This window comes from Mycoplasmatota bacterium, from assembly GCA_018394295.1.
Classification (GTDB): domain Bacteria; phylum Bacillota_I; class Bacilli_A; order Haloplasmatales; family Haloplasmataceae; genus JAENYC01.
Map to the genome: position 1 here is coordinate 749,728 of CP074573.1, position 57,671 is coordinate 807,398.

General features: G+C 30.8%; 54 protein-coding genes (2 of these 54 only partly in view). 51 read left to right on the top strand and 3 right to left on the bottom strand.

All coding sequences use genetic code 11. The annotated features are described in order from the left end of the window. Positions 1-3, bottom strand: partial view of a CBS domain-containing protein gene (locus tag KHQ81_03275; GenBank protein QVK18748.1) — the 5' portion only. 471 nt of this gene lie to the left of the window's left edge; 3 of the gene's 474 nt are visible here — the first part of the coding sequence; the start codon lies at positions 1-3; the stop codon falls past the left edge of the window. Positions 4-108: 105 nt separating this feature from the next. On the opposite strand from KHQ81_03275, the gene KHQ81_03280 reads away from it, so the two are divergent. The 7 genes from KHQ81_03280 to KHQ81_03310 all read left to right on the top strand — a co-directional run bounded on the left by KHQ81_03280 (position 109) and on the right by KHQ81_03310 (position 4,857). Next, complete coding sequence (locus KHQ81_03280; protein QVK18749.1) at positions 109-417, top strand: DUF1805 domain-containing protein; 309 nt, start codon at positions 109-111, stop codon at positions 415-417. Between the two features lies 1 nt (position 418). Further along, positions 419-1,129, top strand: coding sequence for a sporulation protein YunB (gene yunB / locus KHQ81_03285; protein ID QVK18750.1), 711 nt, complete (start codon positions 419-421; stop codon positions 1,127-1,129). Positions 1,130-1,182: 53 nt separating this feature from the next. Continuing rightward, positions 1,183-1,452, top strand: a complete 270-nt coding sequence (locus tag KHQ81_03290; GenBank protein QVK18751.1) for a YutD family protein — start codon at positions 1,183-1,185, stop codon at positions 1,450-1,452. Next, on the top strand, positions 1,445-2,206 hold the full coding sequence (locus KHQ81_03295) for an HAD-IIA family hydrolase (GenBank protein QVK18752.1): 762 nt from the start codon (positions 1,445-1,447) through the stop codon (positions 2,204-2,206). The genes KHQ81_03290 and KHQ81_03295 overlap by 8 nt, the downstream gene beginning before the upstream one ends. 257 nt (positions 2,207-2,463) lie before the next feature. Further along, on the top strand, positions 2,464-2,934 hold the full coding sequence (locus KHQ81_03300) for a hypothetical protein (protein ID QVK18753.1): 471 nt from the start codon (positions 2,464-2,466) through the stop codon (positions 2,932-2,934). Between the two features lie 131 nt (positions 2,935-3,065). Continuing rightward, a complete protein-coding gene (locus KHQ81_03305; protein QVK19537.1) occupies positions 3,066-4,340 on the top strand; it encodes an ArsB/NhaD family transporter in 1,275 nt (424 codons plus the stop codon). A 37-nt stretch (positions 4,341-4,377) separates the two neighbouring features. Continuing rightward, the gene (locus KHQ81_03310) at positions 4,378-4,857 is read left to right on the top strand and encodes a hypothetical protein (GenBank protein QVK18754.1); all 480 of its coding nucleotides are present in this window, start codon (positions 4,378-4,380) and stop codon (positions 4,855-4,857) included. A 46-nt stretch (positions 4,858-4,903) separates the two neighbouring features. Here KHQ81_03310 and dapF read toward each other — a convergent pair whose 3' ends face one another. Continuing rightward, entirely contained in the window at positions 4,904-5,686 is a 783-nt protein-coding gene (dapF, locus tag KHQ81_03315; protein ID QVK18755.1) for a diaminopimelate epimerase, read from the bottom strand. 87 nt (positions 5,687-5,773) lie between these two features. Between dapF and KHQ81_03320 the strand changes: the two genes are divergently transcribed. After that, positions 5,774-6,001: a NifU family protein gene (locus tag KHQ81_03320; GenBank protein ID QVK18756.1), complete on the top strand. Its 228-nt coding sequence runs from the start codon at positions 5,774-5,776 to the stop codon at positions 5,999-6,001. 31 nt (positions 6,002-6,032) lie between these two features. Here the strand turns inward: KHQ81_03320 and KHQ81_03325 are convergent, their stop codons facing one another. Next, positions 6,033-6,473, bottom strand: a complete 441-nt coding sequence (locus KHQ81_03325; GenBank protein QVK18757.1) for a hypothetical protein — start codon at positions 6,471-6,473, stop codon at positions 6,033-6,035. A gap of 61 nt (positions 6,474-6,534) precedes the next feature. On the opposite strand from KHQ81_03325, the gene KHQ81_03330 reads away from it, so the two are divergent. The 43 genes from KHQ81_03330 to KHQ81_03540 all read left to right on the top strand — a co-directional run. Beyond that, a complete protein-coding gene (locus KHQ81_03330) occupies positions 6,535-7,026 on the top strand; it encodes a phosphatidylglycerophosphatase A (protein QVK18758.1) in 492 nt (163 codons plus the stop codon). A 16-nt stretch (positions 7,027-7,042) separates the two neighbouring features. Beyond that, on the top strand, positions 7,043-7,513 hold the full coding sequence (locus tag KHQ81_03335) for a divergent PAP2 family protein (protein ID QVK18759.1): 471 nt from the start codon (positions 7,043-7,045) through the stop codon (positions 7,511-7,513). A gap of 139 nt (positions 7,514-7,652) precedes the next feature. Next, entirely contained in the window at positions 7,653-8,654 is a 1,002-nt protein-coding gene (locus tag KHQ81_03340; GenBank protein ID QVK18760.1) for an NAD(P)/FAD-dependent oxidoreductase, read from the top strand. Between the two features lie 166 nt (positions 8,655-8,820). Next, positions 8,821-9,174, top strand: coding sequence for a S1 RNA-binding domain-containing protein (locus KHQ81_03345; protein QVK18761.1), 354 nt, complete (start codon positions 8,821-8,823; stop codon positions 9,172-9,174). A 9-nt stretch (positions 9,175-9,183) separates the two neighbouring features. Continuing rightward, positions 9,184-10,527 (top strand): glucose-6-phosphate isomerase, encoded by a 1,344-nt coding sequence (locus KHQ81_03350; GenBank protein QVK18762.1) that lies wholly within the window; start codon positions 9,184-9,186, stop codon positions 10,525-10,527. 67 nt (positions 10,528-10,594) lie between these two features. Further along, entirely contained in the window at positions 10,595-11,287 is a 693-nt protein-coding gene (gene cwlD / locus KHQ81_03355; protein QVK18763.1) for an N-acetylmuramoyl-L-alanine amidase CwlD, read from the top strand. A gap of 71 nt (positions 11,288-11,358) precedes the next feature. Further along, a complete protein-coding gene (locus KHQ81_03360; GenBank protein QVK18764.1) occupies positions 11,359-12,618 on the top strand; it encodes an FprA family A-type flavoprotein in 1,260 nt (419 codons plus the stop codon). 103 nt (positions 12,619-12,721) lie between these two features. Next, positions 12,722-13,375, top strand: coding sequence for a hypothetical protein (locus KHQ81_03365; protein ID QVK18765.1), 654 nt, complete (start codon positions 12,722-12,724; stop codon positions 13,373-13,375). Between the two features lie 83 nt (positions 13,376-13,458). After that, entirely contained in the window at positions 13,459-13,929 is a 471-nt protein-coding gene (gene tsaE / locus KHQ81_03370) for a tRNA (adenosine(37)-N6)-threonylcarbamoyltransferase complex ATPase subunit type 1 TsaE (GenBank protein QVK18766.1), read from the top strand. Continuing rightward, on the top strand, positions 13,910-14,572 hold the full coding sequence (gene tsaB, locus KHQ81_03375) for a tRNA (adenosine(37)-N6)-threonylcarbamoyltransferase complex dimerization subunit type 1 TsaB (GenBank protein ID QVK18767.1): 663 nt from the start codon (positions 13,910-13,912) through the stop codon (positions 14,570-14,572). Before tsaE ends, tsaB begins: the two co-directional genes overlap by 20 nt. Next, entirely contained in the window at positions 14,569-15,018 is a 450-nt protein-coding gene (rimI, locus tag KHQ81_03380; protein ID QVK18768.1) for a ribosomal protein S18-alanine N-acetyltransferase, read from the top strand. The genes tsaB and rimI overlap by 4 nt, the downstream gene beginning before the upstream one ends. A gap of 249 nt (positions 15,019-15,267) precedes the next feature. After that, a complete protein-coding gene (pulA, locus tag KHQ81_03385; GenBank protein ID QVK18769.1) occupies positions 15,268-17,343 on the top strand; it encodes a type I pullulanase in 2,076 nt (691 codons plus the stop codon). A gap of 42 nt (positions 17,344-17,385) precedes the next feature. Further along, positions 17,386-18,393, top strand: coding sequence for a tRNA (adenosine(37)-N6)-threonylcarbamoyltransferase complex transferase subunit TsaD (tsaD, locus tag KHQ81_03390; protein QVK18770.1), 1,008 nt, complete (start codon positions 17,386-17,388; stop codon positions 18,391-18,393). A 161-nt stretch (positions 18,394-18,554) separates the two neighbouring features. After that, the gene (locus KHQ81_03395; GenBank protein ID QVK18771.1) at positions 18,555-19,391 is read left to right on the top strand and encodes a thymidylate kinase; all 837 of its coding nucleotides are present in this window, start codon (positions 18,555-18,557) and stop codon (positions 19,389-19,391) included. Positions 19,392-19,560: 169 nt separating this feature from the next. Next, positions 19,561-22,869, top strand: a complete 3,309-nt coding sequence (locus tag KHQ81_03400) for an Ig-like domain-containing protein (GenBank protein ID QVK18772.1) — start codon at positions 19,561-19,563, stop codon at positions 22,867-22,869. A gap of 21 nt (positions 22,870-22,890) precedes the next feature. Then, positions 22,891-23,364: a DinB family protein gene (locus tag KHQ81_03405; protein QVK18773.1), complete on the top strand. Its 474-nt coding sequence runs from the start codon at positions 22,891-22,893 to the stop codon at positions 23,362-23,364. Positions 23,365-23,779: 415 nt separating this feature from the next. Continuing rightward, positions 23,780-26,152, top strand: a complete 2,373-nt coding sequence (locus KHQ81_03410) for an ABC transporter substrate-binding protein (GenBank protein ID QVK18774.1) — start codon at positions 23,780-23,782, stop codon at positions 26,150-26,152. 91 nt (positions 26,153-26,243) lie between these two features. Further along, on the top strand, positions 26,244-27,218 hold the full coding sequence (locus KHQ81_03415) for an ABC transporter permease (protein QVK18775.1): 975 nt from the start codon (positions 26,244-26,246) through the stop codon (positions 27,216-27,218). A 15-nt stretch (positions 27,219-27,233) separates the two neighbouring features. Continuing rightward, positions 27,234-28,211, top strand: coding sequence for an ABC transporter permease (locus tag KHQ81_03420; GenBank protein ID QVK18776.1), 978 nt, complete (start codon positions 27,234-27,236; stop codon positions 28,209-28,211). 4 nt (positions 28,212-28,215) lie between these two features. Beyond that, a complete protein-coding gene (locus KHQ81_03425) occupies positions 28,216-29,358 on the top strand; it encodes an ABC transporter ATP-binding protein (protein ID QVK18777.1) in 1,143 nt (380 codons plus the stop codon). Next, on the top strand, positions 29,358-30,356 hold the full coding sequence (locus KHQ81_03430; protein QVK18778.1) for a dipeptide ABC transporter ATP-binding protein: 999 nt from the start codon (positions 29,358-29,360) through the stop codon (positions 30,354-30,356). The genes KHQ81_03425 and KHQ81_03430 overlap by 1 nt, the downstream gene beginning before the upstream one ends. Positions 30,357-30,392: 36 nt before the next feature. After that, positions 30,393-30,659: a hypothetical protein gene (locus KHQ81_03435; protein QVK18779.1), complete on the top strand. Its 267-nt coding sequence runs from the start codon at positions 30,393-30,395 to the stop codon at positions 30,657-30,659. 136 nt (positions 30,660-30,795) lie between these two features. Then, the gene (xdhA, locus tag KHQ81_03440; GenBank protein QVK18780.1) at positions 30,796-33,087 is read left to right on the top strand and encodes a xanthine dehydrogenase molybdenum-binding subunit XdhA; all 2,292 of its coding nucleotides are present in this window, start codon (positions 30,796-30,798) and stop codon (positions 33,085-33,087) included. 14 nt (positions 33,088-33,101) lie between these two features. Further along, positions 33,102-33,983, top strand: coding sequence for a xanthine dehydrogenase FAD-binding subunit XdhB (gene xdhB, locus KHQ81_03445; protein ID QVK18781.1), 882 nt, complete (start codon positions 33,102-33,104; stop codon positions 33,981-33,983). Positions 33,984-33,990: 7 nt separating this feature from the next. After that, positions 33,991-34,452 (top strand): (2Fe-2S)-binding protein, encoded by a 462-nt coding sequence (locus KHQ81_03450; GenBank protein QVK19538.1) that lies wholly within the window; start codon positions 33,991-33,993, stop codon positions 34,450-34,452. A 148-nt stretch (positions 34,453-34,600) separates the two neighbouring features. Beyond that, the gene (gene ygeW, locus KHQ81_03455) at positions 34,601-35,797 is read left to right on the top strand and encodes a knotted carbamoyltransferase YgeW (protein ID QVK18782.1); all 1,197 of its coding nucleotides are present in this window, start codon (positions 34,601-34,603) and stop codon (positions 35,795-35,797) included. A 49-nt stretch (positions 35,798-35,846) separates the two neighbouring features. Continuing rightward, on the top strand, positions 35,847-38,858 hold the full coding sequence (gene ygfK, locus KHQ81_03460; GenBank protein QVK18783.1) for a putative selenate reductase subunit YgfK: 3,012 nt from the start codon (positions 35,847-35,849) through the stop codon (positions 38,856-38,858). A gap of 12 nt (positions 38,859-38,870) precedes the next feature. Further along, complete coding sequence (gene ssnA / locus KHQ81_03465; protein ID QVK18784.1) at positions 38,871-40,199, top strand: putative aminohydrolase SsnA; 1,329 nt, start codon at positions 38,871-38,873, stop codon at positions 40,197-40,199. A gap of 88 nt (positions 40,200-40,287) precedes the next feature. After that, positions 40,288-40,869: a TetR/AcrR family transcriptional regulator gene (locus tag KHQ81_03470; protein ID QVK18785.1), complete on the top strand. Its 582-nt coding sequence runs from the start codon at positions 40,288-40,290 to the stop codon at positions 40,867-40,869. 60 nt (positions 40,870-40,929) lie between these two features. Then, the gene (gene mocA, locus KHQ81_03475) at positions 40,930-41,508 is read left to right on the top strand and encodes a molybdenum cofactor cytidylyltransferase (GenBank protein ID QVK18786.1); all 579 of its coding nucleotides are present in this window, start codon (positions 40,930-40,932) and stop codon (positions 41,506-41,508) included. Positions 41,509-41,630: 122 nt separating this feature from the next. Then, positions 41,631-42,842 carry a YgeY family selenium metabolism-linked hydrolase gene (locus tag KHQ81_03480; GenBank protein QVK18787.1) on the top strand — a complete coding sequence of 404 codons (1,212 nt, stop codon included), beginning with the start codon at positions 41,631-41,633 and terminating at the stop codon, positions 42,840-42,842. A gap of 33 nt (positions 42,843-42,875) precedes the next feature. Continuing rightward, entirely contained in the window at positions 42,876-44,111 is a 1,236-nt protein-coding gene (gene thrC, locus KHQ81_03485; protein QVK18788.1) for a threonine synthase, read from the top strand. A gap of 41 nt (positions 44,112-44,152) precedes the next feature. Continuing rightward, positions 44,153-45,640 (top strand): pyridoxal-phosphate dependent enzyme, encoded by a 1,488-nt coding sequence (locus KHQ81_03490; protein QVK18789.1) that lies wholly within the window; start codon positions 44,153-44,155, stop codon positions 45,638-45,640. Between the two features lie 16 nt (positions 45,641-45,656). Then, complete coding sequence (hydA, locus tag KHQ81_03495) at positions 45,657-47,054, top strand: dihydropyrimidinase (GenBank protein QVK18790.1); 1,398 nt, start codon at positions 45,657-45,659, stop codon at positions 47,052-47,054. Position 47,055: 1 nt separating this feature from the next. After that, entirely contained in the window at positions 47,056-49,611 is a 2,556-nt protein-coding gene (gene xdh, locus KHQ81_03500; GenBank protein ID QVK18791.1) for a selenium-dependent xanthine dehydrogenase, read from the top strand. A 35-nt stretch (positions 49,612-49,646) separates the two neighbouring features. Continuing rightward, positions 49,647-50,927, top strand: a complete 1,281-nt coding sequence (gene guaD / locus KHQ81_03505; protein ID QVK18792.1) for a guanine deaminase — start codon at positions 49,647-49,649, stop codon at positions 50,925-50,927. Positions 50,928-51,005: 78 nt separating this feature from the next. Then, positions 51,006-52,688 (top strand): adenine deaminase, encoded by a 1,683-nt coding sequence (gene ade / locus KHQ81_03510; GenBank protein ID QVK18793.1) that lies wholly within the window; start codon positions 51,006-51,008, stop codon positions 52,686-52,688. Positions 52,689-52,705: 17 nt separating this feature from the next. Beyond that, on the top strand, positions 52,706-53,557 hold the full coding sequence (locus KHQ81_03515) for an FAD binding domain-containing protein (protein ID QVK18794.1): 852 nt from the start codon (positions 52,706-52,708) through the stop codon (positions 53,555-53,557). After that, positions 53,538-54,005, top strand: a complete 468-nt coding sequence (locus tag KHQ81_03520) for a (2Fe-2S)-binding protein (protein ID QVK18795.1) — start codon at positions 53,538-53,540, stop codon at positions 54,003-54,005. Before KHQ81_03515 ends, KHQ81_03520 begins: the two co-directional genes overlap by 20 nt. 13 nt (positions 54,006-54,018) lie before the next feature. Continuing rightward, positions 54,019-55,263, top strand: coding sequence for a molybdopterin-dependent oxidoreductase (locus KHQ81_03525; protein QVK19539.1), 1,245 nt, complete (start codon positions 54,019-54,021; stop codon positions 55,261-55,263). A gap of 12 nt (positions 55,264-55,275) precedes the next feature. After that, positions 55,276-56,223 carry a molybdopterin-dependent oxidoreductase gene (locus tag KHQ81_03530; GenBank protein ID QVK18796.1) on the top strand — a complete coding sequence of 316 codons (948 nt, stop codon included), beginning with the start codon at positions 55,276-55,278 and terminating at the stop codon, positions 56,221-56,223. A 96-nt stretch (positions 56,224-56,319) separates the two neighbouring features. Then, on the top strand, positions 56,320-56,664 hold the full coding sequence (locus KHQ81_03535; GenBank protein QVK18797.1) for a winged helix-turn-helix transcriptional regulator: 345 nt from the start codon (positions 56,320-56,322) through the stop codon (positions 56,662-56,664). Between the two features lie 13 nt (positions 56,665-56,677). Next, positions 56,678-57,671, top strand: the 5' portion of a protein-coding gene (locus KHQ81_03540; GenBank protein QVK18798.1) for a permease. It continues 20 nt past the right edge of the window; the window shows 994 of its 1,014 coding nt (coding positions 1-994); the start codon lies at positions 56,678-56,680; its stop codon lies off the right edge, out of view.

The following is a 57,671-nucleotide window of genomic DNA, read 5'->3' on the forward strand; positions in this document are numbered from 1 at the left end:
CATATTCATGCCTCCTTATAAATATTTTTTGTATCTTAAGTTTTTTATATACATCAGATATAAAAAATGGTTATACTTGCATATAATAAAAAATAGGGAGGGATTTTTATGTTTCGTGTTGATAGAATTAATCTGAATAATAAGGCATTTTTTACCTATACGATAAAATTGCCTAAAACTACTTTATTAGTTATTGCTAATGATATTGGTTATTTTACTTGTCGTGCGATTGATGTGGATGTTTTTGATTCAAAGCCACATTTAAAAGAACGAAAAGTTGTTTGCGGATGTGCAACAGGTGTTAAAACAATTGAAGAATTATTAAATGCGCCTTTAGTAAAGGTGACACAAGCTGCAAAAAATTTAGGAATATATGAAGGAATGATTGTTCGTGATGCCTTAACTAAACTAGAATAAAATGCATAGACATAGACGTAGAAGAAAATTTACAGTAAATAAGGTAATCTTATTTTTAGTACTCATTTTCCTTTTGTTTATGGTTTTATCAAAGATGTATTATCGTTCACCACTCATCGTCTATGCAAAACAAAAATCTTATTATTATGCGTCTGTTTTAATTAATGATTCGATAAGTAATCAAATTGTACCTAATATTGATACTAGTAAAATTATAAATATGGAAACAAAAAGTAATGGTTATGTTACAAGTGTGATTGTTGATGTTTATCAAATTAATATGTTAATTTCTAAAATGACTAAACAAATTCAGGACCAATTATTGATTTATCAAAAGGATTCTAACCATGAACTAAATCATTTATCAATTCCTATTGGCGTTATGTTTGATAATCCTATAATGAATAATATTGGACCAGAGTTAAACATTAAATTGAAAATTATTGGTAGTGTTTATACTGATATTGTATCATCCGTTAAACCTTATGGGATAAATAATAGTTTAATTGAAGTAGTGATTAAAACAAAAGTAAGGTTTCAAGTAGCTATTCCATTTCAGAAAGATGAAATAGAAGTTGAAACAAATACACCATTATTAATTAAAATTATTCAAGGGAGTGTTCCACATTATTATTATACTGGAGGAAATGGTAATTTTAGTAATCCTCCAAAAGATGATAATCCTCAACCTGATAGTGGTTTGTTAGAATAATAGTTATTTAAAATTGTATTCGTATATGATATAATTATTTTTGAGGTGTTAACATGATTAAAATCAAAAACAAAGTGTTTGAACTAGTTAAGGATTATAGAGATGCATTCAGTGAACAATTGTTTAAAGAAAAATACTTAGAATCATTTGATAAATATGATGTCATTGTAGGTGATATGTCATCTAATATTTTACGGTTAAAAGGTTTTACTTCAAGAAAATCAGATTCACCCTTTTATGTAAATAAGATACCAGATTATTTAAATGAATCATGTAATTATAATTGTCCTTACTTCATCGTTAAAAGAGTAAAAAATGTATAATGGTTATTTAATTGATTTAGATGGAATTGCTTATTTAGGTGAAAATGTGATTCCTTCATGCCGTGATTTCATTAACAGGTGCGTAGAAGAAAAGATTAAGTTTTGTTTTGTGACTAATAATTCAACCAGAACAACAAAAGAAGTCTATGAACATTTAAAACGAATTGGTTATAAAGTAAATCAGGAAAATATCATAACATCAAGTGAGGTTACAGCAAAATATATAAAAAAGGAAAATCCTTTAGCAAATGTCTATTTGATTGGAATGAATGGAATTAAGACTGAGTTTGAAAAAAATAAAATTTCAATGGTGTCTAAAAATGCAGATTATGTTGTCGTTGGTCTTGATTTCAATATCAATTATGAAAAGGTATCGATAGCTTGTGAAGAAGTATTTAATGGAGCAAAATTTATTTCAACAAATAGTGATTTAAGGCTATCAAGAACAAATGGTATAACACCTGGTAATGGCTCTCTTACGAAAGTAATAGAATTAGTGACAAATGTTGAACCAATCTATATGGGTAAACCTCAAATTGAAATGCTTGAATATGGATTAGAAAAACTTAATTTACCTAAAGAAGAAGTTGCGATGATTGGAGACAATTATTTTACTGATATAATGGGTGCTCATAATTTTGGAATGGATAGCATATTTGTTGAAACAGGTGTAATGAAAATTCAAGATTTAGAGGCGTTTACTAAGCAACCGACAATTATTGTAAGAGATTTGTCACAACTAAAGATAAAATAAAGATGTGAGTTTATCAATTGACCCACATCTTTTTTTGGTATATTAATTTAATCAAAAGCGATAATATGTGTGATGAAAGCACTATTTTTTTTAAAATCTCTTGAAAAATTATTTAGAAGTAGTATGATAGATATTGGACTTAAATTAACGAAAATGTTAAAGATAAATATTGTATCAAATTATTTCTTTAGTCTAGCGATATTTTAAATAATAATAGAACAAATAGATAGTGTTTTTTATTAAAGAGGTGTATTATTATGACTAATTATATTAATTTAGAAGCAAGTAAACATCAAATGAAACTGGTAATGATGGGTGCGGATGTAAAACAAATTTATTCAAAACTATGTTATGTTCGATTTGATTTAGACAGATGTAGAGTTTCTTATGTCTATAATATTAATAAAAGTAATCGTTATTTTTTAGAAAGAATTAAACCTTATCCATTACCCTATAGGGATTTCAATAACGAAGAAGATATTATAAATGAAATAAACTTTGACATCAAACAATTTCAAAACGCTGAATTAAGTCAAAATATATACAAGTTTATACAAATAAATAAAAATATACATAACTTAATGAAGGAGTTTGAGGATTTATTTTTATATTACAATGTACCAAAAGAGAAATTTGCATATTTATTGGATGAATTAAGTCAAATCTCTGACATGATAAAAAAGGTTCAAAATAATTCAGATAAAATATTTTTTGAAAGTGAACCATAGCAATCAAATAAAAGATCATATATAGATCATGGTATCTAAATATGAATAACAATCTATGTAAAATAATATTGTTTTAGGAGCAGGGAATTATGTATAACCATTTTTTAACTATTATATCAAATCAATCTTATATGATTACCGCAATTTTAATTTTTATCGTAACTTATATTTTTATTATTACTGAAAAAATTAATCGTACGGTTATTACCTTATTTGCCGCTATCGTCATGATAGTAATTCATATCATTGATGAAGAAAGTGCAATTAAAGCGATAGATTTTAATACAATCGGATTACTAGTAGGGATGATGATCATCGTTAATATATTAAAAAGAACTGGTGTATTTCAATTTATTGCGATTAAGGCAGCGAAATATGCTAAAGGTGATCCATGGAAAATTATTTTATTCTTTTCGGTTATTACCGCTTTATCATCTGCCTTTTTAGATAATGTGACAACAATCTTATTAATAGCACCAGTAACATTTGTTATTACCGATACTTTAAAAATTAATCCTATCCCCTTTCTAACAACAGAGATTTTAGCCGCAAATATAGGAGGTACTGCCACTTTAATTGGAGATCCACCTAATATCATGATTGGCGGAAAAACGGATTTAGGTTTTCTAGATTTTATAACTAATTTAGGACCTGTGATTATTGTTATTTTTATCATCACACTGTTTATATTAAAACTTCTTTATCGAAAGTCATTAAAAGTTGAAAAGGAAAACAAATTAAAAATAATGGATTTTGATGAATCAAAAACGATTAAAGACAAACCGCTTTTAATTAAAAGTCTTATTGTTTTAGGAATTACTATTATTGGTTTTACAATCCATGAAATCCCTTTTATTAATGTAGAAACTAGTATAGTAGCATTATTAGGTGCTAGTTTATTATTATTAATTAGTAAGGTAGATGTAGAAGAAATACTTTTAGAAATTGAATGGCCAACAATCTTTTTCTTTATCGGATTATTTATTATTGTTGGAGGTCTAGAACAACAACAGATAATTCATAAATTAGCTCATAATTTATTTACCTTTACTAAAGGAAATATGTTATTTACAGCGCTTGTTATATTATGGTTATCAGCGCTTGCTTCCTCATTTTTAGATAACATTCCATTTGTTAGTGTCATGATTCCATTAATTAAAAACTTTCCCGAATATGGTGGTAATATGGGAATAGATATTACACCACTTTGGTGGGCACTAGCATTAGGTGCATGCTTAGGTGGAAATGGAACCTTAATTGGTGCTTCATCTAATGTAATTGTAAGTGGGTTGCTTGAAAAGAATGGGAATAAATTATCGTTTCTTAAATATATGAAAATTGGATTCCCTCTTATGATTGTTTCAGTGGTCATCTCTATGATATATTTAGTTATCTTCTATTTATAAAAATTAGATTGATTTATTATTTTAGCGAGGTGTTTGTATGAAAAAATATATTGATTCACAGGCGAATCAACATGAAATGAAATTAATTCAAATGGGAGCAAAGGTTCTACAAATCAATAGTAAAATGTGTTTTATTAAATTTTGTATTGATGAATTTGAAGTATCTTATGTATATAGTATTAATAAGAAAAATCATTATTTTCTCGAGAGAATCAAGCCTTATCCGCTTCCAATTAAAGATTTTGAAAAAGAAGAGGATGTTATCAATATAATTGAAATTGATATTAAACAATTTAAAAATGCTAGTAAGAGTCGTAATATTAAAGAATTTATTCAGATAAATACTGCACTCAATAAAACTATAAAAGAATTCGAGGACTTATTTTTATATTATAACGTTCCGAATTTTGAAACTGAAATCATTGAGAATAAAATAAATGATATTCATAAAGAAATTATCAAAACAAAACAACAATCTGAACGTGTTTTCTTTGAAAAAGACCCTGATAATATTTAAGAAACTATAAAAAAAGTAGAAGAGATGGATATCCCTTCTACTTTTTTTATACATAATAAGTTCCTTTACAAACTAGCCTTGCTTTACCACAATATAAAACTTCATCATGAATGATTTGAACTGTTGTAAGACCACCTAAAGTTTCTACTTCAATCTCTTCATCTTCATTTATTTTATCTATTTCTTTTAACAACATGGTAGCACCACAAATATTACTTCCACAAGATAGGGTTAATTTTGATCCTTTTTCATAGGTGATAATTGAAAATGAATTTGGATTATTTGGAGTAATTAAACCTACATTACAATTAAAATGTTGACATAAATGTCTTCCTAAAGTCCGTTTAAAAAAATGATAACCTATATCTCCATTATTTATAAGATAAAGATGATTATTACCTATGTTTAAAAAATATAGGTGAAATTTCTTACCATAAAAATAATAATTTTCTTCTTTGAATGTATTTGATATTTTAACTTTGACAATAATATTATTTAGAGTATTCATTGTTTCATAAATTCCTGAATCTGTTTTAATTTTTAATTTCTGTTTTTCTTTATATTTTGTATCAAATAAATATTTACTAACGATTCTTAATCCATTAACGCATAGTGATGCCTTACTTCCATCGCTGTTGTATATTTTTACATATGGGATAGGTCTGTATTTATTACTTAATATTAATGCACCATCTGACCCAATACCAAAGTTTTTGTTAGACATTTTTTCGATTAAACGACCAATATGTAAATTTTTATTTACACATTCATCTAATATTAGAAGATAATTATTACCGTTTGCTTCAAACTTTACAAAAGGTATTTCCATCTTATCAGCTCCTATTAAGTTTTTTAGTGGACAATTAAAGATAAAAAATATATAATTGAATAAGTGTCAAAAAAAGGAGTGGCTTAAATGAACGATATAGAAAAACAAGTCGTTGAAATATTAGGAAAAATCCGACCATATATTCAAAGAGATGGTGGGGATGTTGAATTTATTAGATTTGAAGACGGCATTGTATTTGTCAAATTATTAGGGGCTTGTGTTGGTTGTTCAGCAGCAGATTCAACTATTAATGATGTGATTGAACAAATTTTAGTTGAAGAGGTACCAGGAGTTATCGCAGTAGAGCATATTTAATAAAAGTGTTTCCCATTTGGGAACACTTTTATTAAACTAGTTTACGAATTAAATTCAAATTATCTTCAATAATTGGAATATTCTTAAACAATAAATTAATTTCTTTTTCTTGATTATATTTTACATATTTTAGAAAAATTTCAAAAAAATATAGTGAAAAACCTACTAAGCTATAAAAAAGCTTTGTGTTTGGTCGATAATTTTTTAGAAACTGGTTTATTTCTGTTTCAGAATATGGTTTAATATATATATTCGGAACATTGACTATATCTAGCGCATATTTGTAGTTATAATTTAAATTTATTAATAATTGTAAACTATTTTCTGCCATATGTGAAAAATATAAATACAATGTTTGAATTTGTAATGGAAGTTTTGGAGATTTTAAGACATAATAATTATTGAATTCATTTAAAAGTTTTTCTAAATCGTAATTAAAATATTCAATTAAAGTGTTCTTACTAATTTCCATATAATCATCCCTTCAATAAAGTATATGCAAGAAATTTGAAAATTTGAAAGGAGGTTTCATAATGAAAGATGTTGATTATGAAATATTAAGAAATAAAGCCATTAAAATGCTTGAATTAAGAGGGGTTAAATTAGTTGATATTGCTAAAATTACTTTAGAAATACAAACACAATATTATGATGATTTAACGCTTGAGGAATGTTTGGATCATGTAAATAATGTTTTAACAAAAAGAGAAGTAATTAATACTGTTTTAACAGGTATTACAATTGATATTATGGCTGAGGAAGGTCATATTGAGGAACCATTAAGATCTTTACTCATGAATGATTATACTTTATATGGAATTGATGAAGTATTGGCATATTCAATTGTGAATGTATATGGTTCTATCGGATTAACGAATTTTGGTTATATTGATAAATTAAAAGTTGGTATTATTGGCGAAGTAGATAAAATAGGGAAACAACCTAATAAATGTAATACCTTTTTAGACGATATTGTTGGTGCAATAGCTGCTGCTGCTGCTAGTCGTATTGCACATACTAGATAATCATTGGAGGCTTAAAATGTTTTTTAATTTTCCTTTAGTTACATCTGTAATCGCTTTGGTAATAGCACAACTAATTAAATTACCTATTCATTATTTCCTTCATAAGGAATACATGCCAGAGATATTACTTAGTACAGGTGGTATGCCTAGTTCACATTCGGCTTTTGTTACTGCTTTAGTCATTTCAATTGGAATGGTAAATGGTATTTATACCACAGATTTTGCGATTGCTTTTGTTTTAGCTGGAGTTGTGATACATGATGCGACTGGAATAAGAAGGGAAGCAGGAAGACATGCTACTGTTTTAAATAAAATGGGGGAAGACATTCAATACTTGTTTAGTTCTATGATAAAAGAAAGAAATAAAGAAAAATATGATCAAAAATTCAAAGAATTATTAGGTCATGAACCAAGTGAGGCATTAGGAGGAATTATCTTAGGTATTTTAGTTGCTAGTATTTTATATTTTGTAGAATATGGATTATAATAATAAATCATTGATTTATTATTTGTAATCCTTTTTTTTATATAAAACTATCATTTTAATTATAAAATTATATTTTTAATTATTAAATATAGCCTACTATGGAAGACTAATAAATAGTTCAATGAAAGTAGGTAAATAAATGATTGAAAATACTTATGATGTAACGATAATTGGTGGTGGACCTGTTGGAATGTATGCTGCATTTTATGCTTCACTACGAAAATTGAAAGTAAAAATAATTGATGCACTACCTGAATTAGGTGGGCAACTACAAGCAGTCTATCCGGAAAAATTCATTTATGATATACCTGGATTTAAAGAAGTAAAAGCTAAAGATGTCATTTCTAATTTAAAAGAACAGATGGCTAGTGTTAATGAAAATATTGAAGTCGTTTTAAATGAACGTGTAGAATATGTTAGGAGACGATATGAAGATAATATTTTAGAAATATGTACAGGAAACGTTTGTCATTATACAAAAACGGTTTTAATAACAGCGGGAAAAGGTGCTTTTCAACCACGTACATTAGGCTTATCAAATGAAAAACAATTTTCTAATATACATTATTTCATTACTGATGTGAAGCACTTTGAAGATAAAGAGGTCATTATTTTTGGTGGTGGTGATTCCGCCGTTGATTGGGCTAATATGTTAAATGATATTGCCAAAAAAGTAACTATTGTTCACCGTCGTAATGATTTTAGAGCACATGAACATAATGTAGATAAAATGAAAACTTCAAAAATAAATGTCTTAACTCCCTATGTTGCTACAAAATTAGAAGGATCTAATGGATTGGTTAATAAAGTTCATATAAAAGACACATTAACTTCAGAACCAAAAGTGATTGAAGTCGATGATGTGATTGTTTTATTTGGCTTTTTAAGCTCTCTTGGACCTATTGGTACCTGGGACTTAACATTAGAAGATAGAGCTTTACTAGTTGATTCTCATAAACAAACTAATATTTTAGGTATTTATGCAGCTGGTGATGATTGTATTTATCCTGGTAAAGTTAAGATGATTACCTGTGGTTTTGGAGAAGCAGTAATTGCGGTTAACAGTATTTATCGATTTATATTTCCTAATCATAAGAATGCACCGATATATAGTTCTGGGTTAAAAAAGAATGAGAAATAGATTAAAAACACCTAATATTTTTGTAATATATATATTTTACCTAAAACAATGAAGAATATAAACCAATATTCTACATAAAACTTGTAAAAAATCCAATGGATGATTTTATCTTTAAATAGCTTTGTGATATAATAAGAAATGGATTTTTAGAATAGAGGTGTATTTTATGGCATTAAAAGAAGGGAGTGTCGTTCGAGGCAAAGTTACAGGTATTCAGCCTTATGGTGTTTTTGTCAAATTAAACCACGATATGAATGGTTTAATTCATATTTCAGAACTGACGGATGATTATGTAAAAGACATTAATGAATATGTCAAAATAGGTGATGTTGTTCGTGTTAAAGTTTTAGAATTAGATGAGAAAAATAAAAATGCTAAATTAAGTCTTAAACAAGCACACAATTACTATACGCGCTTTCAAGACAGACGGCAAAGTAAAAATAAAGTGATTGAGGAAACACCCAGTGGGTTTCTTAATTTGAAAAGAATGTTAGAAAAAATTACAAAATTCAAAAAATAGGAGATTGCAATGGAACAGATTTTACAATTTGATTACTCTAATATAAAAGATTATTTGTCTTCTGATGAATTAAATACTTATCAACCATATGTAGAAGTTGCTCATAAACTTTTACACGATAAAAGAGGACTTGGAAATGAATATTTAGGTTGGTTAGACTTACCAGAAAGTTATGACTTAGAAGAATTTACAGCAATATTAAATGCTGCTACTAAAATAAGAAACCACTCTAAAGTTTTAGTCGTTATCGGAATAGGTGGGTCATATTTAGGCGCTAAAGCAGCTATTGAATTATTAAACCATCATTTTTATCAAATGAAAAATGAGGTAAAAGTTTTATTTGCTGGACAAAATATTTCATCAAGTTATTTACATGATTTAATAGAAGTGTTAAAAGATACAGATTTTTCAATCAATGTCATTTCTAAGTCAGGTACTACAACAGAACCAGCCATTGCCTTTCGAATATTAAAAAAATTATTAGAGGAAAAATATGGAAAAGAAGCAAGTCGTGAAAGAATCTTTGTGACAACCGATAAATCTCGTGGTGCACTTAAGAAATTAGCATCCGCTGAAAATTATCAAACCTTTGTCGTACCAGATGATGTCGGAGGACGCTACTCGGTTCTAACAGCAGTGGGGTTATTACCAATTGGGGCTAGTGGAATTGATATTAAAAAAATGATGGATGGTGCCTATCAAGCGATGGTACAATATGCAACACCATATTTAGAAGAAAACGCAGCTTATCAATATGCAGTCATTCGAAATAGTCTTTATAATAAAGGCAAAACAATCGAGTTATTAGTAAATTATGAACCTGCTTTACAATATTTTGGAGAATGGTGGAAACAATTATATGGTGAATCAGAAGGAAAAGATAATAAGGGTATTTTCCCAACCTCAGCTAATTTTTCAACTGATTTACATTCATTAGGTCAATACATCCAAGAGGGTCGTCGAGATTTATTTGAAACGGTTATAAATGTTTTAGAACCTAAGCATGAAATCATTATAGAAAAAGACTCAAATAATTTAGATGGCTTAAATTATTTAGCGGGATTAACGATGGATGAAGTTAATAAAAATGCTTTTAAAGGAACATTACTTGCTCATTTAGATGGTGGAGTACCTAATCTTGTCATCAATCTAAGAAAATTGGATGCTTTTGAATTTGGGTATTTAGTTTATTTCTTTGAGAAAGCATGTGCAATATCTGGGTATTTACTTGGGGTTAATCCATTTGATCAGCCTGGAGTAGAGGCATACAAAAAAAATATGTTTGCACTACTTGGAAAACCTGGTTATGAAACATTATCTGAGGAGTTAAATCAAAGATTGAAGTTAAAATAACAATAAATAACAGTTTATATTGAGAAAGATAAGATAAACATTAACACATAATAATATTGGTGATAATATGAAAAAAGGATTCCCATTTATTTTTGTTTGTTTAATGTTTATCTTTTTTTTTACGGTTCAAGTTCAAACGAGTGCCCAAGTAAAAAAAGCTTATGATGAGTATACAATTTATATTGACCCAGGTCATGGTGGATATGATGGTGGAGCTAAAAGAAATAATGATTTAATTGAAAAAGAACTCAATTTATCAGTAGCTCTATATTTACGAAATTATTTAGAACAAGTGGGTATTAATGTTTTATTAACTCGGAATAAAGATATGGATTTTGTTTCTCCTGGAAAGGGATCAAAGAAAAAACGTGATTTAGATAAACGGATTGAGATGATTAATAATTCTAATTGTGATTTTTTTGTTTCTATCCATATGAATGCTTTAAGAAATCCAAGGTGGCATGGAGCACAAACCTTTTATTTTGATAATTTTGCAGAAAATAAGTTATTAGCTGAAAAGATTCAACAAACGTTAGTAGAAGTTTTACAGAATACACATAGAAAAGCAAAAACGGTAAACACATTATATCTGTTTAAAAAGGTTAAGAAACCAGGCGCTTTAATTGAAGTTGGGTTTTTATCGAATCCATATGAAGCAAATTTACTAAAACAAAGACAATATCAAGATAAAGTTGCTTTTGGGATTTATCTTGGGATTATCCATTTTTTAAATAAGGAAGATATTCTTATGGAATACTAAAGGATATTATTTGAAAAAATACTTTATTCATTGTAAAATAAAAGTGTAATCTAAAGATAAGAGGTGATGTCATGTTAAAGAAAATTAAAGATAACTTTTACTATTTAGGTGTTATTGATAAGGCTTTAAAAGTATTTGATGTAATTATGGAAACTAAGTATGGTACATCATATAATTCCTATTTGGTAAAAACCAAAAATCATAATATTTTGATTGAAACTGTAAAAGTTAGTTTTTTTGATGAATACATTAAAAATCTTAATGAAATCGTTGGGGTTGAAAATATCGATACCATTATTGTTAATCATACAGAACCTGACCATGCAGGTTCTATTGAAAAATTATTGATGTTAAATCCTAATATTACGATTATAGGTTCTAAATCAGCTATCCTATATTTGAAAAATATTACAAACAAATCGTTCAATAGTCAAGTAGTAAAGCCTAACCAAGAAATAATATTTGATGATAAAACTTTTCAATTTATAAGTGCACCATTTCTTCATTGGCCAGATTCTATCTATACTTACATTAAAGAGGATGAAGTTTTATTTACCTGTGATTCGTTAGGGACACATTATGCATTTGATGAAGTATTCTTATCAAAAATGAATAAAACACTATATAAAGATTATCTTGAATCATTTCAATATTATTATGATGCTATTTTTGCACCATATAAGAAGTTTGTATTACAAGCATTAGATAAAATAAAAGATTTGAAAATTAAGATGATTTGTAATGGTCATGGACCAATACTTGATGAAAATATTCAATTTTATTTAGATACCTATAAAAAGTGGTCTACTGTTTATAACCCATTTGATAAATTAATAGTGATTCCTTATGCAACTTCATATGGATATACAAAAATAATGGCAGAAAAGATTGCTCAGGGAATAAAAAATTATGATGATACAATCGATATTCATTTATATAATCTAAATGTAAGTAATTATAAAGCGCTTGAACAACAAATTGTTTCAGACATTTATTACGCTGATGGTGTATTATTTGGCTCAACAACAATTAATAAAGATGCAACACCAGTTATTTGGGATTTAGTTATTAATATGAATGCGATTATCCATCAAGGTAAATTTGTTACTACCTTTGGGTCTTATGGATGGAGTGGTGAAGGCGTTGACAATATCCAAACACGTTTAAAAAATGCTAGTTTAAAAGTATTGCCTTCCTTTAAATTAAAATTTAAACCATCATTAGAGAATGAAATAATGTTAGAAAAATATGGTGAAGAATTAGCTGAAGCCATATTTAGTAAAAAAATTCAGGTTCAATTAATCAATGATGAAAAAGTAACAATGAGTTAATAATTTCAAAAAGTCTAAATTTTTTAGACTTTTTTTCTTGATTTAATCACCAAATTTATTTTTTGACTTATGATATATTAGTTTAAAAAAATGGGTGATTGTCATGGGTATAAAGCAGTATAGATTATTGACTTTTTATCAAGATAAGAGTTTTAAAGATACAAAGAAGATCTTATATAACCAATTTTATCTATATATTGTGATATTATTGGGATTTACTGCGATGTCTGTCACATTTTTAAATAGATTAGATTTTTTATTTAACAATTCGAAAAATATTCTTATTACTTCATTTGTAATAGTTCCAATTATTTATTTCATCATAAAATCAATTTATGGATTAATTTTGTTACAAGAATCTTATCAATCATTTCACTATAAATTAATTAACGAATTCAGTTTATTATATATTTTAGGGTATCACATAATCTTATTGTCATTTTTTGAAAATAATTTGGTGTATTGTTATGAATCACTGCTTTTGATTTTAATTGGTTTTATTTTTCAACGTTTTAAAAATGAAATCATAATTTTGATTGCGATAGTACTGACTGTTTGTTCTCTCTATTTTTTATCATCATTTTGTGTATTTAATATTTATCTAATAATTATAACCTTTATTTTCACTTTATTTATGTTATATCCAATTGTATTTATTCTAGATAAAGAAATTGATAAAGAAATCGAATTAATTATGTTAGGTAATAAAAATAATCCAAATGGTAAAATTAAAGATTTTTTGAGAAAAATAAAATAGATATTAAAACACCTCAGATTGGGTTGATATATTCTCTATATTCGAGATATAATATAAGCAGTCTTAATGAATGGATGATGACAATGAAAAAGTATCAAGTTGAAGTAAATAATTTACGAGAAACACAGAATTTAGCAATTGAAATAGGTAAGCGATTATTTCCAGGTACTGTTATCACCTTAGAAGGTGATTTAGGCGCTGGAAAAACGACTTTTACTAAAGGAATCGCTTTAGCTCTAAATATTAATAAAACAGTAAATAGCCCAACTTTTACGATTATAAAAGAGTATGAAGGGGATTTACCTCTTTATCATATGGATACCTACCGAATAAGTGATGATTTAGAGGATTTAGGTTTTGATGAATATTTCTATGCAAATGGTGTAACATTAATTGAATGGGCAAGACATATTCAATCACAACTGCCTTCTGAAAGACTTGAAATTAATCTTTATGTAACTGGTGAAACAAAAAGGGTGTTTGAGTTTTTTCCATTAGGACAAAAATATGAACAACTTTGTGAGGTGTTAGTAAATGAAAAAATTATTGATTGATACATCAACTCAAGTATTAATGATTATTTTAGAAGAAGACGATAAGGTTAAGGATTATATTCTTGAAGTGGTTATTCGTGACCATTCTGTAAAATTAATGCCAAGTATTGAAACCCTTTTGAAAAGAAATCAAATTGATATTCAAGAAATTGATCAAATCATTGCTTCAGAAGGACCAGGAAGTTATACTGGTGTTAGAATTGGGGTTACTGTAGCGAAGACATTAAGTTATACTTTGAATATTCCATTAAAGAAAATATCTAGTTTAGAAGTAATTAGTGCTTCTTATATTAATCAAGCAAAATATATTGTTCCTTTAATTGATGCTAGAAGAGGCAATGTTTTTTCAGCTCTATATAACGTTATTGACCATAAACTTAATTGTATCTTCGAACCACAATTATATCATTTTACAGATTTTATCCAACAAATAATAGAAGTAGTAAAAGGAGATGTCATATTTGTTGGATATGATAACCACAAGTTTAAAATAGAAGATCCACAGTTCCATTTTCCATTTTCTTTGATTGAAGATTTTAATCCTGAGTTGGTGATGACACTAGATTTTGAAAGGGTAGCTAATATTCATCACCTTGTCCCTAATTATAAAAGATTAACTGAGGCAGAAATGAATTTAAAATGAAAAGTGAAAGTACTGTACAGAAAATAGATGATGTAAATGATTTTGTTGAGATTATGGAAATAGAAAAAAAAGCTTTTGTTGATCCATTTACTAAAGATTTATATCTTTCTGATTTTTTAAATCATCCGTATAGTGTTTATTATAAGTTAGTTTTAAAAGATAAAATCATTGGATATATTGGTTTATGGATAATGTATGAAGATGTTCAAATAACTACTTTCGCAATTGATCCTACCTATCAAGGGTTAGGATATGGAAGTGTGTTAATGGATTTTACAGTTAATCTTGTTAAAGAAAAAAAATGTCAAAATATTACCCTAGAAGTAAGAGTATCTAATGATAAAGCAATACAATTGTATGAAAAATATCATTTTAATAAAGTAGCAAAAAGGAAACGGTATTATCCAACTGGAGAAGATGCTTATTTAATGGAATTGGTAATGTAAAGAAATATAATAATCGTTATAATTTATCTTTTTCACATTAAGAATAAGAAAATAAGGGTAAAAACTTATAATTTGATAAACAGTGATTAAGGTTATAAGATTTTTATTGTATTTATTAAAAAATTCACTTTTAAATTGAAAAAAAAGTAAAATTTGTGTAATATTATAATTATAGAGATTGATTAAGTTAATCAAAGATTGACCTTTGATTGATAATATCTATCTTAGTTAATAAAAGTAGGTGAAATAATGATTGATACGAAAAAATTTGAAACAGAAGAGTTTAATCATCAATATTATTATAGTGGCAATGACTTAGGGTATGTTTATACAAAAGATACGACATCCTTTAGAGTATGGAGTCCTTTTGCGATAAAAGTATCATTGTTTTTATATGATAAAGGTTATAAAAGTAAACCTTACGATAAGATAAAAATGAATAAAGATATGAATGGGACCTGGTATATAGATATTAAAGAAGACTTACATGGTGTTTTTTATACATATGGAATAGAATTTCAAGATGAAAAATATGAGACTGTTGATATTTATGCGAAGGCATGTGGGGTTAATGGTGAAAGAGGGATGGTTGTTGATTTAGAGAAAACTAATCCAGATGGTTTTTCAGAAGATGTTCGACCTAAATTAATTAATACTACTGATTCAATCATTTATGAAGCGCACATTCGTGATTTAACGATTCATAAAACAGCAAATGTGCAAAACCCAGGAAAGTTTTTAGGGCTAGCCCAACACAATACTAGAAGTCCAGAAGCTTTAACAACTGGATTAGACCACTTAATAGAATTAGGTATAACGCATATTCATTTACTTCCTGTGTTTGATTTTGGTTCTATTGATGAGGCTAAACTTGATAAACCACAATATAATTGGGGATATGACCCAGTAAACTATAATTGTTTGGAGGGGTCTTATTCAACTAATCCAATTGATGGTGAGGCAAGAATAAGAGAATTTAAAACATTAGTACAAGAATTGCATCGAAGCAATATTCGCGTTGTTATGGACGTTGTTTATAATCATACCTATTTTCAAAAGAATTCTAATTTTCATAAAACATTTCCACATTATTATCATCGACAAACAGAAAATAATGAATTCGCTGAGGGGTCTGGTTGTGGTAATGAAGTTGCTTCAGAACGGTTGATGGTTCGTAAATTCATTATTGATTCTGTGACTTATCTAGCTAAAGAATATCATATTGATGGATTCCGTTTTGATTTAATGGGATTACATGATATTCAAACAATGAATGAAATTCGCCTAGCACTTGATAAAATTGATTCTACTATTCTGATATATGGTGAAGGATGGACTGCAGGAGAAACACCACTTCCTGTCAATAAAAGGGCACTTAAAGAAAACATGTCTAAAATGCCTAGAATTGCTGCCTTTAATGATGATTGTCGTGATGGGATTAAAGGGGATGTCTTTTATGCAAAACAGCCTGGATTTGTTAATGGTGGTATTGGGTTAGAAGAATCTGTGAAATTCGCGATTGTTGGTGCAACTGATCATCCACAAATTAACTTTGATAGAGTCATTTATTCAAAAAAACCATGGGCAACTCAACCTAATCAAACCATTAATTATGTCTCATGTCATGATAATTTATGTTTATTTGATAAAATTGTTGAAACAACAGAGGGCCTTGATATGACAACGCGTATTAAGATGGCTAAAATGGCTAATACTATTGTATTAATGAGTCAAGGAATTCCTTTCTTTTTATCTGGTGAAGAGATGTTAAGAACAAAAAATGGTGATGAGAATAGTTATAAATCACCTGATATGATTAATCAAATTATTTGGCATAGTAAATATGACCATATTGATTTATTTGAATATTATCGTGGGTTAATTGAATTAAGAAAAGCACATCCTGCATTTAGGATGACAACTACTGAAATGATACAAAAACATCTTAGATTTTTGGATACTCCAGTAACTAATACGATTGCTTACAATATAACTGATTCAGCCAATCATGATACATATGCAGATATTGTTGTTATATTTAACGCTAATATTACAGAAGTTAAATTTAAGTTACCACATTTTGGTGTATGGAATATCATTGTTGATAATAATAAAGCAGGGACAGAGGTTCTAAAGAAAATTACAGGTGATGAAATTGTTGTGCCTGAATTAACTTCTTTGGTACTATATTCTAATGAAAAACATGTCAATGAAGTAACTGTTGTTGGACAAGAAAAAACAGATCTTAAGAAATATGCAGGCTATGCAATTGGTGCGATTGGGCTAATTATGTTCTTAAGAAGAAGAAAAAAGAAACGTAAATAAATAGGGCATTAGCCCTTTTTATATGGAGAAAAGAGTGATTGTATGAAAGATATCATCGTATTAGCTGTTGAATCAAGTTGTGATGAAACAAGCGTAGCGATTGTAAAAAATGGTAAAGAAGTATTATCGAATATTGTTTCTTCACAAATTGATATTCATAAGAAATTTGGTGGAGTTGTACCAGAAGTGGCTAGTCGACATCATGTAGAGAATATAACACTTGTTTTAGATGAAGCCATAAAAAAAGCAAATATCAAGGTTAAAGATATCACTTGTGTAGCCGTAACAAAAGGTCCAGGATTAATCGGTTCTCTACTTGTTGGTATTAATGCTGCAAAAGCGTTTAGTTTTGCGAATCATTTACCTTTAATTGGCGTCCATCACATTGCAGGGCATATCTATGCAAATCATTTAGTTGAAGATTTACAATTTCCATTACTAGCCTTAGTTGTTTCAGGGGGTCATACAGAACTTGTTTATATGAAAGATCATTATCATTTTGATATTATTGGACAAACAAGAGATGATGCAGTTGGTGAAGCTTATGATAAAGTAGCGCGGGTGATTGGTTTACCTTATCCAGGTGGACCGCATATTGATAAGCTTGCTAATGAAGGAATCGATTTGTATAAACTTCCCCGAGTTATGTTGGATCAAGATAATTTTGATTTTAGTTTTTCGGGATTAAAATCAGCTGTTATTAATTTAGTTCATAATGCAACTCAAAGAAATGAAACGATTAATAGAGAGAATTTAGCTAGAAGTTTTCAAGAAAGTGTAGTTGATATTTTAGTAGGTAAAACAGTTAAAGCAATTAAAAAAAATCCTATTAAACAATTGATTATCGCTGGTGGTGTGGCTGCTAATAGCGGATTACGAAAAAGACTTCATGAAGAAATTAAAAGCTTTCCTGACATCAAACTTATTATACCTCCACTAAAATATTGTACAGATAATGCAGCTATGATTGCTGTAGCTGGAACTTTTAGTTATTTAAATGGACAAAAAGATGATTTAAGTCTTAATGGTAAAGCAAATTTAGATTTATAATATGACTTAAAATGTGTTGTCAATTCATATTGACAACACATTTTTTTATTTTTAAAGTATGTATAATTGTTTTTCGTTAGGTAGTTGTTAAAGGCTAATTAGTTATGGTATTATATTTAATAGATATATTTAAATAATAGGGGCATAGGAAAGGAGAAAAGATGGAAAATCGATTAATATTGGTAGAAGGAATACCAGGTTCTGGGAAAACAATGATTTCGAGAAAAATAAAACATGATTTAGAATCTAAGGGTGAAAAAGCAATTTTATATAATGAAGGTGATGTACACCCTGCAGATTTAGCGTGGCATGCTTATATTTCGCTAAATGAGTTTGAGAGAATTGTGAAAGAATATCCAAAATATAAAACTAGCTTAATCAAATATACCCAAATTGAAGAGAATTTTGCTTTAGTTGCGTACACAAAATTAGGTATTAGAGAAAAGGAATTATTTAAATATTTTGAAGAACACGAAGTATATGATGGGAGAGTACCATTTGAGGTTTTTAAAAAACTACATTTTAAAAGGTGGACAAAGTTCGTTGATCAAGTTAATTCTGATAGTATTATAATTTTTGAATGTGCGTACTTACAAAATCATATTAATGAATTATTCGCATTTCATAATAAAGATAGGGATAATATTATAAAATATATGCTTGAATTAATTAATATCGTAAAGAAATTAAAACCAATTCTTATTTACTTATCACAACCTGATGTAGGTGAGACAATCTCCCGTGTTGCTAAAGAAAGAGTGTCTCCTGATAAAAGCCAATATGAAGATTGGATTGATTTAGTGATCAGCTATGTTGAAAAATCAATGTATGGAAAACTAAATAATTTAAAGAATTTCGATGGTGCTATCAAATTTTTTGAACACAGAAAAAAACTTGAATTAGCTGTTATAGAACAATTACCTATAGACAAGGTGGTTATCGAAAATCCAGATTATAACTGGGAAAAAGTATTTAATAAAATTAAATCATTATGGTAAATTACTTAAAAATCTACATTTGAATATATGTAGATTTTTTTATAGGAGTTAATTTCCTTATATCATTAGTTTTTATGGCAATTAATTCCATAATTTCCTTAAAATGGTTGACATTGATATAAACTTTTGAGTACTATTAGGGTATGAAGTGAAGGGGAGGTAATATTAGATGAAAAATTTCAAAAATTTATTAAGTATTTTATTATTATTTATTGTTGTATTTACATTAACCTCATGTGATAATGAAGAAGAGATTAATTTATCTGTTTCTAACGAGTCATTATCCATTGTATTAAATGCAAAAATGACTTTAGATTTTGAAACCAATGATAAAGATGGAGTCGTTTTTAATTCTAGTGATGAAGCAGTTGTACTAGTTAATGAAGAGGGTGTAATTGAAGCGCTATCTCTAGGAACTGCAACTGTAACTATTACATCAAAAACTGATTCTAACGTGAGTGTATCAGTTAGTATCACAGTTATTAAGCAAAACCCTACAGAAATTAAGATAATTGGAGAAGATAAGGTTTTCTTAGGTAGTGGTACTCAACTTAATTTAGAAATAGTACCCAATCATGCAAAAGATGAAGTAATATGGTCATCAAGTGATGAAAGTATCGCAACAGTAGATGAAAATGGGTTAGTAACAACGGTTGGTGAAGGAGAAGTAACAATTATAGCAACATCTGCAGAGGATACAAATATTAAAGGAATCCATGAAATAACCGTATTATTGCCAAGCCCTACTAGTTTAGTAATTGAAGGTAAAACTAGTCTCTTATTAACAGAGACGATGAATTTAACTGTAACAGTTGATCCAATTCTAGCTAGTAATGAAGTTAAATGGTCATCAAGTGATGAAAATATCGTAACAGTAGATGACAATGGATTAGTAACACCAGTTGGTGAAGGACAAGTAACCATTACAGCAGTATCTATGCTTGATGAATCAATAGCTAATACCATGGAAATTACGGTTGCTAATAACATATTAGTTGATAAAAACGTTGTTAGTGGTGATACATTTGAGTATCTTGGTTATATGTTTACCTATGGTGTGAACCTATTTAATAACATTCAAGAAGCAATTGATGTTGCAACTAGTGATGTTAATATATATATTACCCCAGGTATTTATGAAGATAATTTCACGATAAACAAAAATGGAATTCATCTTCTTGGAGCGAACTATGATAAAGATTCAAATTTGGTAACACGTACAGAGGAAACGGTATTAAAGGGTGTTATAACAATTGGTGAATGTGAAGATATCATAATAAATGGTTTTAAATTTACTGATACAGCTCAAATAGTTTCAGAAAGTGATCATTTAATCAATAAACTTGAAATAAGTTATAATCTTATCGAAAATATAAATTATAGTACTAGTGAAATCAAAGGATTTATTCAATTTGTATCTTCAAGTATAGATACAGGTGTACAAAATATTAGTATAACTCATAACCAGTTTGATCATATTTATGCAACTGAAAATGAAGCTAAATTAGTTAGACCAATATGGATTAGTTATACCAAGTTAGTTAATATAACTAATAATGTTTTTAGTAACTATGACCGTGATGTATTTATTGAATATACATCAGGAACTATTTTAGTAAAAGAAAATAGTTTTGAAAACAATTCTGCTCGAGCATTACAAATTGTTGGTTTCCTAGATGGGGATATAAATGTATCTGAAAATAGTTTTAAAAATAGTAATGATTGGGCGATTGCGATTTGGGGAAAAAGTGAATATGAACACGGTATCCTTATTGAAGTAACCCATAATACAATTGATACAGCATTGAAGGGGATTATGATTGACCCAGAATACAAAAACTCACAGGGTTCTTGGGTAGCTGATAAAATAATTTTCGCTAATGCAAACTATAATATCATTAAAAATGTAACTTCTTATTACGGATATAGTTCTGATGTATATCCTGTTGATTTTACGAAAAATTACTGGGGTACTGAAACACCAATAATTGATCAATTTGGTAATCTAACAGAAAATGAATATAGAGATTATTATACAACCGAAGAAGAAGTGCCATCTTCAGAAGAAACAGCGATTGTTTATCCAAACGACATCATTATTTCTAATCCTATTGCTAATATGAATAGTGGAGATACTTATCAATTAAATCTTCAAGTGCTTCCTATAGATGCATCAATTAATCATGTCTATTGGTTAAGTTCAGATCAAACAATTGTTAGCGTTTCACAAGATGGATTATTAACAGCGATAAAAAGTGGAATTGCTGAAATTATGGTTACATCAGCTGATAATTCTAAAATAATTAAGGTATTTACAGTTGTAGTAGATGCTGAAGCAGGAATTAAATTATCATTCTCAAATACAGATAATAACCTTATTGTTGGAGATACATTAGAAATAGCAGAAAAAGCATTTCCAGTTAGTGAAATTGATCATGAAGTAATTTGGTCATCAAGTGATGAACAAGTGGCAACGGTTGATCAAAATGGTTTAGTGACAACTATTTCTGAAGGGGTGGTTACCATCACTGTTTCATTTGCTGATAATGAATTAATAAGAACATCTGTGACGTTGAATGTCTACAATCAATTAGATATGAATAACTTATTTGATTTAATAAGTATGTATCAAACGATTTCATCGAAAAGTTATTACTTTACCTCATATGGTGCCACTAATTACACAGTTAACACTAATAAGAGTATTGCTTCTTATTTCTATGATAGAAACGTTATCCAACAAGATATTATTGGAATCAGTGATTATACGAGAACTGGACGTTTAATGTCATCAATTCCTAATGAATATCCGTCTTATAATGAGGATAATATAAATTGGATTGTAGTTCATGACACAGCTAATACAAGTTCTTCAGCAACAGCAGCAATGCACGCTTTATATCTTCATAACTTAACCAATAATCCAAGTAACACTACCTATGTATCTTGGCATTATACTGTTGATGAAAATGAAATAATTCATCATATTCCTGATAATGAGCGTGCTTTTCACGCAGGAGATGGAAGTCGTTTAGTTGGTGAAGGAAATTATGAAGGTGGAGGTAATACTAATGGTATTGGGATTGAAATGGCTGTAAATAAAGGATCGGATATTTATAAAACATGGCATAAAACTGCTAAATTAGTCGCGATGTTATTAGTAAAATATAATCTTCCTATAGATAATTATAAATTCCATCATGATTTTAGTGGAAAAGATTGTCCAAGAACGTTAAGAAATGCTCGTTTAACAAGTGAATTTAGAAAAATGGTAGAAATTGAATATGAAATTAGATTAAACCATAAAGACGCTAAAATTACAATGAAATCTAATTACCCAGAATATCTAGATGATAGTGGTCGGATTATTAAACTACCTTTATTACCGATGACGGTAAGCTATGATGTGACTGTAACTGAAAATGGAGTTACTGAAACTCGTACATTCTATACCTATTTACCAGGTAGTAAATCTTAAATACCTATTGGAGGTAGTTAGATGGTTGAAAAATGTAAAAATCAATTTAATTTAGTTTTTTCAATGTTAGAGAAATTAATTGAAGAGAGTAGTGAGAAAATATGGAATCAAAAGATCGGTGGTCATATCTATTTTCAACAATTACTTCACACTTTGATGGGAATCAATTTCTGGTTTAGGGATAATAATGATCAATTTATTGAACCATTCAAGGAAAGGGGATTTTATCCTGAATTTGAAGAGGACCCTTTATCAGTTATGTCTAAAACTGAATTAATTAATTACAAAAATACCGTAAAAGGAATAATTAATCAATTCTTCTTTAATAGAAGTGATCAATGGTTGAATGAAAAATCCCTTGTTTATTCCAAATTATCTAATTTAGATATCATTTTTATGCAAGTAAGACATGTTCAATATCACATTGGTTATTGTAATGCATTATTACATGAAAATGAGGAAAATAAAATCTCTTGGATTGACTATTATGGTTAAAGATAATTATTTTAAATTGAGATTTTAAATAATAAGATGAAGTACTTATTTAATATTTATAAAAAATATATGTTATTTGATACTCAAATGATATAATTGAACAAAACGTTGTTATATCAAATAAATTAATCAGAAATTTTGATATATTCGACAGTTTTCGACAAATTTCTTTTAGATTTAAAGTTATATTTAGTACATACCGTTGTATATAATAGATTTTTAGTTTTCCATTACCTCCTCTCTCAAAAGATGAATTAGTCAATTCTGTTATATCAAAGAATCTAATGAATTTATTTTTTGATAGAGAGGATTTTAATGTGTTCAATTGAAAATTAAAATAACGGGGGATGATCTTTAGAAGTTTTGTATTTCTAAAATCATATATATTTAAAAAGAGAAAAGGAGAGAAGAGAAAATGAAAAAATTGTCAAGTTTTATCTTGATGTTCGCTATTGTTTTAACTGCTTTTACTTTAGCAAGTTGTGGCAAGAAGACTAATAAAAGTGAACAAGCACTTGTAGTTGGTTATGATGCATTTAGTGAAAAATTTAGTCCATTCTTTAGCGATACAGATATGGATACTGATGTAGTTGAAATGACTAGTGTTGAACTTATGACTACAGACAGAGATGGTGGAATTGTTTATAATGCTATCAACGGTGAAACAATTGCTCGTGGTGGTAAAAGTTACGAATATAAGGGCATCTCTGATATAACTGTTACTCAAGGTAATGGTAAAACAACTTATAATATAAAGATAAGAGATGATATTAAATTCTCAGATGGTCATGTTATGGACGCTGATGATATTATCTTCTCATATTATGTTAGGTTAGATCCATATTATACTGGTTCTTCTTCAATAGGTGCTATTGACATTGTCGGATATTCAAATTACAAATATAATTCGACTGCATCAGAGCAAGCAAGAACAATTGCTGAAGGAACATATGGTGACTTAATCGATGCAATTGGAACTGATACAGCTAATGCTGAATTAAACCAATATGTTTTAGATGAAATCCATGCATTACTTGACGAAGAATTTGATTGGGTTAAGAATGATGTTATAAATAATGAAATATATACTGGTTACTGGGTATTAGAAGATGGAAGTCCTTATGACAAAGATAATAATGTACCTGAAGACGCTTCAGCTGCTGCAACATTTGCTTCCTTCTATGCATTAGATGAAAATTATTCAGTTGTTGGAAAAACTCGTGAAACTATTGTAGATGAAATTGCAGCAATGTATGAATATGATTATCTTACACTTGATGCCTATTATGGTGGTGCAGTAGTAGCTCCTAAGGTTGAAAGAAAAGCATTGAACATAGCTATTAAAATTGCTGTAGAAGATTTAGATGGTGACCCTGTTCCTAATATCACTGGTATTAGAAAAATTAGTCAAACTGAAGTAGAAGTAGATGTTTACGGATTTGATGCTGCTGCTATATATGATATATGTGGTATAACAGTTGCACCTATGCATTACTATGGTGACGAGTCTCTATATAATTATGCAAATAATCAATTTGGCTTCAATAGTCGTACAGAAACTTCAATGGATGATATTCAAGCAAAAACAGATACCCCAATGGGTGCTGGTCCTTATAAGTTCGTTAAATTTGAAAATAATGTTGTATACTTTAAAGCAAACAAAAATTATTATAAAGGCGAACCTAAAATAAAATATGTTAACTTCCAAGTTGTAGATGAACCTAGCAAAGTAAGTGCAATTGGTACAGGAGATATTGATATTTCAAATCCTTCTGGATCAAGAGTTAAATTCCAAGAAATTGATTCTTATGGAGATAAAATTCATATTAGTTCAATTGATAATTTAGGTTATGGCTATATTGGACTTAGTGCAAAGAACGTTGCTGTTGGTGATGATATTGATAGTACTGCATCTAAAGCATTAAGAACTGCTTTTGCAACTGTTCTTTCATCTCAAAGATATACATCTATAAACAGTTATTACGGTGAAGCTGCATCTATTATAAATTATCCAATTTCTAATACAAGTTGGGCTGCACCAAAACCTGGTGAAGATGGATACGAAACTGCATTTAGTAGAAATCCTGATGGAACAACAGTTTATGATGGAGATCCTGCAGATTTAGCAGATTCAGTAAGAAATGAAGAAGCTAAATTAGCTGCTAAAGCATGGTTAGTTGAAGCTGGATATACATTTGTTGAAAAAGCAGGAGATGCTCAATTTGGTGATAGTCTTTACACAGCAACAGCACCTGATGGCGCTAAATTAGAGTATGAAATTATCGTTCCTGGTGATGGTGTTGGGGATCATCCTTCACATGGTATAGCTACTCAATTCAAAAATATTATGGCTGAGCTTGGTATCACAATTACTATTAATGACCCAACTAATTCAGGTGTATTATGGGACATATTAGATGCAGATGAACAAGAAATATGGTGTGCTGCATGGGTTGCTACAATTGACCCTGATATGTATCAAGTTTATCATAGTAGTAATGTTGTTGGTGAAGAAGGTTCAACAGAATCAAATCATTATTATATTCGTGATAATGATTTAGATACAAAAATTATTGACGCACGTTCATCTGATGATCAATCATTCCGTAAAGGTGTATATAAAGAGTGTCTAGATATAATTATTGATTGGGCTGTTGAAGTACCTATTTATCAAAGACAAAACATTATTGCATTTTCAACTGAAAGAGTAAATATAGATACAATTACACCAGATATTACGACTTATTGGGATTGGATGGAAGACATCGAAAAGTTAGAAATGAAATAAAATGTAAATAATAATTCAAATAAGACATACCCGACTTAAGTTTAATTTTAACTGGGTCGGGTTATTTTAATTTTAGGTAGGAGTTGATGAAATGAAAACATTTATAATAAGACGTCTACTAATCAGTATAATCGTTTTATTTGGTGTATCAATTATTTTATATACTATTATAAGATTATTACCAAGCAACTATGTTGACTCCATTATGCGTGGTAATCCTAAAATAACACCTGAGAGAATTGATCATATGAAAGATTTATATGGGCTCAATTCAGGGATTATTGAAGGATACTTTGACTGGATAGTTAAAGCATTAAAAGGTGATTTTGGTAATTCATTTATATCAGGAAGCCCAGTTATAGGTGATATTAAAGATAAAATGTGGACTTCTTTTTGGCTCGCATTAATTTCATTAATTTTAGAAGTTTTAATCGCTGTACCACTTGGTGTTATTGCTGCTACAAAACAGTATTCAAAAACAGATTATTCTGTAACTGTAATAGCACTTATGGGGATATCCCTTCCAAGTTTCTTTTTTGCGATTGTACTTCAACAAATTTTCGCTGTACATTTAGGAATACTTCCATTACAAGGGATGGTAGATGCACGATCTCATCAATTTATGTCCCAATTTGGGCAATATTATGATATATTTTGCCACTTTATTCTTCCAATCACTGTATTAACCATGGTTGGTATGGGAGGATTAATGCGTTACACACGTACAAACATGCTTGAGGTATTAAAATCTGATTATATTAGAACTGCACGTGCAAAAGGATTGAGTGAAAAAACTGTTTTCTATAAACATGCTTTTAGAAATACTTTAATTCCAATCGTTACAATTCTAGGAGGTACATTACCAGCATTATTTGCCGGTGCGATGATTACAGAAACAATATTCTCGATTCCTGGACTTGGAAGAGCCGGATTAAATGCTATTACTCAGGGGGATATTCCTTATATAATGACATTTAATATGTTCATAGCCATTCTAACTTTATTAGGAACGTTATTGGCTGATATAACTTATGCAATAGTTGATCCGCGTGTCAGATTATCGTAGAAAGGATAGGTTAAAATGAAGAAAAATGTAGATAAGACAAATCTTGATAATCAAGAGTTGAATAATTCTATCCAAGAGACAAAAGAAGAAATTTGTGTTGATAAAATAATTACTCCTGGACAATTAGTAATGAAACGTTTTATACGTAATAAACTTGCTATAATTGGTATCGTTGTCCTTGTTTGTATGTTTGTTTTTTCCTTTTTCGGACCTTTACTCATCAATTATTCCTATTCAGAAGTATTTGTAGATGATGAACTTTCACTCATTAGAATGTTTGAACGACCATCAGCAGAACATTTACTAGGACTTGATGGACATGGGATGGATGTTATGGTCAGATTAATGTATGGGGGTAGAATTTCGCTTACTGTTGGTTTTGTCGTAGTAGGGATTGAAATTTTAATTGGTACTATTGTTGGTGGTATCGCTGGATTTTATGGTCGTTGGGTGGACGGCTTATGTATGAGAATAGTTGACATTTTCTTATGTATTCCATATTTACCTGTTATGTTAATCGTTGGAGCGGTTATAGATACTTTAGAAATTGATAAAACAAAAAATATATATATATTGATGATTATGATGGGAGTTTTATATTGGCCAGGAGTTGCTAGGTTAATACGTGGACAAATTCTAACATTACGGGAACAAGAATTTATGGTAGCAACAGAAGCTTTAGGATTAAAAGCTAGAAGACGTATATTCAAACACCTTATCCCAAATATAATTCCTCAATTAATCGTTTATGCTACTATGGGACTTGGTGGTATCATATTGACAGAAGCTGCTCTATCATTCTTAGGATTTGGTGTTCGATATCCTGTTCCTAGTTGGGGAAATATGATTAATGCGGTTAACCAACCATATATATTGAAACAATATCTATTTCCATGGGTACCGCCAGGATTATGTATATTTTTAACCGTTTTAGCGTTCAACTTTGTTGGTGACGGATTAAGAGATGCATTTGATCCAAAAATGAAGAGGTGATAATATGGATAAACAACAAAATAAATTAAATAAAAAGAAATCTCGTAAATTATTAAAAGAAGCTTCTAGATATAGTTCTCAACAAATCAATAAGTATGAAAGACTTAAGAAAAGAGAAGTAACTAAAAAAGATGTTGTTACTGAGATGAAAGATGAAAACAATATCCTTGAGATAGAAGATTTAAACACCTATTTTTTCACAGATATAGGTGTTGTAAAAGCAGTAGACGGTGTATCTTTCAATGTCCCAAAAGGTGCTACTGTTGGCGTAGTAGGTGAATCTGGATGTGGAAAGAGTGTAACATCATTATCAATCATGCGATTGGTTCAAGGTCCAACTGGACAAATAGTTAAAGGTGATATCCGATTCCCATATGGCGATAAAATCATAAATCTTCGCACAGCACCAATGGAAGTCATAAGAAATATTCGCGGAAATGATATTGCGATGATATTTCAAGAACCGATGACATCTTTAAATCCAGTATTTACTACTGGATATCAAATTGATGAGGTAATTAAAAACCATCATCCTGAATTAACTAAAAAGCAAATTAGACAAAAATCTATTGATATGTTAGATTTAGTTGGTATTTCTCGACCTAAAGGCATTTATAAAGCTTACCCACATGAATTATCAGGTGGAATGAGACAACGTGCTCTAATTGCGATGGCACTCGCTTGTGATCCTAAACTCATTATTGCCGATGAACCAACAACTGCTCTTGATGTGACGATTCAAGCGCAGGTATTAGATATATTACGTGATTTAAAATCAAAAATAAATGCTTCTATTATCTTAATTACACATGATTTAGGTGTGGTCGCTGAAATGGCTGACTATGTAGTTGTTATGTATGCTGGAAGAATTATTGAACAAGGTACAGCAAGAGATATTTATAAAGATCCTAGACATCCTTATACGGTAGGTTTAATTAAGTCACGTCCAAATGCGATAGGGAAAGATGAAAAATTGTACTCAATTCCAGGACAAGTACCTAACCCAATTAATATGCCTAAATATTGTTACTTTAAAGATAGATGTAATCAATGTACTTCTAAGTGTAACGGGGATTATCCGGAGCTTACCCAAGTATCTCCAACACATTTTGTGGCATGTTGGAAGTATGAGGGAGGTAATGAGTAATGGAAAACAAAAAAAATATTTTAGAAGTTATTGATTTATACAAACATTTTCCTATTCGTGCAGGTGTTTTCCAACATGTTGTTGGGCAAGTAAAAGCAGTAGATGGAATCTCATTCTCAATAAAAGAAGGAGAAACCATGGGACTTGTTGGTGAATCTGGATGTGGTAAAACAACCATTGGAAGAACAATTTTAAGATTACACCAAGCAACAAAAGGAAAAGTTTTATATAAAGGAATCGATTTATTTAACTTAAAAAAGGAAGAATTACGAAAATTAAGACCTGAAATACAATTAATATTTCAAGATCCATATTCTTCATTATCACCAAGAATGCCAGTTGGTGAAATAATTGGTGAAGCTGTTAGAGAACATAATATAGTTCCTAGAGAAGAATATCGTAATTATATTATGAAAATTATGGCGGATTGTGGTTTACAACCACATCATATAGATAGATATCCGCATGAATTCTCTGGTGGACAAAGACAGAGAATTGGAATTGCAAGAGCATTAGCTTTAAAACCTAAATTTATTGTTTGTGATGAACCTGTATCAGCACTCGATGTTTCTATACAGGCACAAATTATTAATTTACTTAAGGATTTACAAAAAAAATATAACTTTACTTATTTATTCATATCTCATGACCTTTCTGTTGTAGAATATATTTCTGATTCTGTTGGTGTAATGTATTTAGGTAATATGGTTGAATATGGTCCTAAGGAAAAAGTGTTTGCTAATCCACTTCATCCTTATACAGAAGCCTTATTCAGTGCGATACCAGTACCAGACCCAGATAAAAAACCAGACAGAATTATATTAGAAGGTAATATTCCTAGTCCTGCAAACCCACCTAAGGGATGTAAGTTCCATACAAGATGTCAAAAAGCTATGGATATCTGTAAAACTGATATTCCAAAGAGTATTGAAATGGAAGATGGACACTTTGTTTTATGTCATTTATTTGATGAACAAAATAAAAAAACTATAGAATAATAGCGATATAAGTATTGTTTGAAGGAGAAAAAGCATATGGGAAAAGAAAGAAAGAAAAAGAAATTTGAAGATGACGGAAGAACAATTGCTAGTATGAATTTTGATTATATGGGAAATACTTATCGTACAAAAAATAAAAAAATAGACAATAAAAATCAAGCAAATAAAAGAGAGAATTTAAATATAACGAATAAAGAAAAATGGGCAATGATAAAAGCATTGTATCTTAAATTAATTCCAATTGTTTTGATTATATTCTTTTCTTTTTTCCTTGCGTTCTTTCTTTTAAGTTTGTTGTGGTAATAATTATTTAAGGAATCTGCAGAGCAGATTCTTTTTTTTATAATGACTGAATTAAATATTTTATTGAAATATACTTGAATGTTTTGTTATAATAAAAATAGATTAACTAGTCAATCAACTTTTAGGGGAGGTAAAAATGTCAAACAAAGTAATCGGTAAGAGTGTTAGTAGGCTTGATGCGTTAAGTAAGGTGACTGGTAAAGCGAAATACGCCGATGATTATTTTGAACGTGACATGCTAGTGGGGAAAGTATTAAGAAGCCCCCATGCTCATGCCATAATTAAAAATATTGATGTAAGTAAGGCAAAGGAATTAGCAGGTGTTGAGGCAGTTATTACACATAAAGATTTACCTAAAATTAAGTTCGCAACAGCAGGTCATCCTTGGTCATTAGATGAAAATCATAGAGATGTGGAGGATAGACTAATTTTAACAGATAAGGCGCGTCACGTTGGGGATAGTATTGCTGCAGTTGTCGCTATTAATCCGTTAATAGCGGAGAAAGCACTAAAATTAATTGAAGTCGAGTATGAAGTACTCCCTCATATTCTTGACCCAGAGAAAGCAATGGAGGAAGGTGCACCAGTAATACATGAGGAAAAACCAAATAATATCATCAGTTCTTTTAGTCAAGAATACGGTGATGTTGATTATGATTTTCAAAATGCATCATATATTTTTGATGGTATCTATGAAACAAGTATTGTTCAGCATTGTCATTTAGAAAACCATAGTGCCTATGCCTATAAGGATACTGATGGTCGTATTGTAATTGTTACTTCAACTCAAATTCCACATATTGTTAGAAGAATCGTAAGTCAAGCTTTGGGTATTTCATGGGGGAATGTAAGAGTCATTAAACCGTATATTGGTGGAGGATTTGGAAATAAACAAGATGTTGTTATTGAACCCTTAACTGTAGCCATGTCATTAGCTGTAAATGGAAGGCCTGTACGATATGCATTAACTCGTGAAGAATGTTTTATTGGGACAAGAACGCGACATGCGATAAAATTCTATTTCAAGACAGCATTATCAAAAGAGAATAAATTAAAAGCAATAAAGATTAAGGCAATTTCAAATAATGGTGCCTATGCTTCTCATGGACATTCGATTATTATGAGTGCTAGCAGTAAATTTAGACCATTATATAATTTTAAATCAGTTAAGGTAGAGCCAAAAACAGTGTATACAAATTTACCGACAGCAGGTGCTATGCGAGCATATGGTGTACCACAAATCTTTTTTGCCTTAGAAAGTCACTTAGATGATATCGCAAGAAAACTTAACTTAGATCCAATTGAACTTAGAAAGCAAAATTTAATTAGTGTAGGTCATGTGGATCCACTTACAAATATTACAGTTCGTTCATGTGGTATTCGAGAATGTATTCAAAAAGGAAAAGAATTAATAAAATGGGATGAGAAGAAAAAACAATATCAAAATCAAGAAGGAGAAGTAAAAAAAGGTTTAGGGATGGCTTGTTTTAGTTATTTTTCTGGCACACACCCTGTTGGTTTAGAACTTTCTGGTGCAAGAATAATTATGAATCAAGATGGTTCCATCCAACTACAAGTTGGTGCAACAGAAATTGGACAAGGAAGTGATACAGTTTTTGCACAAATGGCAGCTGAAGTAATCGGAATACCAATTAGTATGGTTCGAATTGTTTCAACGCAAGATACGGATATTACACCTTTTGATACGGGAGCTTATGCCTCTAGACAAACCTATATAACAGGGGCTGCAGTGAAAAAGGCAGCTTTAGAAATTAGGGAGAAGGTATTAAACATAGCTAGTAAATCCTCTGGACTAGCGAAAGATGCACTAGATATTGTCAACGCAAAGATAGTTGAGAAGAAATTAGGTACAATAATTTGTCCTTTACAAGATATTGCAATGGCATCTTATTATGACAGAATGAGTGCTGAACCGATAACAAGTGATATATCTGTTAATGTAAGAACAAATTCAGTCGCATATGGTGTCACCTTTGTTGAAGTATCTGTAGATATGATAACAGGTAAAATTGAAATTCTTGAAATATATAATGTTCATGATTCAGGTGTTATTATTAATCCTAAACTTGCTGAAGGGCAGGTACAAGGTGGTGTGAGTATGGCTTTAGGTTACGCTTTGTCAGAAAAGATGCTTTTTGATGAGAAAACAGGTAGACCACTTAATCATAACTTGTTAGATTATAAATTACAGACAATTTTAGATACACCTAAAATTGGTGTGGATTTTGTAGAGACTTACGAAGCAACCGGATCATTTGGCCAAAAATCATTAGGAGAAAACCCTACCATATCCCCTGCACCAGCCATACGTAATGCTGTTTTAGATGCAACAGGTGTAGCGTTTAATAAGATTCCGATGAATCCACAAGCAGTATTTGAAAAATTTAAAGATGAAGGATTACTATAAAGGAGAGGATAAAAATGTTTAATATTAAAAATATACTAGAACCAACAACACTAAGTGAAGCATTGAAAATGTATGGTAGTAATCCTAATTTAAAGATTATTGCTGGTGGAAGCGATGTGTTAATTCATCTTCATCATGGAAAACTAAGTGATGTAGAATTATTAAGTCTTAGAAATATAAAAAGCTTAGAAACTATAAAAGAATTAGATGATGGGTCTATTTCAATCGGTCCAATGGCTACATTTTCACATATTTTCAAATCAGAAATTATAAATTGTAACTTACCAATATTAGCAGAGGCTGCAGTTTCTATGGGAGGACCTCAAATTAGAAATATTGCGACAATAGGTGGAAATATTTGTAATGGTGCGGTATCAGCAGATAGTGTCCCTGCATTGTTTTCATTAAATGCCATGCTAAAATTAGAAAGTCCAGATGGGGTTAGAATCGTTTCAATTCATGATTTTTATGAGGGACCAGGAAAAGTTAAATTGCACCATAAAGAAATATTAACTAATATTATTATCACAAAAGATAATTATCATGAGATGCATGGAAAATATATTAAATTTAGTAACAGAAAAGCCATGGACATTGCGATGCTAAGTGTTGCAGTATTATGCAAGATAAAGGAAAATAAATTCATTGATTTAAGAATCGCATTAGGTGTTAGTGCACCAACTCCAATAAGATGTAAAGAAGCTGAAAAATTTGCGATAGGAAAATGTGTGGAAGAAGAAACTATTAAAGAAATAGGAAGTTATGCGTTAAAAGCAGCTAGCCCTAGAAATTCATGGCGTGGATCTAAAGCCTATAGAGAACACTTAATAAAAGTATTAACACAGCGTGCAATAAAAGAAGTAATTAAAGAATTGGAGGGGATCAATATTGAGTGAAGCAAATATGAAGAAAATTAAGATGAATGTGAATGAAAAATTATATGAAATAGAAGTTGATATTAGAGAATCTTTACTTGATGTCCTACGAAATAAACTCCATTTTACAGGTGTAAAACAGGGATGTTCGGTAGGAGAATGTGGGGCATGTACTGTTTTAGTAGATGGCATTGCGGTTGATTCTTGTATATATTTAGCTGTTTGGGCAGATGGTAAAACGATTAAAACGATAGAAGGTGTTGAAAAAGATGGAAAGATATCTAAAGTTCAACAAGCTTTTATTGATGAGGGCGCGATTCAATGTGGATTTTGTACGCCAGGACTTGTTATGACAACTACAGCACTAGTAGATAGTGATAAAGATTATAGTGATGAGGAAATTAAAAGAGAAATATCTGGGCATTTTTGTCGATGTACAGGTTATCAGAAAATATTTAATGCAGTTAAGAAATCATTAAAGGATAAATAAGAGTCATCATTGATGACTTTTTTTTGATGGTTTATAATAAAAAATTCTAAATATAGCGAAAACTTTTATACAAGTATTGACAATAAAAGGACCCTATAATAAAATTAGATTAACTAGTCAATCAAATTTTTAGTATGAGGTGATAATTATGAAGGAGTTAAAAAATTTAATTAGTCAATTAGAAAAATTAAATCATCAAAACATGTATAATAATGATTTTTTATTAACATGGGAAAAAACAGATGATGAAATTCAATCTGTATTTAAAGTAGCTGAAATACTACGTCATATGAGAGAAAATAATATTTCTCCGAAGATATTTGATAGTGGTTTAGGAATATCAGTATTCCGTGATAATTCTACAAGAACAAGATTTAGTTTTGCTAGTGCATGTAATTTATTAGGTTTAGAAGTTCAAGACCTAGATGAAAAAAAATCGCAAATTGCTCATGGAGAAACGGTTCGTGAAACAGCTAATATGATTTCTTTTATGGCTGATGTGATTGGGATTAGAGATGATATGTTTATTGGAAAAGGAAATGCTTATATGCGTAAGGTTTCGCAATCTGTACAGGAAGGTTTTGAGGATAATGTTTTAAATCAGCGACCTACCCTTGTTAACTTGCAATGTGATATAGATCATCCAACTCAGACAATGGCAGATATGCTTCATTTAATTAATCATTTTGGAGGAGTTGAAAATCTTAAAGGGAAAAAGATAGCTATGACATGGGCTTACTCGCCATCATATGGGAAACCATTATCTGTTCCTCAAGGAGTTATAGGACTAATGACAAGAATGGGGATGGAGGTAACACTAGCACATCCAAAGGGATATGATTTAATGCCAGAAGTTGAAGAAATAGCGAAGAAAAATGCAGAATCTACTGGAGGAAAATTTATTAAAACAAATTCAATGAAAGAGGCTTTTGTTAATGCTGATATTGTATATCCAAAAAGTTGGGCGCCTTTTGCAGCGATGGAAAAAAGAACTAGATTAAATGGTGAAGGTAAGTTTGATGAAATTAAGACACTTGAAAAAGAATTATTAGCACAAAATGCAAACCATTTAGATTGGGAATGTACCGAGGATTTAATGAAATGCACGAAAGATGGTCAAGCGTTATACTTACATTGCCTTCCTGCTGATATTACAGGTGTTAGTTGCGGACATGGAGAAGTAGCAGCATCGGTTTTTGAGCGTTATCGTACGCCATTATATCGTCAAGCAGGTTATAAGCCATATATTATAGCTGCTATGATATTTTTAAGTAAGGTGAAAAATCCAATTAAAACAGCAGAAATGATTTTAGATAGAAATAAAGAAAGATTTTCTGGAAAATAGAATTAATGTTTTTAAGGGTTATATGAACTATTTTGAGAGGATGATGATTATGAGTGATAAGATGCGTCCAATAAGTTTTGAGAAAATGGTTATATGGATTCTAAAAGAATTTAGTGAACAAGAAACAATTTTTGGAATTCATAAAAATAAGTTCTATAGATATAATAATGAAAAAAAGATTAAGTTGTTTGGTGATACATTAGCAACAATAATTGGTCCTGCCGCAGGTCCGAATTCTCAATTAGCACAAAATATTGTTGTTAGTTATTTAACAGGCTCACGGTTCATTGAACTAAAAACAGTTCAAATACTTGATGGAGAGGATTTACCAGTTTCAAAACCTTGTATTTTAGCATCAGATGAGTGCTATAATGTGGAATGGTCCACTGAATTAACTGTGCAAGGTGCATTTGATGAATATATAAAAGCTTGGTTTTTATTACATGTATTAATGAGAGAACTTAAAATAAGCCAAGAAAGAGACTTTATGTTTAATATGAGTGTTGGGTATGACTTAGAAGGAATCAAGAGTCCTAAAATTGATGGTTTTATTGAGGGAATGAAAAATGCTTCAGAGACAAAAATATGGAAAGAGTGTTATAATTTTCTTACTTCTCATATAGAGTTGTTTACTCATTTTACAATCGATGATTTGATGCATGTTTCACCGATTATTTCACCATCAATTACTTTATCAACGCTTCATGGTTGTCCTCCCCAAGAAATTGAAAGAATTGTAAATTATTTAATAAAAGACAAACATTTACATACTTTTATAAAAATGAATCCAACATTACTAGGTGAAAAATTTGTTCGAGATACATTAGATGAAATGGGCTATGATTACATCAAATTAAATGCTCATCATTTTCAAAACGACTTAAAATATAATGATGGGGTAGCGATGCTCAAACGTTTAATAGCTTTAGCGAAAGATATGGATTTAGAGGTAGGGGTTAAATTAACCAACACATTACCAGTTAAAGTGTTAAATGAAGAGTTACCAGGTGATGAAATGTATATGTCAGGTCGGTCACTTTATCCGCTCACAATCACATTAGCGAGTCTGTTAGCGAAAGATTTTGCTGGTATTCTTAGAATTTCTTATTCAGGTGGGGCTGATTATTTTAATATTGATAAAATACATGAAACTGGAATCGCTCCAATTACTTTCGCAACAACCATTTTAAAACCAGGTGGTTATGAAAGAATTACTCAATTGGTTTATAAATTAGAGGATATAGATAGTTACTCTTTAATTAATACAAAAAAGCTTGAACAATTAGCGAAACAGGCTTTAAATGATGTTCATCATCTGAAAACTTTTAGACCAGCTGAAAATCGATTGCTTGATTTAAAACTTCCATTGTATGATTGTTTTATTGCACCTTGTACAAATGGATGCCCAGTTAATCATCAAATTCCAGAATATATCGCTTTAGTGGGTGAAAAAAAATATGATGAAGCCTTTTCTATCATTGTAAAGGACAATGCTTCACCATTTATAACAGGTACAATTTGTGATCATCAGTGTCAGTATAAATGTAGTCGTCTAGATTATGATCAATCGGTTGAAATTCGAAATATGAAAAAGATGGCTGTTTTAAATGCTCAAGATGGGTTTATTGAAAAGCTTAAACCGGTTAATTTAAGAAGTAGTAAAAAAGTTGTGGTTATTGGTGCTGGTCCTGCTGGCCTTTCATGTGCTTTGTTTTTAAGAAGAAATGGATTAGATGTAACCGTTATGGAAAAAAGAGATAAACCTTATGGAATGGTTGAATACCTTATACCAAACTTTAGAATATCTCAAGAAGCCATTGATAAAGACTTTGAACTTGTAAAACGTCAGGGGGTTAAATTTTTATTCGGATGTAATGAAAACTATAACATTGAATCATTAAAAAATACTTACGATTATATTATATTAGCAACAGGTGCATGGATTCCTAGACAAATTGATTTAATTGAAGGTAAAGAAAAAGCAATCAGTGCGATTTCTTTCTTGGAAAAATTCAAGGCTGATAAGGAAAATATTCATTTAGGAAAACAGGTGTGTATTATCGGTGGTGGAGATGTTGCGATAGATGCAGCCAGATGTGCTAAGCGGGTTTCCGGTGTTAAAGGAGTTTCTATTGTTTATAGAAGAATAAAAGCCTTAATGCCAGCTAGTAAGGAAGAAATAAACTTAGCGTTATCAGATGGTATAGTGATAAAAGAGTTATTATCTCCTGTATCAATTAAAGAAGGAAAACTTGCGTGTTACCAAATGGTATTAGGTGAACCCGATGCTTCAGGAAGAAGAAGACCAGAGCCAACAGAAGAAAAGGTATTAATGGATGCAGATACAGTAATTGTAGCGATTGGAGAAAGTATTGATGGTAATATATTAAAATCTAATGGAATTGATTTAAATGGGTTAGGTTTTCCAAAAATCAATGAAAATAATGAAACAAATATAGCGAATGTATTTGTGGCTGGAGATATGAAAAAAGGACCAGCCACTGTTGTGAAATCAATCGCAGATGGAAAACTTGTTTCAAAAGTGATTTTAAATAAAGAAGGATTAACACATGACTTTTATAAGGTAAACATATCTGTAAATGAACAATTATTATATGAACGAAAAGGCATTTTATGTGACCCTATAAATAGTGAAACTGAATCAAAAAGGTGTTTATCATGTCAAAAGATTTGTGAATTATGCGTTGATGTTTGTCCTAATCGAGCAAATATCGTCATTCAGGTTGATGAGGTTTTTAATAAAAGACATCAGATTATACATATTGATGGAATGTGTAATGAGTGTGGTAATTGTGGTGTATTCTGTCCATATGAAGGTAATCCTTATCAAAATAAGATGACTGTTTTTTGGGATGAGTCAGATTTTAATACAAGTTCAAACTGTGGGTTTATCGTTATTAATCAAGAAATAGGCCAATGTAAAGTTAGAAAAGAAGATGGAAGGGTTGTAAATTATACACTTGGACAAGACGATGTTGTTTCAAAGGAAATGGAAAAAATAATTGATACTTGTATCAATTACTATCAATATATTTTGTAGGGAGGGTAAATAATGTTTTTAATTGGTAATGGTAAAATCATTACAAGAAATGAAAAAAATGAGATTATCGATAATGGTTGTATTGTGGTTGATGGAAATAAAATTATTGAAATTGGGATTACGACATCATTAAAAAGTAAGTATCAAAGAGCAAGATTTATTGATGCTAAAGGAAGACTTGTGATGCCGGGTTTTATTAATACACATATGCATTATTATAGTACTTTCGCTAGAGGAATAGAAAATGATAGCCCTCCTGCTAAGAAGTTTTCAGATATACTAAAAGGATTATGGTGGCGTCTTGATAAAGTGTTAACTTTAGAAGATGTATACTATAGTGCAATTGTACCGATGATTGATCAAGTTAAAAATGGTGTCACCACGGTTTTTGACCATCATGCCAGTCCTTATGCCATTACCGGTAGTTTATTTAAAATTGCTGAAGCGGCAGAAAAAATTGGAATTCGTAGTAATTTATGTTATGAAACATCAGATAGAGATGGTGAAAAAATCTCAAATGAAGGTATTTTAGAAAATGTCGAATTTATTAATTACTGTAATACTAAAGATGATGATATGATAAAAGGAATGTTTGGACTTCATGCATCAATGACGATTACAGATAAAACCTTAGATAAATGTTTAGATAAAATGGCATCATTAGATACTGGTTTTCATGTTCATACCGCAGAAGGCATTGAAGATGTAGAGGATGCAAAAAAGAAGTATGGAAAAGGCGTTGTTGAAAGATGGTATGAAAGTGGAGTCCTCTCAAATAAAACAATAGCGGTACATTGTATACATATTAGTGATAAAGAAATGGATATGTTAAAAGAAAAGAATGCCATGATTGTTCATAATCCAGAATCTAATATGGGGAATGCAGTTGGAGCTGCTTCAGTCTTAAAAATGTATGAGAAAGGAATACTGTTAGGTCTTGGTACTGATGGATATACAACGGATATGATGGAATCATATAAGGTTGCTAATCTTATTCATAAACATACAAGTGGTGATTCAACGGTCGCATGGCGTGAAATACCAGATATGTTATTTCACAATAATCGGAAAATTGCTGAAAGGTTCATTACTAATCCTGTGGGAATATTAAAAGAAGGGGCGCTTGCTGATATTATCATTGTAGACTATAATTCAGGAACCCCTATTAATGAAAATAATATAGATGCACATTTATTGTTTGGTATAAATGGACGACATGTTGATACAACGATAATTAATGGTAAAGTAATCATGGAAGAAAGAAAACTTACGACTATTGATGAAGAAAGGGTATTAATGAAAAGTCAAGAATTAGCTAGAAAAGTTTGGGGACGTTTTTAATACAGACATAAATTGACGTGTATAAATTTATCATGTATTATTTAATTAACAAGAAGAATTTATACAACAGATGAAAAGAGGATGTACTATGTCAAAAGATATAAATAAAAAAATACTTGATGCAACTTTAGAAGTTGTTGCAAGAGAAAAAATAAGTGGAACACGTATGCATTTGATCGCAAAAGAAGCCAAAATGAGTCAATCAAACTTACATTATTATTATCCAACAAAGAATGATTTATTAATGTCTTTAATGGATGAACTTCAGAAGCGATTTTCTGAAAAACGCATAGAGTCAGTTGATTTAAAAAATAAATCTCTTGGTGATAATTTAAATGGATTATTCAAAGAAAAGCATGATGATATATTAAATCATAAAAAGGTAGATTATGCTCAGTTTGATTTTTGGGTACAAGGTACTGTTAATCCTGAAATAAAGACAAAATTTCAAACAAGTTTTGATGAATGGAGACATAATATTACAGCAGTTTTAAAAAAAGATGAATCGTATGAGAGATTAAATGCAAAATTTCAAGAGATGTTACCATATATCATGGTCTCACTAATGATGGGTGCATCAATGCAGTATCTTATTGATGAAGGTAAATTTAATTTAGATAGTTATTTTGAAGTAGGAGAAAAATTAATTTTGGCTTATCTTCAAGTTTAAATCTACAGAAGATTGAATAGTATTGGTGATTATCAAGGAGTTAATTTGGTGGTGATTCAAATGGTTAATGCCATTATAATGGCTTCAGGTTTAAGTTTACGCATGGGAACAAATAAGCTGTTACTACCTTTTAAAGGAAAATATTTGATTGAACATGTTTTAGATAAAGTACAAATTTGTCCATTTTATCAAACTGTTCTTGTTTCTAATGATGAACAAATATTAGAGTTGGGTAGTGACAGAGGCTTTACTGTAATTAATAATAAACATGCAGAAGATGGACAAAGTAAATCCATTGAGCTAGGAATTCTCAATTGTTTAAAAGCAGATGGTTATGCATTTTTTACAGGTGACCAGCCCTTTTTAGATATTAATACTATCAATCGTTTACTAGCATCTTTTAATCAAAATCAAGAGTGTATCATTGTTCCTTGTTATCAAAGTAGAAGTGGAACCCCCGTAATATTTCCTAAGAAATATAAAAATGATCTATTAGCTTTAAAGGGAGATAAGGGAGGAAAAAGTATCATTCAACAAAATTTTGATGTCGTAAAGTTTATTGAAGTTTCTGAAGCGTCTATCCTTTGGGATATTGATTCAAAAGAGGATTATCAAAAATTAATCCTTGGTAATAGATAAATAATGAATTTATATATTGTATACTCATTTATCAAGACAATAAGATTGTTTTGATAAAAAAAATACTCTAATTTGATTAACTAATCAATATAATTTAATAAAGAATATTTGGAGGGATAAAAATGTCTATAAATAAAGATGAAATTTTAAGATTAGCCGAGAAATATAAACCTGAGATGACTCGATTTTTAAGAGATATGATTTGTATACCGAGTGAAAGTTGTGGGGAAAAAGAGGTAGTTCTAAGAATTAAGGAGGAGATGGAAAAGGTTGGTTTTGATAAAGTTACCATCGATCCTATGGGGAATATATTAGGTTATATCGGTCAAGGTAGTCATGTGATAGCGATGGATGCTCATATTGATACGGTTGGAATTGGTGATAGAAACTTATGGGATAAAGATCCATATGACGGTTTTGAAAATGATGAAGTAGTCTATGGTAGAGGGGGTTCTGACCAAGAAGGTGGAATGGCTTCAATGGTTTATGCAGGGAAAATTATAAAAGAGTTAGGACTACTTGATGATTATACATTAATAGTGACTGGGACTGTTCAAGAAGAAGACTGTGATGGTCTATGTTGGCAATATATTGTTAATGAAGATAAAATCAAACCAGAATTTGTAGTTATTACTGAACCAACTTCTTTAAATATTTATAGAGGTCATCGAGGAAGAATGGAAATTAAAGTAACAACGCCTGGTATAAGTTGTCATGGTTCAGCACCTGAAAGAGGGGACAATGCTATATTTAAAATGGCACCGATATTAAATGAGTTAAAAGCTTTAAATGAGAATTTGCATTATGATCCATTCTTAGGAAAAGGAACATTAACTGTTTCAGAAATATTTTTTTCATCCCCATCAAGATGTGCTGTAGCTGATCAATGTAGTATATCGGTAGATAGAAGATTAACAAACGGAGAAACTTGGGAAAAAGCCATTCAAGAGATTAAGAATTTACCAGCTGTTAAAGCTGCGAATGCAGTTGTTGAAATGTATACTTACGAAAGACCATCTTATACAGGTCTTGTTTATCCAACTGAGTGTTTTTTTCCAACATGGGTATTACCTGAAGAACATATCGCTTGTCAAACCCTTGTCAACTGTTATGAAGAGTTATTTAAAAAAGAACCTAAGGTTGATAAATGGACTTTCTCAACAAATGCAGTATCTATTATGGGGCGCTATGGGATTCCTTGTATTGGATTTGGACCAGGTCATGAAGATCAAGCCCATGCACCTAATGAGGTGACTTGGAAAGATGAATTAGTTAAATGTGCAGCCATGTATGCCCTTATTCCAATTACTTATGTTAATAAATGTTCAAAATAATCGCCTTATACAATTTAATGAGAGGTTGAAATCATGGATAAAATTAAACATTTAAAATGTTCAAAATGTGGGGCTACCTATAGTGAAGATGTTTTGTATCATTGTCCAAAATGTGGTACAGAAGGTACCTTAGATGTGGTTTTTGATTTAGGACTTGTGAAAAAAGTTATGATAAGAGAATATCTAAGTAATAATTCAAATCCTAATATCTGGCGATACTTCCCACTTCTTCCCTTAGAAAATTTAGTAGGTAAATCATCACTTACAATAGGTAATTCACCACTTTATAAATCAAAAAGATTAGAAGAATTATTAAATATAAAGAATATATATATTAAAGATGAGGGAAGAAATCCTACCGCTTCTTTAAAAGATAGAGCATCAGCTATCGGTGTTGCAAAAGCCATTGAGTTAAATAAAGATGTGATGTGCGCAGCCTCAACAGGGAATGCAGCCTCTTCTTTATCGGGTTTTGCTGCTTGTATGGGAATAAAAAATTATATATTTGTTCCTAAAACGATTCCTGAAGGAAAACTTGCACAATTATTAATTTTTGGTAGTCATGTTATATTAGTTGATGGGGATTATGATACAGCATTTGATTTTTGCTTAGAGGCAGTGGATCATTTCGGGTGGTACAACAGGAGTTGTGCAATTAATCCTTATCTAGTTGATGGTAAAAAGACAGTTGCTTTTGAACTACTAGAACAATTGGATTTTCAAGTACCAGATAAGGTCATCATGTCAGTCGGAGATGGTTGTTCAATTTCAGGAGCTTGGAAGGGCTTCAAAGAATTTTATGAACTGGGTTTAATCGATAAATTACCGGTTATGGTTTCAGTTCAAGCAGTAGGATCAAATCCAGTAAATCGGACATTTAGAAAGAAAACAAAACAATTTGATTATATACCACCAAAAACAATTGCTGATAGTATTTCAGTAGGGATTCCGAGAAATGGTTACAAAGCATTAAATACTTTAGAAGAAAGTAATGGATTGGCAGTTGATGTAAGTGATGAAGAAATATTACATGCAATGAGAATCTTGGCTAGATATACAGGTGTATTTGGAGAACCAGCTGGTGTAACAGGTTTTGCTGGGCTTATGAAACTTGTAAATGAGGGTGTAATTAATCAAGATGAAAGTATTGCATTGATTATTTCTGGTAGTGGATTAAAAGATGTAAAATCAGCTCAAAGAGCAATTTCTAAACCAGATGCGATAAAACCGGATTTAGATGTGCTTATTAATTTTCTTAATGATAAATAATCTATATAATATATCAATATAATTATAAGGGGAGATTTAAAGTGAAGAATTTAATCAACTTAGAAATTAATGAAGAACAGTTAAAGGTTGCTGTAGAACGAGCGAAAGAAAAAAATATTCTTATTCCAACTTTGGCACAAATGAAGGATCCTAAGCAGATACCTGCTAAAGTTAAAGAAAAATTAAAGAAAACAGGATTATGGGAGATTGACTCCATAAATCTTTTCAGAATTTCTTGGAAAAATGAGCCAGTAAGTAAAGGTGGATTATATCAAGATTTACCTAATTATGTTGAAATACCACCTGAAATTTCTGGAGTGAAAGCAAGAATAATTGCGATGGCAGGGAAATACTTTCCGATAGGAGCACATAAGGTTGGGGCAAGTTTTGCTTGTTTAGTACCTCGTTTAGTGACTGGACAATTTAATCCTAAATATCATGAAGCCGTTTGGCCATCTACTGGGAATTATTGTCGAGGTGGCGCTTATAATTCTACGTTATTAGGATGTAAGTCGATTGCAATTTTACCTGAAAATATGAGTAAAGAGCGTTTCGAGTGGTTAAGTAAAGTTGCTGGAGAAGTCATTACGACCCCAGGTTGTGAAAGTAATGTAAAAGAAATATATGATAAAACCTGGGAACTTCGAGAAACAAGGGATAATGTTGTGATATTTAATCAATTTGGAGAATTAGGTAATCATTTATGGCACTACGAAGTAACAGGAAATGCCATGGAAGAAATTATCAAAAAGGAAATAGGTTCAGATGGAAAAGTGGCTGGTGTTTGCTTGACATCTGGTTCTGCTGGTACTTTAGGAAGTGGAGATTATATTAAAAGTTTATATCCACAGGCTAAACTTGTTGTTGGTGAGGCTTTGCAATGTCCTACATTATATGTTAATGGTTTTGGTGATCATAGAATTGAAGGAATTGGAGATAAACATGTTCCTTGGATTCATAATGTAAGAAATACGGATATGGTTGTTGCTATTGATGATTATGATAGTCTTGCATTATTCCGTTTATTAAATGAAGAAGCTGGACAGATTTATTTGAAGCAACAAGGTGTTAAAGATGAAATCATTGAAAAACTTTCATGGGTAGGTATTTCTGGTGCTGCTAATATTATTACCGCAATTAAATTTGCGAAATACTATGAACTAACTGAAAATGATATTATTATGACTGTTTTAACAGATTCTAGTGAAATGTATCAATCAAGGTTAAAAGAAATGGAAGTTGAAAGAGGTAGAAAATACGAAATAATGGATGCAGCAATTGATCATCATCGAAGTGTTTTAGGTCTTCGAACAGATAGTATGGAAGAGTTAACATATCTAAGTAAGAAACGCATTCATAATCTTAAGTATTATACATGGATTGAACAACAAAAGTATGATGTTGAAGAGTTAAATGCACAGTGGTATGATTATGACAATTATTGGGGTAGATTACATCAAATGGGAAAAGAATTTGATGAATTAATTGAAGCATTTAATGAAAGAACGGGTTTATCAAAAGGTCTTTAATTAGGAGGGATTTCTAATGGGGATAATTTTAAAAGGTGGTTTAATAATCACAGAAAAAGAATCTATTGATTCTGATATTAGAATTGATGGAGAAAAGATTGTTTCTATTGGACAGGATTTATATCAAAGTGGAGATGAAATTATTGATGTGAAAGGGTGTTATGTTTTACCTGGAGGAATCGATACTCATACCCATTTTGATTTAGATGTAGGTTCAACCTTAACAGCTGATAATTTTATCAGTGGAACAAAAGCAGCTATTATTGGTGGGACAACAACAATCTTAGATTATGCTACCCAAAATAAGGGTGAATCATTAAAAATAGCTTTAAAAAATCAGTTTAGTAAAACAACAAATGGATGTTTTTGCGATTTTGGTTTTCATATGGGAATCACTGATTGGAATGATGATGTCTCAGAAGAAATAAGTGCGATGATTGAAGCGGGTGTTACTTCATTTAAGTTATATATGGCGTATAAAAATATCCTTCAGGTAGATGATGGTGTGATATATAAGGCACTGAAAAGATGTAATGATGTAAAAGGCTTAATCTGTTTTCATTGTGAAAATGGTGATATCATTGATGTATTAGTGGATGAAGCAAGAAAAAACAATCATCAAGCACCTATTTATCATGCTTTAACAAGACCTAGTTCGTTAGAAAAAGAAGCAATCACAAGACTCCTACAAATAGCTGAAATAGTAGACATACCCGTAAATATTGTCCATCTTAGTTCTAAAGCAGGATTAGAGAGTATTATAGAAGCTAAAAAAAGAGGGGTAAAAGTATATGTTGAAACCTGTCCTCAATACCTTTTATTAGATGATTCTTTTTATGGTGGGAAAGAGGGAAGCGGTTTTGAAGGTGCTAAATATGTCATGAGTCCTCCGCTTAGAAAAGTCTCAGACCAATTGGCATTATGGGAGGCAATAAGGGCTTCTGAGATTGATACAATTGGTACTGACCATTGTTCATTTAATTATAAAGGTCAAAAAGAGATTGGGTTAAATGATTTTAGTAAGATTCCAAATGGTGCACCAGGAGTAGAACATCGAATGACATTAATGTATACATCTGGTGTTGTTGAGAAGAAAATTAATTTGAATCAATTTGTCGCACTGACATCAACGAATGCTGCTAAATTGTTTGGACTATATCCGAATAAAGGAACCATTTCTGTGGGAAGTGATGCTGATATTGTCATTTGGGACCCAAACTTAATTACAGAAATCACTGCCAAAAACCAAACTCAAAATGTGGATTATACACCATATGAAGGATTTAAACAAATAGGAAGACCAATACATGTGTTTTTAAGAGGAAACAAAGTTGTGATTAATACAAAATTGATAAATCCTAAACCTCTAGGTAAATATTTACATAGAAATACATATTTAGAGAGAGGGAATTAAAATGTTTGAATTTAAATTAAATGGGAAAAAAATATCGATTGAAGAAGATATTAATTTTCTTGATTATCTGCGAGATTACGAAAATTTAACATCTGTAAAAAATGGTTGTAGTGAGGGATCTTGTGGTGTATGTATGATTTTGGTCGATGGAAAAAAACTTAGATCTTGTTTATTGACAACTAAAAAAGTTAGTGGGAAATCTATATTAACTATTGAAGGATTATCTTTATTTGAAAAAGAGGTTTATAGTTATTCTTTTTCTAAAGCAGGCGCAGTTCAATGCGGTTTTTGCACACCAGGGATGATTATTAGTGCGAAATCTTTATTAGATAGAACATTAAATCCAACAATAGAAGAAATACAGAAAGCCATTAAAGGTAATATTTGTCGTTGCACAGGTTACATAAAAATAATAGAGGCAATTAAATTAGCAGCAACTATCTTTAAAACAGGGAAATTACTGGTTGAAGATAATTATCAAGGGAAAATCGGAGAAAGTATTCCTAGAATTGATGGAAAAGAAAAAATACTTGGTCATGCTGAATATGTAGATGATATGAAAGTTGAGGGTATGATATATGGATCTGCTTTAAGAAGTCAATACCCAAGAGCCTTGGTGAAAAAAATAGATGTAAGTAAAGCATTAAAACATCCTGAAGTAGAAGCTATATTAACCGCAAAAGATATTCCAGGTAAAAGATTACTTGGTCATCTAGTGAAAGATTGGCCTGCGTTAATCGCTGAAGGTGAAATAACAAGATATGTTGGAGATGCTCTTGTACTAGTTGCTGCTAAAAGCAAAAATGCTTTACATGAGATAATAAATTCAATTCAGGTTGAATATGAAATATTAAACCCAGTGAGTTGTCCATCTGAGGCCATGAAAGACAATGCACCGAAAATACATTCAGATGGAAATATACTACGGGTTGAAAGAGTCAATAGAGGAAATGTTGATGAAGCAATTAACAAATCCAAATATGTTGTGACAAATACTTATTATACACCATTTACAGAACATGCCTTTTTAGAACCAGAAAGTGCATTAGGTATCTATGATAATGATGCTGTTACTATCTTCACTGGTTCACAAAGCGTTTATGATGAACAAAGAGAAATTGCTGACCTATTGGGGTTACCTAAAGATAAAGTTAGAACAATCAGTAAATATGTCGGAGGCGCTTTTGGTGGCAAAGAAGATATGTGTGTTCAACATCATGCTGCCCTTTTAGCATGGGCTTGTAAAAAACCAGTAAAAATAACTTTAAGTCGTAAAGAGAGTTTGATGATTCACCCTAAACGACATGCGATGGAAATTAAAGTGACTACCGCCTGTGATGAATTTGGAAATATTACAGCTTTTAAGGGAAAGATAATTGCTGATACTGGTGCTTATGCTTCATTAGGTGGACCCGTTCTCCAAAGAGCTTGTACACATGCGGCAGGTCCTTATAGATGTCAGAATGTAGAGATAGAAGGGACAGCTGTTTATACAAATAATCCACCAGGAGGTGCATTTAGAGGATTTGGGGTAACACAATCTGTTTTTGCATCAGAATGTAATTTGAACCTTCTTGCGGAAAAAGTCGGAATAACCCCTTGGGAAATAAGATTTAAAAATGCGATAGAACCAGGACAAGTGCTTCCTAATGGACAGATTGCTGATAAAGCAACCGCGATAAAGGAAACGTTACTCGCTGTAAAAGCTGAATATGAAAATAATCCCTATTCAGGTATTGCTTGTGCAATGAAAAATTCTGGGCTAGGGGTAGGTGTTCCTGATACTGGAAGATGTAAATTAATGATACAAGGTGGTTTTGTTCATGTTAGAACAAGTGCTGCTCGAGTTGGTCAGGGATTAGCGACAATTGCGATGCAAATCGTTTGTGAAACCACAGGTTTACAACCAGAATTAATTAAGATTGATGCACCTGATACCTGGCAAACACCTGATTCTGGTACCTCAACTGCTTCAAGACAGACTTTATTTACAGGGGAAGCTGTACGAATTGCTTCATTAAAATTAAAAGACCAATTATTAAAACATTCAATAATTGAATTAGAATCAAAAACATTTTATGGAGAATATCAAGCGATTACAGATCCAATCAACTCGAATAAAGAAAATCCAATCAGTCATGTAACGTATGGATACGCTAGTCAGGTGGTTATACTAGATGAAACTGGTAAGTTGAAAAAAGTAATTGCTGCACATGATGTTGGAAAAGCAATCAATCCAATTAGTGTGGAAGGACAAATTGAAGGTGGGGTTGTTATGGGATTAGGATATGCCTTAACTGAGGATTACCCACTTAAAAAGTCTGTCCCTACTGCTAAATTTGGTACATTAGGGTTATTTAGAGCAACAGATATTCCAGAAATAAAGCCAATAATTGTTGGGAAAAACCCATTAGATTTGGCTTATGGTGCAAAAGGAATTGGTGAGATAACAACCATTCCAACAGCTCCTGCAGTCCAAGGTGCTTATTATCAGCTAGATAGTAAGTTTAGAAAAAAACTACCACTTGAAGAAACATATTATAGACATAAAAAATAATCTGAACATATTTTTAGTTGATTGTGAGGGATAAGATGTTAGATTTATATGCGGTGAAGGGGAATATTATTTTTTCAAAGACCTTTGGGGAATATGAAATCATTAAAAATGGATATATAGTTGTATCAGGAAAGGTAGTCCAAGGTGTTTATCAGGAACTTGATGAAAATTTAAAAGATATTAAAGTATTTGATTATGGAGATCATTTAATTATTCCTGGATTTGTTGATTTACATGTTCATGCACCACAATTTGCTAATTTAGGATTAGGACTTGATAAGGAATTAATGCCATGGCTTAAGGCATATACTTTTCCTGAAGAGGCTAAGTATTGTGATGTAAATTATGCTAAAAAAGTATATTCCTCTTTTATTAAAGAATTGTGGAAACATGGCACAACAAGAGCTTGTGTTTTTGGAACAATTCATAAAAATGCAACTAAGTTATTAATGGATTTATTTGCTCAATCAGGGTTAGGGGCATATGTAGGAAAGGTGAATATGAACAGAAATTCACCTGATTATTTAACAGAAACAACAGAGGATTCCATTCGGGATACGATTGAAATATTAGATGAATATAAGGATAAATATGAACTTGTGAAACCAATTATAACTCCTAGATTTATACCAACCTGTAGTATAGATTTATTAAAAAGTCTAGGGAAGTTAGCCAAGGAATACAATGTTCCTGTACAGTCTCACTTATCTGAAAATTATGGTGAAATTAGTTTTGTTAGAGAACTACATCCTGATTCTCGTAACTATGCTAGTTTATATGATGAAGCTGGATTATTTGGTGATGTACCAACCATTATGGCTCACTGTATCTTAGTTGAAGAAGAAGAGATAGCCCTTATGGTTAAAAAACAGGTTTTTATTGCACATAGTCCTAATTCTAACTGTAATTTAGCAAGTGGATTAGCACCTATTAGAAGGTTGGTATCAAGAGGAGCTCTTGTAGGACTTGGAAGTGATGTTTCAGGAGGACATAGTTTATCGATGATGAATGTAATGATTAATACTGCTCAAGTATCTAATATTAAGTGGCTTGAAACAAATCGAGTTGATAAGCCTTTAAATACTGCTGAGATATTTTTTTTAGCAACCAAAGGTGGAGGAAAATTCTTTGGTCAAGTAGGTAGTTTTGAACCAGGTTATACCTTTGATGCCTTAATCATAGATGACAGCAGTTTACCAATTTTTAAATCACTATCAATAGAAGAAAGATTACAAAAATTTATATTTACAGGCGATGATAGAAATATAAAAGAAAGATATGTTGCTGGGAGAAGAGTAGAAGAGCCAAAATGTTAATATTTAATTTTAGCGTTAAAGGGAGTATGGTAGTACATCCCTTTCGTTATATATAAATGAGTTTTAGGGAGGAATATAATGGATAAGTTAAAAAATGATATAGATGTTGCTATGGCAAGAAGAAAAGCAGATATTGTATTAAAAAATGCATCCATTATTAATGTGTTTACGCAAACAATAGATAAAGGTGATATAGCCATTAGTCAAGATACTATTATAGGGATAGGTAAATACGAAGGTATTTGTGAAATGGATTGTGCGGGGTTGTTTGTTACACCAGGATTTATTGATGCTCATGTTCATATTGAATCTTCTATGGTAACACCTGAGATTTTTTCTCAAATTGTGATTAAACGAGGGGTAACGACAGTTGTCGCTGATCCTCATGAAATCGCAAATGTATTGGGGAATAAAGGAATTAAATTTATGCTTCATAATAGTTCTTATAGTGTTATAGATAATTATTTTATGCTTCCTTCATGTGTACCTGCTGTTGATTTCGAGGACAATGGAGCTACGCTTGATGCAAAAAAACTTGCGAAGTTCTGTCATAATCCTAGAATACTTGGACTTGGGGAAGTAATGGATGTTAATGCAGTTACTTCTGGAAAAAAGGATATGCTTGATAAAATAAAGATGATAAGAAAATTAAATAAAACCATCGATGGTCATTGTCCTAAAGTGAATCAAAAAGAGCTTAATGCCTATTTGTGTGCAGGGATTAAAACAGATCATGAATGTACAGATTCGAATGAGGCGTCAATGAAAGTGAAAAATGGAATGTATGTAATGATGAGAGAAGGGTCTCAAGCGAGGGATTTAATCAATTTATTACCTGCAGTCACAAAAGAAAATTATCATCGATTTTTATTCTGTACAGATGATAGACATATAGAAGATCTAATAGAAGAAGGAAGTATCGATAATAATATCAGAATTGCGATTAAAGAGGGATTAGATCCAGTTATGGCTTACACCATTGCTTCTTTAAATGCTGCTAAGTGTTATCAACTACATGATAGAGGGGTTATTGCCCCAGGGATGAAAGCAGACCTAGTCTTATTAGATGATTTAGAAAAGTGTGAGATAAATAAAGTCATGAAAAATGGTAAGTTTCATGATGGAAGTAATACATATTCAAAAGTAAAGGCAAAGAATTCAATCCATCTTAAAAAAGTAAATACGAATGTATTTAAGATTAAAGGTGAAGGAGAGTTTGTTCATGTTATAAAAGTTAATCCAGGTTCACTAAAGACAACAAAAGTTAAAAGAAATGTGAAAAATATTGGGAAATCAATCAACAAAATAGCCGTAATAGAAAGACATAAGAATACAGGGAAATATTTTACTGGATTCATAGAAGGCCTTTCTTTAGAGAAAGCAGCGATTGCTCAAACTATTGCCCATGACTCCCATAATATCATCGTTGTTGGTGATAATGATAAAGATATGGAAGTTGCAGTTAATCGTTTGATTGATATGAGTGGGGGGATAGTTTTTGTTTCTGAAGGGATGGTACTTGAGTTTATTAGTTTACCAATAGCAGGAATTATGACAGATGAAAATCCTAAAGAAGTATTTATCAAAGTAAAACGGTTAAATCACATCGCTAGAAAACATGGTATTAAAGAAGGAATCGACCCATTTATTACGTTGTCATTTATGGCGCTACCAGTCATTCCAGAGATTAAAATAACAGCGAGAGGCCTATTTGACTACAATCGTTTTGAATTTATTAGTTTATTTTGTAAAGATGAATGAGGGAAGGGAGGGATAAAATGTTTTTTCAACCAACAACCGTTTTAGAGGTTAAAGACTTACTTGCAGATTATAAGAATGCAAAGTTATTAGCAGGTGGAACAGATTTACTACTTGAAATAAAAAGAGATAAGATAAATCCTAAATACCTAATAGATATTAGTCATGTAGATTCACTTAAAGAAATAACGGATGGTGAAGATGAAATTACCATAGGTAGTATGGTTACATTTAGTCAATTACTAGAAAATCCATTAATTAAAACTCATTTCCATTCTCTTATTGAGTGTGCTAAAGGGATGGGGTCCCCTCAAATAAGAAATATGGCAACAATTGGGGGAAATATTATCAATGCGCAAGCAGCTGCTGATAGTATTCCTTGTATTATGAGTTTAGATGGCGTCCTGGTTATTGAATCTCAAAAAGGGATCAGAAAAGTAAGTTGTGAGAGTTATTTTGAATACTATTCACAAGAGAGAATTAAAGATGATGAAATATTAACGAAAGTAATCTTACCTAAATCAAATGGGCTAACAGGATTCTATAAATTAGGAAAAAGAAATTCATTAGCGATTGCTAGAATGATAACCTCCATTTATTTAAGTGTTGAAAATGAAATAATTAAAGAAATAGCACTTTGTTTAGGTGCTGTTGGTAAATTTCCATTTAGAGTTAAAGAAATTGAAAGAGAAGCTATAGGTAAAAGAATAGATTGGTTATATAGTGAGGAACCCTTAAACCTTCTTGAAAATAGTGTATATGAAAGCATTAAAGAAAGAAAATCAATGCCATTTAAAAAAGAAGCCATAAAAGGGGTTTATAAAGCTGCATTAAAGAATGTGGGGTGGGAAGATGATAGAAGTGACAATTAAAATAAATGATCAGGAGTATACAAGAAAAATACAACCATTACTTCGTTTAGTTGATTTTATTCGTGATGAAATTAATTTAAAAGGAACGAAAGAAGGTTGTGGAGAAGGTGAATGCGGTGCTTGTACAGTTATCATGAATGGACATACTGTCAATTCATGTTTAGTACTGGCAGCTCAAGCAAATGGAAGTAAAATAACAACAATTGAAGGCTTAGGTGATAAAACCCTTCATCCAATTCAAGAAGCTTTTTTAGAAGTGGGTGCTGTTCAGTGTGGATATTGCACACCAGGGATGATTTTAAGTGCGAAAGCTTTGCTTGATAAAAACATAGATGTTACAGAAGATGAAATTAAAGAAGGGATATCAGGTAATTTATGCCGATGTACAGGGTATGCAAAGATTGTAGAGGCAATCAAACTTGCCCAAGATAAGCTAAAAAATAAATAAGGAGGGAGAGATGATGAAAGCAGTTGGTAAAAATATTATTAGACCTGATGCCTATGAAAAAATAATAGGGAAGGCTAAATATCCTGATGATATAACGTTTGAAGAGATGCTTTATGCAAGTGTGAAAAGAAGTAGTATTCCATATGGAAAAGTATTAAGTGTTAATATTGATGAAATAAAACAATTGCCTGGTGTAGTAGCAGTGATAGATTATACCATGATACCAGGTGCAATCACTCATGGTGTAATATTTAAAGATACTCCGATTTTAGTTAAAGATATGGTTAAAAGAGTAGGAGATGCAATTGTCTTAGTAGTTGCAACGGATAAAGCATCCCTTCATGAGGCCATGAAACAAGTGAAAGTAGAATATGAAGAATATAAAGGTGTTTTTAGTGTTGAAGATGCTTTAAAAGAAGACGCTCCTATTTTAGGTGATGGAAGTAATGTATTGTATGATATTAAAATAAAGACTGGTGACATTGAAAATGGATTTGAAGAAGCAGAATTTGTTGCTGAAAATTGGTATAACACCCAAATGACAGAACATGCATTTTTGCAACCAGAAGCAGCCGTGGCAAAATATGATAACGATGTTTTAACGGTCTATGTTGCTACCCAGTATCCTCATTATGACCGTGAAGAGGTTGCTCGTTGTATGAATATCGATGAAGATAAAGTCGTGATAATCAATACTGCAATTGGTGGTGCTTTTGGAGGAAGAGAAGATATCAATCCTCAGTGTCATGCAGCAATCGCCGCTTATATCACAAAAAAACCAGTGAAGATATTATATTCAAGAGAAGAATCTACGATTTCTCATTGTAAACGCCATCCAATGAAGATGTATTATAAAACAGGAGTTAGAAAAGATGGTAAACTTTGTGCCTTAAAGGTGAGAATATATGGTGATACCGGGGCTTATGCATCCTGGGGAATGAATGTCTTAAGAAAAGCAGCTGTTCATGCATCTGGTCCATATGTCATTCCGAATGTAGATATAGAAGCTTTAGCTGTTTATACGAATAATCCTTATTGTGGTGCTATGAGAGGATTTGGCGCTACACAGGTTCCTTTGGCATATGAAAGTCAAATGGACATATTAGCTGAAAAATTAAATATACATCCCTTGATTTTTAGATTTATGAATGCTTTTGAAGTAGGGAGTATTACGGCTACAGGTCAAAAGCTAACAAGCAGTGTAGGGATGAAAAAGTGTATAGAAAAAATAGCTGATATAGATAAAATAGATCTTTAAGGAAGTGGAAAGATGAAACGAAGAGGCGTTGGTTATGCATCCATGTTTTATGGAACAGGTTATGGTAATGGTTTTCCAGATGAATCAAGAGCGACAGCCCTCATTAAACAAGAGGGTTGTATTATAATAAATGTAGGAGTTTCAGAAGTAGGTTCAGGTGGTCATAGTGTTATGTGGCAAATAGCAACTGAGGCGTTAGGTGTTAAAAAAGAGCTTATCAAAATTCAACATAATGATACGAGTAAGATGCATGATTCAGGAACAGCTGCAGCTAGTAGACAAACGTATAATACAGGAAATGCTGTGCTTGATGCCTGTAGAAAATTAAGAGAAAATATGATTAAAGCAATGGAAAATCAATCTATAAGTTTGATTGAAGATTCAGAGGTAATTATTCAAATATATCAACAAATGATTTTGAAAGGTATTGAAACAAAAATTGAGGGATATTTTAAAGCAACCTCATCAGAGGTTAATTTAGAAACAGGACAAGGCGATCCTTACTGGCCTTATACTTTTGGTTTACAAAAAGCGGTTGTTGAAGTAGATGATGAAACAGGAAAAGTGGATGTTGTTGATATTGTGGCAATATTTGATGCAGGGAAGATTGTTAATCCAGCCTTAGCTGAGGGTCAATCGATAGGTGGTACAGCGATGGGAATAGGTTATGCAATTATGGAAGAAATACAATTAGATAATGGTGTCATTAAAAATAGAAATTTTTCTGATTACATTATCCCTACAAGTAAGGATGTTCCTAATATAAAAACCTATTTTATTGAAGATTTAGAAGATACAGGTCCTTATGGTGCGAAAGGACTTGGTGAACCAGTCATGCTTCCTACAGCACCAGCTATTATTAATGCAATTTATGATGCGATTGGTGTTAGAATTTATGATTTTCCAGCAACTTGTGAGAGAGTCTTACAAGCCATTAAAAATAAAGAATCAAAAAAGTGAAGACATGAAAATTTGTCTTCATTTTTTGTTGACAAAAACACAAGCAGGGTATAATATATGTATATACGCATATGAGTATATAAGGAGTGATGAATAATGAATGAAATGATAAATTTCTTCAAAATATTATCAGATGAAACAAGGTTAAGAATATTAGTTTTGCTATATCATCAGAAACTGTGTGTTTGTCAATTAACAGGTATTATGAATGAATCACAACCAAAGATTTCTAAACATTTAGCAAAATTAAGAGATTTAGGATTTGTTAAAGTTGAAAGACAAGAACAATTTATATTTTACGAATTGAATTTAAACAATGACCTATATCTAAATATATTGCAAGGGATTATAACATCGATTGATCAGTATACACTCTTGAAACAAGATATGAAAAATTGTGAAAATGCTGAAAACTATCTAACAAGATGTTTAAGTAAATAACAGGAGGTAAGTTATGTCAGTATTTATTAATTCATGGTTCAATGATCAAATTCTAAAAATGGATTGGTTATCAGAACTTATAAAATTATTAGTTGAAAAAGTATTTAAATTATCTGTAGAAGATAAGGTAGGTGCTGGTGTTCATTTCTTTATTTACGATACAATTAAAATCATTATTTTGTTATCTATTATGATTTTTATGATCTCCTATATTAGAAGTTATTTTCCACCAGAAAAAACAAAGGTTATGTTAGAAAAAGTGAAAGGCATTCGAGGAAATATACTTGGTGCTTTACTTGGTGTTGTGACTCCATTCTGTTCTTGTTCAAGTGTTCCAATATTTATTGGTTTTGTCAGTTCAGGGGTAAATTTAGGTGCTACCTTTAGTTTTTTAATTGCCTCTCCTATTATAAATGAGGCAGCATTTATTTTGTTATTATCTAAATTTGGATGGAAAGTAACACTCATCTATGTAATCGCTGGTTTATTAATTGGGATTATTGGTGGGTATATAATTGATAAATTCCATCTTGAAAAGTATGTAGAAAGTTTTGTTTATGATATAGACGCTAAAGAGACTATTGTCCCAGATATGAGTCAAAAACAACGTTTTCATTTCGCATCAACTGAAACAAAAAGTATTTTCAAAAGAGTATACTTATGGATTTTAATTGGTATAGGAATCGGTGCATTTATGCATGGATGGTTACCTGACGATTATCTAGTAAAGGTTGCAGGACCAGAAAATCCATTGGCTGTCATAATCGCTACAATTATGGCTGTACCGCTATATTCTAATGCACTGAGTACCTTACCATTAGCTGAGGTTTTGGTAGATAAAGGAATGGCAATTGGGACGTCAATGTCATTTGTCATGGCAACAACTGCTCTATCTCTACCTGAGATGATGTTGTTACGAAGAGTCATCAAATCAAAATTAATTTGGATATTCATTGTTATAACGACTATTGGAATTATATTTATGGGTTATCTATTTAATGTCTTAG

Excerpts from the sequence above, each read along its gene's own strand:
- KHQ81_03280 (QVK18749.1), top strand. The coding sequence starts at position 109 with ATGTTTCGTGTTGATAGAATTAATCTGAATAATAAGGCATTTTTTACC.
- yunB (QVK18750.1), top strand. The coding sequence starts at position 419 with ATGCATAGACATAGACGTAGAAGAAAATTTACAGTAAATAAGGTAATC.
- KHQ81_03290 (QVK18751.1), top strand. The coding sequence starts at position 1,183 with ATGATTAAAATCAAAAACAAAGTGTTTGAACTAGTTAAGGATTATAGA.
- KHQ81_03295 (QVK18752.1), top strand. The coding sequence starts at position 1,445 with ATGTATAATGGTTATTTAATTGATTTAGATGGAATTGCTTATTTAGGT.
- KHQ81_03300 (QVK18753.1), top strand. The coding sequence starts at position 2,464 with ATGACTAATTATATTAATTTAGAAGCAAGTAAACATCAAATGAAACTG.
- KHQ81_03305 (QVK19537.1), top strand. The coding sequence starts at position 3,066 with ATGATTACCGCAATTTTAATTTTTATCGTAACTTATATTTTTATTATT.
- KHQ81_03310 (QVK18754.1), top strand. The coding sequence starts at position 4,378 with ATGAAAAAATATATTGATTCACAGGCGAATCAACATGAAATGAAATTA.
- dapF (QVK18755.1), bottom strand. The coding sequence starts at position 5,686 with ATGGAAATACCTTTTGTAAAGTTTGAAGCAAACGGTAATAATTATCTT.
- KHQ81_03320 (QVK18756.1), top strand. The coding sequence starts at position 5,774 with ATGAACGATATAGAAAAACAAGTCGTTGAAATATTAGGAAAAATCCGA.
- KHQ81_03325 (QVK18757.1), bottom strand. The coding sequence starts at position 6,473 with ATGGAAATTAGTAAGAACACTTTAATTGAATATTTTAATTACGATTTA.
- KHQ81_03330 (QVK18758.1), top strand. The coding sequence starts at position 6,535 with ATGAAAGATGTTGATTATGAAATATTAAGAAATAAAGCCATTAAAATG.
- KHQ81_03335 (QVK18759.1), top strand. The coding sequence starts at position 7,043 with ATGTTTTTTAATTTTCCTTTAGTTACATCTGTAATCGCTTTGGTAATA.
- KHQ81_03340 (QVK18760.1), top strand. The coding sequence starts at position 7,653 with ATGATTGAAAATACTTATGATGTAACGATAATTGGTGGTGGACCTGTT.
- KHQ81_03345 (QVK18761.1), top strand. The coding sequence starts at position 8,821 with ATGGCATTAAAAGAAGGGAGTGTCGTTCGAGGCAAAGTTACAGGTATT.
- KHQ81_03350 (QVK18762.1), top strand. The coding sequence starts at position 9,184 with ATGGAACAGATTTTACAATTTGATTACTCTAATATAAAAGATTATTTG.
- cwlD (QVK18763.1), top strand. The coding sequence starts at position 10,595 with ATGAAAAAAGGATTCCCATTTATTTTTGTTTGTTTAATGTTTATCTTT.
- KHQ81_03360 (QVK18764.1), top strand. The coding sequence starts at position 11,359 with ATGTTAAAGAAAATTAAAGATAACTTTTACTATTTAGGTGTTATTGAT.
- KHQ81_03365 (QVK18765.1), top strand. The coding sequence starts at position 12,722 with ATGGGTATAAAGCAGTATAGATTATTGACTTTTTATCAAGATAAGAGT.
- tsaE (QVK18766.1), top strand. The coding sequence starts at position 13,459 with ATGAAAAAGTATCAAGTTGAAGTAAATAATTTACGAGAAACACAGAAT.
- tsaB (QVK18767.1), top strand. The coding sequence starts at position 13,910 with ATGAAAAAATTATTGATTGATACATCAACTCAAGTATTAATGATTATT.
- rimI (QVK18768.1), top strand. The coding sequence starts at position 14,569 with ATGAAAAGTGAAAGTACTGTACAGAAAATAGATGATGTAAATGATTTT.
- pulA (QVK18769.1), top strand. The coding sequence starts at position 15,268 with ATGATTGATACGAAAAAATTTGAAACAGAAGAGTTTAATCATCAATAT.
- tsaD (QVK18770.1), top strand. The coding sequence starts at position 17,386 with ATGAAAGATATCATCGTATTAGCTGTTGAATCAAGTTGTGATGAAACA.
- KHQ81_03395 (QVK18771.1), top strand. The coding sequence starts at position 18,555 with ATGGAAAATCGATTAATATTGGTAGAAGGAATACCAGGTTCTGGGAAA.
- KHQ81_03400 (QVK18772.1), top strand. The coding sequence starts at position 19,561 with ATGAAAAATTTCAAAAATTTATTAAGTATTTTATTATTATTTATTGTT.
- KHQ81_03405 (QVK18773.1), top strand. The coding sequence starts at position 22,891 with ATGGTTGAAAAATGTAAAAATCAATTTAATTTAGTTTTTTCAATGTTA.
- KHQ81_03410 (QVK18774.1), top strand. The coding sequence starts at position 23,780 with ATGAAAAAATTGTCAAGTTTTATCTTGATGTTCGCTATTGTTTTAACT.
- KHQ81_03415 (QVK18775.1), top strand. The coding sequence starts at position 26,244 with ATGAAAACATTTATAATAAGACGTCTACTAATCAGTATAATCGTTTTA.
- KHQ81_03420 (QVK18776.1), top strand. The coding sequence starts at position 27,234 with ATGAAGAAAAATGTAGATAAGACAAATCTTGATAATCAAGAGTTGAAT.
- KHQ81_03425 (QVK18777.1), top strand. The coding sequence starts at position 28,216 with ATGGATAAACAACAAAATAAATTAAATAAAAAGAAATCTCGTAAATTA.
- KHQ81_03430 (QVK18778.1), top strand. The coding sequence starts at position 29,358 with ATGGAAAACAAAAAAAATATTTTAGAAGTTATTGATTTATACAAACAT.
- KHQ81_03435 (QVK18779.1), top strand. The coding sequence starts at position 30,393 with ATGGGAAAAGAAAGAAAGAAAAAGAAATTTGAAGATGACGGAAGAACA.
- xdhA (QVK18780.1), top strand. The coding sequence starts at position 30,796 with ATGTCAAACAAAGTAATCGGTAAGAGTGTTAGTAGGCTTGATGCGTTA.
- xdhB (QVK18781.1), top strand. The coding sequence starts at position 33,102 with ATGTTTAATATTAAAAATATACTAGAACCAACAACACTAAGTGAAGCA.
- KHQ81_03450 (QVK19538.1), top strand. The coding sequence starts at position 33,991 with ATGAAGAAAATTAAGATGAATGTGAATGAAAAATTATATGAAATAGAA.
- ygeW (QVK18782.1), top strand. The coding sequence starts at position 34,601 with ATGAAGGAGTTAAAAAATTTAATTAGTCAATTAGAAAAATTAAATCAT.
- ygfK (QVK18783.1), top strand. The coding sequence starts at position 35,847 with ATGAGTGATAAGATGCGTCCAATAAGTTTTGAGAAAATGGTTATATGG.
- ssnA (QVK18784.1), top strand. The coding sequence starts at position 38,871 with ATGTTTTTAATTGGTAATGGTAAAATCATTACAAGAAATGAAAAAAAT.
- KHQ81_03470 (QVK18785.1), top strand. The coding sequence starts at position 40,288 with ATGTCAAAAGATATAAATAAAAAAATACTTGATGCAACTTTAGAAGTT.
- mocA (QVK18786.1), top strand. The coding sequence starts at position 40,930 with ATGGTTAATGCCATTATAATGGCTTCAGGTTTAAGTTTACGCATGGGA.
- KHQ81_03480 (QVK18787.1), top strand. The coding sequence starts at position 41,631 with ATGTCTATAAATAAAGATGAAATTTTAAGATTAGCCGAGAAATATAAA.
- thrC (QVK18788.1), top strand. The coding sequence starts at position 42,876 with ATGGATAAAATTAAACATTTAAAATGTTCAAAATGTGGGGCTACCTAT.
- hydA (QVK18790.1), top strand. The coding sequence starts at position 45,657 with ATGGGGATAATTTTAAAAGGTGGTTTAATAATCACAGAAAAAGAATCT.
- xdh (QVK18791.1), top strand. The coding sequence starts at position 47,056 with ATGTTTGAATTTAAATTAAATGGGAAAAAAATATCGATTGAAGAAGAT.
- guaD (QVK18792.1), top strand. The coding sequence starts at position 49,647 with ATGTTAGATTTATATGCGGTGAAGGGGAATATTATTTTTTCAAAGACC.
- ade (QVK18793.1), top strand. The coding sequence starts at position 51,006 with ATGGATAAGTTAAAAAATGATATAGATGTTGCTATGGCAAGAAGAAAA.
- KHQ81_03515 (QVK18794.1), top strand. The coding sequence starts at position 52,706 with ATGTTTTTTCAACCAACAACCGTTTTAGAGGTTAAAGACTTACTTGCA.
- KHQ81_03520 (QVK18795.1), top strand. The coding sequence starts at position 53,538 with ATGATAGAAGTGACAATTAAAATAAATGATCAGGAGTATACAAGAAAA.
- KHQ81_03525 (QVK19539.1), top strand. The coding sequence starts at position 54,019 with ATGAAAGCAGTTGGTAAAAATATTATTAGACCTGATGCCTATGAAAAA.
- KHQ81_03530 (QVK18796.1), top strand. The coding sequence starts at position 55,276 with ATGAAACGAAGAGGCGTTGGTTATGCATCCATGTTTTATGGAACAGGT.
- KHQ81_03535 (QVK18797.1), top strand. The coding sequence starts at position 56,320 with ATGAATGAAATGATAAATTTCTTCAAAATATTATCAGATGAAACAAGG.